The sequence below is a fragment of the Pseudomonas sp. UBA5666 genome, assembly GCF_002420785.1.
GTDB lineage: Bacteria > Pseudomonadota > Gammaproteobacteria > Pseudomonadales > Pseudomonadaceae > Aquipseudomonas > Aquipseudomonas fulva.
This window is the reverse complement of the sequence record NZ_DIIQ01000035.1, coordinates 55,206-107,895: the sequence shown is the minus strand read 5'-3', so window position 1 is coordinate 107,895 and position 52,690 is coordinate 55,206. Positions and strand designations below refer to the sequence as shown.

General features: G+C 60.9%; 67 protein-coding genes (2 of these 67 only partly in view). 27 read left to right on the top strand and 40 right to left on the bottom strand.

From position 1 onward, the window contains the following. The 3 genes from B2Y33_RS15645 to B2Y33_RS15635 all read left to right on the top strand — a co-directional run. Nucleotides 1-48 carry the 3' end of a hypothetical protein gene (locus B2Y33_RS15645; protein WP_023536014.1) on the top strand. 231 nt of this gene lie to the left of the window's left edge, so the window shows 48 of its 279 coding nt (coding positions 232-279); its start codon lies beyond the left edge, outside the window; its stop codon occupies nt 46-48. A 14-nt stretch (nt 49-62) separates the two neighbouring features. Continuing rightward, nucleotides 63-842: a CHAD domain-containing protein gene (locus tag B2Y33_RS15640; RefSeq protein ID WP_027914588.1), complete on the top strand. Its 780-nt coding sequence runs from the start codon at nt 63-65 to the stop codon at nt 840-842. A gap of 73 nt (nt 843-915) precedes the next feature. After that, nucleotides 916-1,713, top strand: coding sequence for an acyl-CoA thioesterase (locus B2Y33_RS15635; RefSeq protein WP_027914589.1), 798 nt, complete (start codon nt 916-918; stop codon nt 1,711-1,713). Between the two features lie 6 nt (nt 1,714-1,719). On the opposite strand, the gene B2Y33_RS15630 is transcribed toward B2Y33_RS15635, so the two are convergent. The 3 genes from B2Y33_RS15630 to B2Y33_RS15620 form a co-directional block, all read right to left on the bottom strand. After that, nucleotides 1,720-2,088, bottom strand: coding sequence for a hypothetical protein (locus B2Y33_RS15630; protein ID WP_027914590.1), 369 nt, complete (start codon nt 2,086-2,088; stop codon nt 1,720-1,722). A gap of 75 nt (nt 2,089-2,163) precedes the next feature. Next, nucleotides 2,164-3,642 carry a methyl-accepting chemotaxis protein gene (locus tag B2Y33_RS15625; protein WP_027914591.1) on the bottom strand — a complete coding sequence of 493 codons (1,479 nt, stop codon included), beginning with the start codon at nt 3,640-3,642 and terminating at the stop codon, nt 2,164-2,166. A gap of 97 nt (nt 3,643-3,739) precedes the next feature. Then, complete coding sequence (locus B2Y33_RS15620; RefSeq protein ID WP_027914592.1) at nt 3,740-4,546, bottom strand: TatD family hydrolase; 807 nt, start codon at nt 4,544-4,546, stop codon at nt 3,740-3,742. Between the two features lie 153 nt (nt 4,547-4,699). Between B2Y33_RS15620 and B2Y33_RS15615 the strand changes: the two genes are divergently transcribed. Together B2Y33_RS15615 and B2Y33_RS15610 are read left to right on the top strand one after the other, a co-directional pair. Continuing rightward, nucleotides 4,700-6,112, top strand: coding sequence for a transglycosylase SLT domain-containing protein (locus B2Y33_RS15615; protein WP_027914593.1), 1,413 nt, complete (start codon nt 4,700-4,702; stop codon nt 6,110-6,112). Between the two features lie 207 nt (nt 6,113-6,319). Next, nucleotides 6,320-6,628 carry a hypothetical protein gene (locus B2Y33_RS15610; RefSeq protein ID WP_027914594.1) on the top strand — a complete coding sequence of 103 codons (309 nt, stop codon included), beginning with the start codon at nt 6,320-6,322 and terminating at the stop codon, nt 6,626-6,628. Between the two features lie 33 nt (nt 6,629-6,661). Here the strand turns inward: B2Y33_RS15610 and greB are convergent, their stop codons facing one another. After that, the gene (gene greB, locus B2Y33_RS15605) at nt 6,662-7,165 is read right to left on the bottom strand and encodes a transcription elongation factor GreB (RefSeq protein WP_049696270.1); all 504 of its coding nucleotides are present in this window, start codon (nt 7,163-7,165) and stop codon (nt 6,662-6,664) included. 354 nt (nt 7,166-7,519) lie between these two features. Here greB and B2Y33_RS15600 point away from each other — a divergent pair, with 354 nt between their 5' ends. Both B2Y33_RS15600 and B2Y33_RS23275 read left to right on the top strand, forming a co-directional pair. Further along, nucleotides 7,520-8,212: an IclR family transcriptional regulator gene (locus B2Y33_RS15600; protein ID WP_027914595.1), complete on the top strand. Its 693-nt coding sequence runs from the start codon at nt 7,520-7,522 to the stop codon at nt 8,210-8,212. A 313-nt stretch (nt 8,213-8,525) separates the two neighbouring features. Beyond that, nucleotides 8,526-8,669 carry a homocysteine S-methyltransferase family protein gene (locus tag B2Y33_RS23275; RefSeq protein ID WP_158545152.1) on the top strand — a complete coding sequence of 48 codons (144 nt, stop codon included), beginning with the start codon at nt 8,526-8,528 and terminating at the stop codon, nt 8,667-8,669. 105 nt (nt 8,670-8,774) lie between these two features. Here B2Y33_RS23275 and B2Y33_RS15595 read toward each other — a convergent pair whose 3' ends face one another. Together B2Y33_RS15595 and B2Y33_RS15590 are read right to left on the bottom strand one after the other, a co-directional pair. Continuing rightward, entirely contained in the window at nt 8,775-11,282 is a 2,508-nt protein-coding gene (locus B2Y33_RS15595) for an ABC transporter permease (protein WP_027914597.1), read from the bottom strand. Further along, entirely contained in the window at nt 11,279-11,965 is a 687-nt protein-coding gene (locus B2Y33_RS15590; RefSeq protein WP_027914598.1) for an ABC transporter ATP-binding protein, read from the bottom strand. Before B2Y33_RS15590 ends, B2Y33_RS15595 begins: the two co-directional genes overlap by 4 nt. 10 nt (nt 11,966-11,975) lie before the next feature. Between B2Y33_RS15590 and B2Y33_RS15585 the strand changes: the two genes are divergently transcribed. The 3 genes from B2Y33_RS15585 to B2Y33_RS15575 all read left to right on the top strand — a co-directional run bounded on the left by B2Y33_RS15585 (nt 11,976) and on the right by B2Y33_RS15575 (nt 14,018). Then, a complete protein-coding gene (locus B2Y33_RS15585) occupies nt 11,976-12,581 on the top strand; it encodes an arylesterase (RefSeq protein WP_027914599.1) in 606 nt (201 codons plus the stop codon). Between the two features lie 58 nt (nt 12,582-12,639). After that, complete coding sequence (locus B2Y33_RS15580) at nt 12,640-12,930, top strand: hypothetical protein (RefSeq protein ID WP_027914600.1); 291 nt, start codon at nt 12,640-12,642, stop codon at nt 12,928-12,930. Between the two features lie 110 nt (nt 12,931-13,040). Beyond that, nucleotides 13,041-14,018: a L,D-transpeptidase family protein gene (locus B2Y33_RS15575; protein WP_206405364.1), complete on the top strand. Its 978-nt coding sequence runs from the start codon at nt 13,041-13,043 to the stop codon at nt 14,016-14,018. Between the two features lie 131 nt (nt 14,019-14,149). On the opposite strand, the gene oprI is transcribed toward B2Y33_RS15575, so the two are convergent. Beyond that, the gene (gene oprI, locus B2Y33_RS15570) at nt 14,150-14,401 is read right to left on the bottom strand and encodes an outer membrane lipoprotei OprI (RefSeq protein WP_003259780.1); all 252 of its coding nucleotides are present in this window, start codon (nt 14,399-14,401) and stop codon (nt 14,150-14,152) included. Between the two features lie 501 nt (nt 14,402-14,902). Here oprI and B2Y33_RS15565 point away from each other — a divergent pair. Beyond that, nucleotides 14,903-15,184, top strand: a complete 282-nt coding sequence (locus tag B2Y33_RS15565) for a GNAT family N-acetyltransferase (RefSeq protein WP_023536046.1) — start codon at nt 14,903-14,905, stop codon at nt 15,182-15,184. Between the two features lie 42 nt (nt 15,185-15,226). Here B2Y33_RS15565 and B2Y33_RS15560 read toward each other — a convergent pair whose 3' ends face one another. Continuing rightward, the gene (locus tag B2Y33_RS15560) at nt 15,227-16,303 is read right to left on the bottom strand and encodes a 3-deoxy-7-phosphoheptulonate synthase (protein ID WP_027914602.1); all 1,077 of its coding nucleotides are present in this window, start codon (nt 16,301-16,303) and stop codon (nt 15,227-15,229) included. Between the two features lie 230 nt (nt 16,304-16,533). On the opposite strand from B2Y33_RS15560, the gene B2Y33_RS15555 reads away from it, so the two are divergent. The 3 genes from B2Y33_RS15555 (at nt 16,534) to cysB (ending at nt 19,176) form a co-directional block, all read left to right on the top strand. Beyond that, complete coding sequence (locus B2Y33_RS15555) at nt 16,534-17,487, top strand: putative 2-dehydropantoate 2-reductase (RefSeq protein WP_206405363.1); 954 nt, start codon at nt 16,534-16,536, stop codon at nt 17,485-17,487. 90 nt (nt 17,488-17,577) lie between these two features. Continuing rightward, the gene (locus tag B2Y33_RS15550; RefSeq protein ID WP_027914604.1) at nt 17,578-18,075 is read left to right on the top strand and encodes a universal stress protein; all 498 of its coding nucleotides are present in this window, start codon (nt 17,578-17,580) and stop codon (nt 18,073-18,075) included. Nucleotides 18,076-18,201: 126 nt separating this feature from the next. Continuing rightward, on the top strand, nt 18,202-19,176 hold the full coding sequence (gene cysB, locus B2Y33_RS15545) for an HTH-type transcriptional regulator CysB (RefSeq protein ID WP_023536044.1): 975 nt from the start codon (nt 18,202-18,204) through the stop codon (nt 19,174-19,176). 53 nt (nt 19,177-19,229) lie between these two features. Here cysB and B2Y33_RS15540 read toward each other — a convergent pair whose 3' ends face one another. The 5 genes from B2Y33_RS15540 to B2Y33_RS15520 all read right to left on the bottom strand — a co-directional run bounded on the left by B2Y33_RS15540 (nt 19,230) and on the right by B2Y33_RS15520 (nt 24,607). Then, complete coding sequence (locus B2Y33_RS15540; RefSeq protein WP_027914605.1) at nt 19,230-19,964, bottom strand: phosphoadenylyl-sulfate reductase; 735 nt, start codon at nt 19,962-19,964, stop codon at nt 19,230-19,232. A 120-nt stretch (nt 19,965-20,084) separates the two neighbouring features. Then, complete coding sequence (gene pabB, locus B2Y33_RS15535; protein WP_206405362.1) at nt 20,085-21,428, bottom strand: aminodeoxychorismate synthase component I; 1,344 nt, start codon at nt 21,426-21,428, stop codon at nt 20,085-20,087. A 121-nt stretch (nt 21,429-21,549) separates the two neighbouring features. Beyond that, complete coding sequence (locus B2Y33_RS15530) at nt 21,550-22,530, bottom strand: alpha-L-glutamate ligase-like protein (RefSeq protein WP_023536214.1); 981 nt, start codon at nt 22,528-22,530, stop codon at nt 21,550-21,552. Then, nucleotides 22,530-24,065 carry an inactive transglutaminase family protein gene (locus tag B2Y33_RS15525; protein ID WP_027914607.1) on the bottom strand — a complete coding sequence of 512 codons (1,536 nt, stop codon included), beginning with the start codon at nt 24,063-24,065 and terminating at the stop codon, nt 22,530-22,532. Before B2Y33_RS15525 ends, B2Y33_RS15530 begins: the two co-directional genes overlap by 1 nt. A 5-nt stretch (nt 24,066-24,070) precedes the next feature. After that, the gene (locus B2Y33_RS15520; protein WP_027914608.1) at nt 24,071-24,607 is read right to left on the bottom strand and encodes an ATP-dependent zinc protease; all 537 of its coding nucleotides are present in this window, start codon (nt 24,605-24,607) and stop codon (nt 24,071-24,073) included. Between the two features lie 294 nt (nt 24,608-24,901). Between B2Y33_RS15520 and B2Y33_RS15515 the strand changes: the two genes are divergently transcribed. From B2Y33_RS15515 to prpF, 5 genes are all read left to right on the top strand, one after another. Then, nucleotides 24,902-25,618 carry a GntR family transcriptional regulator gene (locus B2Y33_RS15515; protein WP_028686937.1) on the top strand — a complete coding sequence of 239 codons (717 nt, stop codon included), beginning with the start codon at nt 24,902-24,904 and terminating at the stop codon, nt 25,616-25,618. Further along, nucleotides 25,615-26,505: a methylisocitrate lyase gene (prpB, locus tag B2Y33_RS15510; RefSeq protein ID WP_028686938.1), complete on the top strand. Its 891-nt coding sequence runs from the start codon at nt 25,615-25,617 to the stop codon at nt 26,503-26,505. The genes B2Y33_RS15515 and prpB overlap by 4 nt, the downstream gene beginning before the upstream one ends. 95 nt (nt 26,506-26,600) lie before the next feature. Next, nucleotides 26,601-27,728 carry a bifunctional 2-methylcitrate synthase/citrate synthase gene (gene prpC, locus B2Y33_RS15505; protein WP_027914611.1) on the top strand — a complete coding sequence of 376 codons (1,128 nt, stop codon included), beginning with the start codon at nt 26,601-26,603 and terminating at the stop codon, nt 27,726-27,728. A 105-nt stretch (nt 27,729-27,833) separates the two neighbouring features. Beyond that, a complete protein-coding gene (acnD, locus tag B2Y33_RS15500; protein ID WP_206405361.1) occupies nt 27,834-30,425 on the top strand; it encodes a Fe/S-dependent 2-methylisocitrate dehydratase AcnD in 2,592 nt (863 codons plus the stop codon). 68 nt (nt 30,426-30,493) lie between these two features. After that, nucleotides 30,494-31,684, top strand: coding sequence for a 2-methylaconitate cis-trans isomerase PrpF (gene prpF / locus B2Y33_RS15495; RefSeq protein WP_104926063.1), 1,191 nt, complete (start codon nt 30,494-30,496; stop codon nt 31,682-31,684). A gap of 143 nt (nt 31,685-31,827) precedes the next feature. On the opposite strand, the gene acnB is transcribed toward prpF, so the two are convergent. Then, nucleotides 31,828-34,437, bottom strand: coding sequence for a bifunctional aconitate hydratase 2/2-methylisocitrate dehydratase (gene acnB / locus B2Y33_RS15490; RefSeq protein ID WP_028686940.1), 2,610 nt, complete (start codon nt 34,435-34,437; stop codon nt 31,828-31,830). A gap of 404 nt (nt 34,438-34,841) precedes the next feature. Here acnB and B2Y33_RS15485 point away from each other — a divergent pair, with 404 nt between their 5' ends. Beyond that, nucleotides 34,842-35,309, top strand: a complete 468-nt coding sequence (locus B2Y33_RS15485; RefSeq protein ID WP_023536066.1) for a DUF1289 domain-containing protein — start codon at nt 34,842-34,844, stop codon at nt 35,307-35,309. Between the two features lie 197 nt (nt 35,310-35,506). Next, nucleotides 35,507-36,745 carry a hypothetical protein gene (locus B2Y33_RS15480; protein ID WP_059183131.1) on the top strand — a complete coding sequence of 413 codons (1,239 nt, stop codon included), beginning with the start codon at nt 35,507-35,509 and terminating at the stop codon, nt 36,743-36,745. 113 nt (nt 36,746-36,858) lie between these two features. Here the strand turns inward: B2Y33_RS15480 and queD are convergent, their stop codons facing one another. The 12 genes from queD to B2Y33_RS15420 all read right to left on the bottom strand — a co-directional run bounded on the left by queD (nt 36,859) and on the right by B2Y33_RS15420 (nt 42,233). Further along, a complete protein-coding gene (gene queD, locus B2Y33_RS15475) occupies nt 36,859-37,215 on the bottom strand; it encodes a 6-carboxytetrahydropterin synthase QueD (RefSeq protein ID WP_104926694.1) in 357 nt (118 codons plus the stop codon). Between the two features lie 63 nt (nt 37,216-37,278). Then, nucleotides 37,279-37,491, bottom strand: coding sequence for a helix-turn-helix transcriptional regulator (locus tag B2Y33_RS15470; RefSeq protein WP_201870830.1), 213 nt, complete (start codon nt 37,489-37,491; stop codon nt 37,279-37,281). Between the two features lie 25 nt (nt 37,492-37,516). Next, on the bottom strand, nt 37,517-37,693 hold the full coding sequence (locus B2Y33_RS15465) for a hypothetical protein (RefSeq protein ID WP_206405360.1): 177 nt from the start codon (nt 37,691-37,693) through the stop codon (nt 37,517-37,519). Between the two features lie 35 nt (nt 37,694-37,728). Further along, on the bottom strand, nt 37,729-37,938 hold the full coding sequence (locus B2Y33_RS15460) for a hypothetical protein (RefSeq protein WP_206405359.1): 210 nt from the start codon (nt 37,936-37,938) through the stop codon (nt 37,729-37,731). A gap of 51 nt (nt 37,939-37,989) precedes the next feature. Beyond that, the gene (locus tag B2Y33_RS15455) at nt 37,990-38,175 is read right to left on the bottom strand and encodes a hypothetical protein (RefSeq protein WP_206405358.1); all 186 of its coding nucleotides are present in this window, start codon (nt 38,173-38,175) and stop codon (nt 37,990-37,992) included. Further along, on the bottom strand, nt 38,172-38,723 hold the full coding sequence (locus B2Y33_RS15450; RefSeq protein WP_206405357.1) for a hypothetical protein: 552 nt from the start codon (nt 38,721-38,723) through the stop codon (nt 38,172-38,174). Before B2Y33_RS15450 ends, B2Y33_RS15455 begins: the two co-directional genes overlap by 4 nt. Then, nucleotides 38,720-39,049: a hypothetical protein gene (locus B2Y33_RS15445; RefSeq protein ID WP_206405356.1), complete on the bottom strand. Its 330-nt coding sequence runs from the start codon at nt 39,047-39,049 to the stop codon at nt 38,720-38,722. Before B2Y33_RS15445 ends, B2Y33_RS15450 begins: the two co-directional genes overlap by 4 nt. After that, nucleotides 39,046-39,483, bottom strand: coding sequence for a hypothetical protein (locus tag B2Y33_RS15440; protein WP_241194885.1), 438 nt, complete (start codon nt 39,481-39,483; stop codon nt 39,046-39,048). Before B2Y33_RS15440 ends, B2Y33_RS15445 begins: the two co-directional genes overlap by 4 nt. Nucleotides 39,484-39,567: 84 nt before the next feature. Next, nucleotides 39,568-40,341: a hypothetical protein gene (locus tag B2Y33_RS15435; protein ID WP_206405376.1), complete on the bottom strand. Its 774-nt coding sequence runs from the start codon at nt 40,339-40,341 to the stop codon at nt 39,568-39,570. 13 nt (nt 40,342-40,354) lie between these two features. Further along, nucleotides 40,355-40,651 (bottom strand): hypothetical protein, encoded by a 297-nt coding sequence (locus B2Y33_RS15430; RefSeq protein WP_288633089.1) that lies wholly within the window; start codon nt 40,649-40,651, stop codon nt 40,355-40,357. 118 nt (nt 40,652-40,769) lie between these two features. Beyond that, complete coding sequence (locus B2Y33_RS15425) at nt 40,770-41,741, bottom strand: DNA cytosine methyltransferase (RefSeq protein WP_206405355.1); 972 nt, start codon at nt 41,739-41,741, stop codon at nt 40,770-40,772. 66 nt (nt 41,742-41,807) lie between these two features. Continuing rightward, nucleotides 41,808-42,233, bottom strand: a complete 426-nt coding sequence (locus B2Y33_RS15420; RefSeq protein ID WP_206405354.1) for a hypothetical protein — start codon at nt 42,231-42,233, stop codon at nt 41,808-41,810. Between the two features lie 114 nt (nt 42,234-42,347). On the opposite strand from B2Y33_RS15420, the gene B2Y33_RS15415 reads away from it, so the two are divergent. After that, nucleotides 42,348-42,599 carry a hypothetical protein gene (locus B2Y33_RS15415; RefSeq protein ID WP_182336962.1) on the top strand — a complete coding sequence of 84 codons (252 nt, stop codon included), beginning with the start codon at nt 42,348-42,350 and terminating at the stop codon, nt 42,597-42,599. Here B2Y33_RS15415 and B2Y33_RS15410 read toward each other — a convergent pair. The 13 genes from B2Y33_RS15410 to B2Y33_RS15350 form a co-directional block, all read right to left on the bottom strand. Next, on the bottom strand, nt 42,576-42,911 hold the full coding sequence (locus B2Y33_RS15410) for a hypothetical protein (protein ID WP_206405353.1): 336 nt from the start codon (nt 42,909-42,911) through the stop codon (nt 42,576-42,578). The genes B2Y33_RS15415 and B2Y33_RS15410 overlap by 24 nt on opposite strands. Before the next feature lie 250 nt (nt 42,912-43,161). After that, nucleotides 43,162-43,668, bottom strand: a complete 507-nt coding sequence (locus B2Y33_RS15405) for a hypothetical protein (RefSeq protein ID WP_206405352.1) — start codon at nt 43,666-43,668, stop codon at nt 43,162-43,164. Beyond that, the gene (locus B2Y33_RS15400; protein ID WP_206405351.1) at nt 43,665-45,296 is read right to left on the bottom strand and encodes a lambda-exonuclease family protein; all 1,632 of its coding nucleotides are present in this window, start codon (nt 45,294-45,296) and stop codon (nt 43,665-43,667) included. The genes B2Y33_RS15405 and B2Y33_RS15400 overlap by 4 nt, the downstream gene beginning before the upstream one ends. Next, nucleotides 45,293-46,105 carry a phage recombination protein Bet gene (gene bet, locus B2Y33_RS15395; RefSeq protein WP_206405350.1) on the bottom strand — a complete coding sequence of 271 codons (813 nt, stop codon included), beginning with the start codon at nt 46,103-46,105 and terminating at the stop codon, nt 45,293-45,295. The genes B2Y33_RS15400 and bet overlap by 4 nt, the downstream gene beginning before the upstream one ends. 307 nt (nt 46,106-46,412) lie before the next feature. Beyond that, nucleotides 46,413-46,634 (bottom strand): hypothetical protein, encoded by a 222-nt coding sequence (locus tag B2Y33_RS15390; RefSeq protein WP_206405349.1) that lies wholly within the window; start codon nt 46,632-46,634, stop codon nt 46,413-46,415. Further along, nucleotides 46,631-46,852 (bottom strand): hypothetical protein, encoded by a 222-nt coding sequence (locus tag B2Y33_RS15385; protein ID WP_206405348.1) that lies wholly within the window; start codon nt 46,850-46,852, stop codon nt 46,631-46,633. The genes B2Y33_RS15390 and B2Y33_RS15385 overlap by 4 nt, the downstream gene beginning before the upstream one ends. Continuing rightward, on the bottom strand, nt 46,849-47,043 hold the full coding sequence (locus B2Y33_RS15380; protein WP_206405347.1) for a hypothetical protein: 195 nt from the start codon (nt 47,041-47,043) through the stop codon (nt 46,849-46,851). The genes B2Y33_RS15385 and B2Y33_RS15380 overlap by 4 nt, the downstream gene beginning before the upstream one ends. After that, nucleotides 47,040-47,456 carry a hypothetical protein gene (locus B2Y33_RS15375; RefSeq protein ID WP_206405346.1) on the bottom strand — a complete coding sequence of 139 codons (417 nt, stop codon included), beginning with the start codon at nt 47,454-47,456 and terminating at the stop codon, nt 47,040-47,042. The genes B2Y33_RS15380 and B2Y33_RS15375 overlap by 4 nt, the downstream gene beginning before the upstream one ends. A 20-nt stretch (nt 47,457-47,476) precedes the next feature. Further along, the gene (locus B2Y33_RS15370; RefSeq protein ID WP_206405345.1) at nt 47,477-47,722 is read right to left on the bottom strand and encodes a hypothetical protein; all 246 of its coding nucleotides are present in this window, start codon (nt 47,720-47,722) and stop codon (nt 47,477-47,479) included. Between the two features lie 354 nt (nt 47,723-48,076). Continuing rightward, the gene (locus B2Y33_RS15365) at nt 48,077-48,220 is read right to left on the bottom strand and encodes a hypothetical protein (RefSeq protein ID WP_206405344.1); all 144 of its coding nucleotides are present in this window, start codon (nt 48,218-48,220) and stop codon (nt 48,077-48,079) included. 451 nt (nt 48,221-48,671) lie between these two features. Beyond that, the gene (locus B2Y33_RS15360; RefSeq protein ID WP_206405343.1) at nt 48,672-48,971 is read right to left on the bottom strand and encodes a hypothetical protein; all 300 of its coding nucleotides are present in this window, start codon (nt 48,969-48,971) and stop codon (nt 48,672-48,674) included. Between the two features lie 245 nt (nt 48,972-49,216). Further along, complete coding sequence (locus tag B2Y33_RS15355; protein WP_206405342.1) at nt 49,217-49,480, bottom strand: hypothetical protein; 264 nt, start codon at nt 49,478-49,480, stop codon at nt 49,217-49,219. 30 nt (nt 49,481-49,510) lie between these two features. Next, nucleotides 49,511-50,215: an XRE family transcriptional regulator gene (locus B2Y33_RS15350; protein WP_206405373.1), complete on the bottom strand. Its 705-nt coding sequence runs from the start codon at nt 50,213-50,215 to the stop codon at nt 49,511-49,513. Between the two features lie 89 nt (nt 50,216-50,304). On the opposite strand from B2Y33_RS15350, the gene B2Y33_RS15345 reads away from it, so the two are divergent. The 3 genes from B2Y33_RS15345 to B2Y33_RS15335 are packed head-to-tail and all read left to right on the top strand — an operon-like array spanning nt 50,305 to nt 50,940. Continuing rightward, the gene (locus tag B2Y33_RS15345; RefSeq protein ID WP_206405341.1) at nt 50,305-50,514 is read left to right on the top strand and encodes a transcriptional regulator; all 210 of its coding nucleotides are present in this window, start codon (nt 50,305-50,307) and stop codon (nt 50,512-50,514) included. Between the two features lie 27 nt (nt 50,515-50,541). Next, entirely contained in the window at nt 50,542-50,733 is a 192-nt protein-coding gene (locus B2Y33_RS15340; RefSeq protein WP_064314396.1) for a hypothetical protein, read from the top strand. A gap of 18 nt (nt 50,734-50,751) precedes the next feature. After that, nucleotides 50,752-50,940: a hypothetical protein gene (locus B2Y33_RS15335; protein ID WP_206405340.1), complete on the top strand. Its 189-nt coding sequence runs from the start codon at nt 50,752-50,754 to the stop codon at nt 50,938-50,940. 121 nt (nt 50,941-51,061) lie between these two features. Here the strand turns inward: B2Y33_RS15335 and B2Y33_RS15330 are convergent, their stop codons facing one another. After that, nucleotides 51,062-51,235: a hypothetical protein gene (locus B2Y33_RS15330; RefSeq protein WP_206405375.1), complete on the bottom strand. Its 174-nt coding sequence runs from the start codon at nt 51,233-51,235 to the stop codon at nt 51,062-51,064. A 40-nt stretch (nt 51,236-51,275) separates the two neighbouring features. Here B2Y33_RS15330 and B2Y33_RS15325 point away from each other — a divergent pair, with 40 nt between their 5' ends. Next, nucleotides 51,276-52,265, top strand: a complete 990-nt coding sequence (locus B2Y33_RS15325; protein ID WP_206405372.1) for a replication protein — start codon at nt 51,276-51,278, stop codon at nt 52,263-52,265. Continuing rightward, nucleotides 52,262-52,690, top strand: the start of a protein-coding gene (dnaB, locus tag B2Y33_RS15320; RefSeq protein ID WP_206405339.1) for a replicative DNA helicase. The gene runs 912 nt beyond the window's last position; 429 of the gene's 1,341 nt are visible here — the first part of the coding sequence; its start codon is at nt 52,262-52,264; its stop codon lies off the right edge, out of view. The genes B2Y33_RS15325 and dnaB overlap by 4 nt, the downstream gene beginning before the upstream one ends.

The window sequence follows — 52,690 nt, the reverse complement described above, 5'->3', positions numbered from 1 at the left end:
GCTGAAAAAGCACGCTTCTACATCCGTGAGTCCCGTGCCGGCCGTTGATCGAGGGTTGCCACATGTCTGACATGCTTGATCACCTCATCGCCCAGATCATCACCTTGCACGTCAGGCTCCTGGCGTGCCGCGAACGCCTGGCGGTCGACACCGACAGTGAAGCCCTGCACGACCTGCGCACCACCGTGCGCCGCCTGCGCAGCCTGGTACGACCACTGCGCGGGCTGCCTGGTGTGGAGCAACTCGAAAGTGCCGCCAAGGCGCTAGGGACGCTCACCACGCCGCTGCGCGATGCCGAAGTGCTGGGCGCCGCCCTCATTACCCAAGGGTTCGAGCAGGCCGGGCGCAGGCGTCTGCAAGGGCGAGGGCCATCCTACGCCAGCGTCGCACGCAGCCCGCAGCTGACCCGGTTACTGGGGGCGGTGGATGCGTTTCCCGCGTTTTTGCGTGGCGCAGATCGCGATGGCCTGATTCAGGCGTTGGACAAGCGTATCGAGAAACGCTTGCGCAAACAGTGGCGCAAGCTGACCGAGGCCTTGCAGGATCCCAATCACGATCGTCACCGGTTGCGGTTGCTGATCAAACGAGCGCGGTACGCAGACGAAGCCTACCCCCAGTTCGGCCACGCCCCGAAGAAGCTCAAACGCACCCTGAAACGAGCACAGGGCGATCTGGGGGATTGGCATGACCGTCTGCAATGGTTGCTGCAAGCGCAACAGCACGCCGATCTGGCGGGCTGCATTAGCGGATGGCAACACCAGTTGGAAGAGGCCGAGCGGCGGTCGGACAGCACGCTGGACGCGTTGGGTGCTGCGTTGGCCCGTCGCAAGCCCGGACAATGACCGATATGAAGGCTGTTGCAGGGGCCAGGGCCGGCTAGGATGGGAGCACCGTTACTCGTGCAGGAGCTGCCCAATGACGTTCGAACAAGTGCTCAAGGCTGCCAGAGCTCATCCCGACAGCGTGCGCGTGCCGGCAGGCTGGGGCCAGGGGCGAGCGATTTTTGGCGGCCTGATGGCTGCCATGGTGTTCGAGGCGATGCGTTCCCGGCTAGGTCATGACCGCCCGGTGCGCTCACTGGCCATTACTTTCGTGAGTCCTGCCTCGGCAGATACCCCGATTCGGCTGGAGGTCGAGCTATTGCGCCATGGCACGGGTGTCAGCACGCTGCTGGGCCGCGCCGTGCAGCAAGGACAGGTGGTGACGCTGGTACAGGGCAGTTTCGGGGCTGCACGAAGCTCTGCCGTGTCCGTACCCGCCGTACCTGCACCAGAAATGCCGGCGCTTGAGGCGAGTGCAGCACCATTGCCTCATATCCCAGGTGTGACACCGCAATTCATGAAAAACCTGGAGTTGCGCTGGGCGATCGGTGGTCTTCCGTTCAGCGGCAATGACTCGCGCACCATGGGGGGCTGGGTGCGCCTGCGTGACCTGCAAGACGGGGAAATGAACGAGGCGCACCTGCTGGCGTTGGTAGACGCCTGGCCACCTAGCGTTCTGCCCATGCTCAGACAGCCTGCAGCCGGCAGTACACTTACCTGGACCATCGAATTCGTCCAGTCTGTACGCTCGCTGAACGCTGGCGATTGGTGCCAGTACCGTGTGGAAACCGAATACGCACGCGAGGGATATGGCCATGCGGCCGCTGCATTATGGAGTGCAGACGGCGCATTGTTGGCCTTGAGCAGGCAAACGGTGACGGTGTTTGGGTGATGCCCGTCACCGCCGAGGCTTGTGACGGTCGCGCCAGGCCTGCCACCACGCGCCACTCACCACAAAACGCGGGAACGTGATGAACTGCTCGCTGAGTACACGTTGAACACGGTCGGTGCGGTTGATGAAGGGCTCTTGGGTATCAGCTTCCAGGCGATGGCCGTGACGTTGAAGTCCAAGGGCCGCGACCAGGGCGAGCACGCCGACCGCCAGCTGCACGATATCCAGCCCTAACAATCCGGACACGATCAACAGGACGCCCAGAATGAACAGCGGAACCGCAATCAAATGCAGCACCAGGTTTGCAGGGTGACGATGACTGTGCGGGTAGCCGCGCCATTGCCAGGCGAGCAGATTGGGTAGACGTTTGTTCATGGGCATTTCCTCTCGGTCATGCCCAAAGCGTAGTGTGCAGGCGCGGCCAGAGCCAATCGCCACTGCCTATGACCGTTATAGCTTCAGTTGACCTATAGCCTTGTTCAGCGCCCCGGCCAGTGTCGCAAGTTCCGAACTGGTGGTGGCCGAACCTACGGTCTGCTGCACGGTTTGCTCGGTCACATCACGGATGCTGACGACGGCACGGTTCATTTCCTCTGCCACCTGGCTCTGTTGTTCGGCAGCCACGGCGATCTGGGTGTTGCTTTCACGCATCTGCGCCACTGCCCCAGTGATCTCGGCCAATGCCGCTCCTGCTTCCTGGGCCTGTTTCACACAATCGTCTGCTTTGTAGGAGCTTTCCTGCATAAACTCGACCGCATCACGCGTGCCTGACTGCAGGGCAGACACCATGGTAGTGATCTCGTCGGTAGATGACTGAACGCGTTTGGCCAGGTTGCGGACCTCATCGGCCACCACGGCAAACCCACGACCCAGGTCACCGGCACGGGCCGCCTCTATGGCCGCGTTCAATGCCAGCAGGTTGGTCTGCTCGGCAATGCTGTGAATGACACTGACCACACCATTGATCTTCTGGCTGTCTTCGGCGAGTTGACGGATCATTTCGGCGGTCTGCTGAACGCCGCTGGAAAGCCCGGCAATGGACGTCTGCACGCGATTGACCACGTCTTTCCCACCGCCGGCGAGCGTGTCGGCAGTCTGGGACAGATCGCGGGTCGCCCCTGCATGCTGGGCGATATGGTAGACAGTGGCGGACATTTCATTGATGGCTGTCGCGGCTTGGTCGGTTTCGCTTTGCTGGCCGAGCATGCCGTGACGCACCTCGTTCATGCTGGCCGCAAGACGCGCGGCACCTGAGTCGAGCTGTGCTGCGGTGGTGGCGACGGTGCTGACGATACGGTGGTAGGTGCCCTGCATGGCGTTGAAGGCGCCCGCCATCTGACCGACTTCGTCACCGCCGGCCAGTGGTACACGCGCCGCCAGATCACCGGTTTTTTCCACATGCAGCATCACGTCCTTGAGCGTGTTGAGTTGGCTGAGTAGAAAGCGGATCAGCAGTTGCGAAGCGGCGAGCATGGCCAGCATCAGAATCAACACGCACACCGCGTAATGCGTAAATCGATCGATGAAGACCTGGCGCAGGCTGGGTGACTGGGCGATCACGGCAACACGCTGATCACCTCTCTGCAGCACATGAGCGCCCTGAATGGGGTCTTGTCCCAACAGTTGGTTGGAGGGCAGCGCTATCCAGCCCTGAGCGCCGCGCAAGGCCTCCAGGGGCTCGCCGGCAAAGGAGGGCATCTGCCCTGCACCCCAGGTGATGACGCTTGCCGAAAGAGGCAACGGTTGGCCTTGTGGCCACGCTGCCAGCAGGTTTGCCTGGGCGTTTGCTTGATGTTCAGCGCCTTCAGCACGGGCGCGCTGCTCCAGATGGACGGCGTACAGCACCAGCAGCAAGGTGGTCACGAAAGCGACGGCGTTGACCGCCCAGAACTTGTATTTCAGGGAAACATTGCTAAGCCAGGCACCCATGGGCAGGTCTTCTCTGAGTTGAGCGGAAACAATATTGGCAAGGTGCCATCATTGTGCCCGCGGCGACTCGAGGGGTGTTGATATGTATCAAGAGATATCAGGATTGCGACGGCAATTCGAAGAATGCCTTAGCCGTGGCAGTAGTGTGCGCGGCGGTATCTTGCAGGGTTTCCCTGCGGTGCAGTGCCACTTCTCGCAGGACCTCAGGCAGGTACGCCGGCTCGTTACGCCCGTTCTTGGGCTTGGGGCGCAGGCTGCGCGGCAATAAATAGGGGGCATCGCTCTCCAGCATCAAGCGGCCGGTGGGTATACTGCCCACCAATCCATGCAGGTGCGTCCCGCGCCGTTCATCACAAATCCAGCCAGTGATGCCGATGTGCAGGTCCAGGTCCAGATAGCTGAACAGCGCAGCACGTTCCCCGGTGAAACAGTGGACCACGGCTGCTTTTAAGTGGTCGCGATACTCTTTGAGGATGGCCAGCAGGCGCTCACTGGCGTCGCGCTCATGGAGAAACACCGGAAGTTGGCACTCCACGGCCAATGCCAGCTGGGCGTGCAAGGCCTTCTCCTGCGCAGGGCGTGGAGAGAAATCGCGGTTGAAGTCCAGGCCGCATTCGCCCACGGCGCGCACCCGCGGCTCGGCGAGCAGTTGGCGCATGTGCTGTTCGCTCTGGCTGTTCCAGCTGTTTGCATCGTGCGGGTGAACGCCAGCCGTCGCGAACAGGTGAGTCTGCGCGCTGTCCAGTTGCTGGCAAAGGACAATGGCCTGTTCACTCACAGGCAGGCTGGTGCCCGTCAGGACCATTTGCTCGACGCCCGCTTCCAAGGCGCGGTGGACCACTTCCGCTTGGCGGCCATCGAAACTGCTGTTGGTCAGGTTGACGCCAATATCGATCAATTGCATGGTGCTACCTCGTGCCGCAGGGACGCCAGCATAGCAAAAGCCCGTGCCGAACTGGCTGTCCAAGAACTTCAAGTCCAGGGCATGGTCTTTTTGACCTCAAGCCCAAACGTGGCGAACGTCATGCTGGCCACCCACTCACGACGGATACCTCAAATGCCACGCTACTGGCTCATGTTCATGCTGCTGTTAGGGTTGCCTCTGGTCAGCCAAGCGCAGACGCAGGTACGTCCACCGGGCCCGCAGCATCACATTGCGCCGGCCAATGCCCGCGACCTCCAGCACATTCGCAGCAGCAAGGTCTTGCGCGTGCTGGTCAATCAAAGCCGCAACAGCTCTGGAGAAGTGAAAGGCGAGCCAGTGGGCGTCGAGTACTACCGCTTGCGCGCGCTCGAGCACTTTCTCAATGCCCGGGTAGAGGACAGCCAGCGTATCGAGCTCAAACTGATCCCACGCGCCAAGGAGCAGCTCCTAGGCGCACTGGGGCGCGGCGAAGGCGATTTGGCTGCACCAGGGGAACTGCTCGATCCTGCCACGGTGCGTAACGTAGTAGCAACTGCCCCAGTGCGTGATCAGGTGGCGCTGGTGTTGGTTGGGCGCAAGGGGGGGCGCGCCTTCAGCCAGGCGGAACAATTGTCAGGTCGCACCATCGCGCTGACAAGCGCCAGTGCCGCGGGCCCGTTGATCGAGCAACTGAACCAGCGTCTGGCCATGCGCAAGCGTCCCCCGGTCAAGGTGGAGTGGGTCGATCCGACCCTAGCGATCGAGGATGTGCTGGAGATGGTCCAGGCCGGTATCTATCACTTGACCGTGGTCGAACAGCCGATCGCCCGCCGCTGGTCAAAGGTCATGCCGAAGCTGCGTGTCAACCTGCGCGTGCACCTGGGGCCCTCGCAAGCCATGCGCTGGTACGTTGGTCGTGACTCGCCGCAGTTGCAGGCATCGGTCGACCGCTTCCTACAGAACTATCGCGCCCCTGACAACGAGGATGCAGCATTCGAACGCATCTATCGGCGTCAGTACCGGGTACACAACCCGCTCGCCCGCCAGGACCGTCAACGGCTGGCCTCGGTCAGCGCCGTGTTGCAAAAGCATGGCCAGGCGCAGCAGATCGACTGGCTCAACCTTGCCGCCTTGGCATTCAAGGAGTCGACCCTCAACCCGGCCGCGCGGGGGGCAGGGGGCGCACACGGGTTGATGCAAATCACGCCGGCGGCTGCCCAGCGGGTCGGGGTCAGTAACATCAAGACGGTGGACGGCAACGTTCAGGCCAGTGCGCGTTACCTGGCCCTGATCCGTCGCAAGTTCTTCTCCAGCCCCCGCATCAATGAACGTGAGCGCATGGCGTTCGTGTTGGCCGCCTACAACCTGGGGCCCGAGCGCGTGCAAGCCATGCGCGCCGAAGCGCGCAAGCGTGGGCTCAACGGTAACCAATGGTTCTTCCAGACCGAACGCATCGCCATGGAGCAGGTGGGCATGGGGCCGGTCAACTTCGTCAACAGCGTGAACAAGTACTTCCTGGCGTTCAATCGGGAGCGGCGGGTGCTGGAGCCCAAGGGCAAGCACTAAGCGAGGCTGCACCGAGGCGGGCAATTGGCCAGAATCGTGCGCTTGCATGTTCGGTTCAATCGCTCTAGCATGACGCCTGCGCCGATTTAAACAGCTACTTGCGGGGCGCAGAGACGCCCGAGGGGTGTCCCGAAATACCGCTAAAGCGCTGGTTCGGTGACGCCTCCCACCGCTGCCCAGCGAGATTGGCGAGGCGGAGAATTCACCATGAGTTGCCCACGTACCAGTGTCTGTCTAAGCCCTCTGCCTGTCAGTCAGGCGTCGCGCACCCCGCGCATCCTGCTTGGGGGGGCGCACCAGCCCACACTTTTGCGCCACCTTGAAGGCTTGTCTCGTCGACGAGGCCAGGCCCGTGCATTCCTGATCCAGTTCGCCGAGACCGGCGAGCATTTCGCCCAGTACGCCAATGACCGGTTCGACCTTGCCGTGATTCAAGCGCCCGCGCCCGAGGCCTCGGCCGAAGTGATCGGCCATCTGGTCCGTATCGCGCGCCAAGGGCTGATCACGGCACGCTGAAAGTCTGCCGTCTCCTGCGACGGTGCAAAGCGATCAGGGTTTGACGAATCGTGGCGCGGCTTCGTGTGCATCGTATTGAATGTCGGTGACGTCCCAGTAGGCTTCTCCCGTGGGTGTGCGCACCATGATCTCGTCCCCGACGCACTTGCCTATGCAGGCCCGGGCCATCGGTGAGTCGATGGAGATGAAGTCCTTGCGGTCGTAGATTTCATCCGCGCCAACGATTCGGAACCGCTTGCTTTGGTCGTGCTCGTTGGCGATGGTCACCCATGCTCCAAAAAACACTTTTCCTTCCTGCGCGGGCGAGTAAGGCACCACGCGCAGGTTCTCGATGCGCTTGCGAAGGTAGCGGACACGACGGTCGATTTCCCTCAACCTTTTCTTGTTGTACTGGTAGTCCGCATTTTCACTGCGATCGCCCAGTGACGCCGCCCAGGTCACTTTGCGCGTGATCTCTGGTCGCTCATCTCGCCAAAGCCAGTCCAGTTCATCTTTCAGGGCTTGGTAGCCTGCTTCGGTGATGAGGTCAGTTGCCATGTTTGCTTTTTTCCATATCCGAACCCGGCCAACATTGTCGCTGCGCGCACGGGGAGGTGGCACAGGGTAGCCGGGAGGCTACAGACGTTAACCGCCCAGATGCGCCATGTTCAAGCACTGGATCAAGCACTGGAGTCAGCGGTGAATGGTCCGTGCAGCTGAGCCACGTCATGGCCTTGGCCGAGTTCATGGTGCGTCCGCATGCTTGCAAGAAGCCCCGGACGACTGGCTGCAGATTGCGCAACCACCCAATCGATGTGGTCAGCTGTGATGGCGGTCGTCAGGGCATTGCCAGATAATGGGCGCTTTCAATGCCGACAATGACTTGCATCATTCACAGGTGAGGAACTCTCGATGGTAAATGTCCGGCCGCGTCCCGCGGTCAATGGAGTGGCTTCGGCCGACCGCGTGCTGACGGTACTTTCTGCGTTTCAGGTGGGGGACACGGCGCTGACGCTCGTCGAGCTCGTCGAGCGTACCGGGCTGATCAAAAGTACCATCATGCGCCTGATGGTTTCGCTTGAGAATCACGGCTATGTCAACCGCATGGCCGACGGTCGCTACCAGCTGGCCAGTGAAGTGATGCGGCTTAACGCCGTGTACGAAGAGGGTATTGATCTGGAGCGGCACGTGATGCCCAGGCTGCACCTTCTGGCCGAGCGTACGGGTGAAACCGCGTCGTTCTACGTGCGCCACGGCGCCTACCGCATGTGTCAGTACCGGGTGAACTCCCCCCATCGCCTACGCATGCACGTTCAACCTGGCGATATGCGTCCGATGGACGATGCTGCCGGCGCCCAGGCCTTGCGTACACCGTTTGCCAGCGGCATCACCATGCAGAAGCCGTTTTTCTCGATGGGGGCCACGGACCCGCATGCGGCTTCGGTAGCCTTTCCCGTCTACGGGGCAGGCGATGAACTGGTCGGGGCATTGGTGCTGTCAGGCCCTTCAAGCCGCTTGACGCCAGAGTGTGCCGAGGCGATCAACGAGGTCTTTCTCGACGCAACCCGCGATCTGATGCGCAGCCTGGGTTGCAAGGCCGCGTAGTTTTTCAACGCTTTTTCAGCCAACCGTTCACCGCCGTTTCACAGGCGTGGTACTCGTTCGACAGCCTGGTGATCTGCGAGGCTTCTCCAACCCGCAGGCGCCAGGTGCGTCAGGCTTGGCGACCTTCGCCCTCGGCGCTTGTCACCAATGCAAATGGCTTATCGCAATCACCTGCTTGACGGTGGGATGGAGCAGGTGCTCAAGCGCAGCGGAACCCCCTTCAGGCAGCCGGAACGGTTGGCGTTTGGGCTGATCGAGCCCCCAGAGCACGTGCTCCAGGCGCATAAGATGTTCATAAGCGCCGGCGCGGATCGTGACGGCCAACAGTTATGCTGTGGCGCCTTTCACCTGCGCCACGATCATAGGCGGGTGCTGCGGTATCCGCCCTGAGCATATCGAACAACTTCATGAACACATCGGGATCGAGCCAGAGGGCATCGCACCTTCAGGTGGCTGACCAAGACCAGCAGCGGTATTTGGAGAAGCACGGCCTGGGCAGCTGCTCGCCGTAAGCCTGGCACGTCGGCAAGACGGTCCCGAGTCACGCAGGACCGCCTTGGCTTCACCCTTCACGCAGGACGGTGAGCGGTGAGGCATCAAGTGCGCGGCGAGTGCCGAGCACACCCGCGCAGCCTACCAACAGCGCGCCTGCGACGGGCATGAGCAGCAACCACGGGTGCGGGCTCCAGGGCAGTGCGAAAGCGTAGTGATACAACACCAAGGTAATCAGCTCGCACCCTAGCGCCGCCAGCAAACCGCTCAAAGCCCCCAGCAAGCCGAATTCGATGCGCCGTGTCTTGACCAGCAACTGGCGTTGGGCTCCCAGGGCACGCAAGAGCGCACCTTGGCGAATGCGCTCATCCAAGGTGGCTTGAAGGCCTGCGAACAAAACGGCCAATCCCGCGGCCAGTACGAACAGCAGCACATACTCTACTGCCAGCGTGACCTGGGCAAGTATGCTGCGCAATTGGGCGAGCAATGCATCGACCTGGAGGATGGTCACCGCAGGAAATGCGCGTGACAGGGCGACGATCTCCTGATCATGCCCGGGGGAGAGGTAAAAACTCGTCAGATAGGTCGTAGGCAGCCCTTGCAATGTGCCGGGTTGGAAGATCATGTAGAAGTTGGGCTGGAAGCTGTCCCAATGCACGCTGCGCAGACTGATCACCTTGGCCTGACGTTGCTGGCCACCAATATCGAACGTGAGTGTGTCGCCCAACTTCAGCTGAAGACTTTCGGCGAGCTGGGCCTCTACCGATACGCCAGGTACCTCGACATCGGTTGGTGACCCTTGCCACCAATGGCCACCGGTCAATTGGTTGCCGTCAGGCAACTGCGCCGCCCACGTCAGGCTCAGGTCACGTTGCACGGCGCGTTCGCCTGCGGAGTCCTTCGTGACGATCTGTTGAACGGGCTGCTGGTTGATCTCGATCAGCCGCCCCGGGGTGACCGGGTACAGAGGAGCAGCAGCGGCGTTGATCTGTTTGAGCTGTTGGGCGAAGCGATCCTGATCGTCAGGCAGAATATTGAGTGCGAAATAATTCGGGGCGTCTTCAGGCAGCTGTGCCTGCCAGGTGTCGAGCAGCTCTGCACGCAGCAGCGCGACCAGGCCCATGGCCAGCAGGATCAGCCCGAAGGCCAGGGCCTGCCCAGCGGCGGCCGTGGGGTGGCGAAGCAGCTGGCCCAGCCCTAGCCGCCAGGCCAACGGCGCCCCTGACAGGAGCCGACGCAGGCTGCGCAAACCCAGCCACAGCAACCCGCCCAGGACCAGGGCCGCCGCCAGGCCACCTGCCAGGAGTGCGAAGGTCAGCAGCAGGTCAAGGCTTAGCCGCCACATGATAAGACCCAGGGCGAACAAGGCTGCACCGTAGACCAGCCAGCTGCTGGGAGGGACAGGGAGCAAGTCACGACGCAACACCCGCAACGGGGGCACTTTACCCAAAGCTGCAATCGGCGGCAGGGCAAAGCCTGTCAGCGCGACCAGGCCCGTGGCGATTCCAGCCAAGGCCGGCCACAGGCTGCCTGGCGGTACGTCGCTGGGCAGTAATCCGTGCAGCAGCTCGAACAAACCCAGCTGCGCGAGCCAGCCTACTGCGGCCCCCACGATCGCCGCTGCAAACCCGAGCATGGCCAGCTGCAAACTGTACAGGAGCAGTGCCTGGCGCCGCGACAGTCCCAGGCAACGAAGCAGGGCGCTGGCGTCCAGGCGCCTGGCGGCATAGCGGCTGGCAGACAGCGCCACGGCGACACCGGCCAGCAATACTGCAACGAGGCTGGCAAGGTTCAGGTAGCGCTCGGCTTTGCCCAGTGCGCCGCCGATTTGCTGGTTGCCATCGCGGGTGTCGCGCAACCGCTGGCTGGCCGAAAGCGTGTTATCGACGCTGGCACGGTATTGCGCCAATGCCGCGGCAGGGCCGCTCCACAGGTCACGGTAAGTCACGCGGCTGCCGGGTTGGATCACACCGGTCGCCGGCAGGTCCGCCAGGTTCATCATCACCCGTGGGGTCAGGCTGTAGAAGTTGTTCGCCCGATCCGGTTCATAGGTCAGCACGCGGCTCATGCGCAGGGTCTTCATGCCCACATCGATGCTGTCGCCGATGTTCATGCCCAATGCCGCCAGCAGCCGGGGCTCTACCCACACCTCGCCGGCTGCCGGCCCGCCGCCTGGGTTTTCCTCGGCATAAGGCTCGGCGGCGCTGCGCACCTGGCCACGCAGTGGATAGGCGTTATCGGCGGCCTTTACCCCCGCGAGCTGGATACCGTTATCTGCGCCGACCACGCTGGTGAATTCGACCACTTGGGCGTGATGCAGCCCCAAGGCCTTGCCTACCGTAATTTGTGACGCCGCCGCTGGGGCGCTGCCTTGCAGCACCAGGTCGGCGCCCAGAAACTCACTGGCGCGCAATTGCATGGCACCGTTGAGCCGTGCGCCAAAATACCCGATGGCAGTACTGGCCGCTACGGCGACCAGGAGCGAGAAGAACAACACCCGAACTTCACTGGCCCTGAGATCACGCAGCAGCTGCCGCCAGGCCAGCCCCAGCAGGCGCGACGCCGGCATGCCCTTCATCCGGCCTCCAGGGGGCTGACCAACTGGCCCGCGTCCAGGCGGATATGACGGTGACAACGGTGCGCCAGTCGCTCGTCGTGGGTTACCAGGACCAACGTGGTGCCGCGCTCCTGATTCAACTCGAACAGCAGGTCGCTGATACGCTCGCCCGTGTGGCTGTCGAGGTTGCCCGTCGGTTCGTCGGCAAACAGCACGGCGGGCTGAGCGGCGAAGGCTCGGGCTAGGGCCACCCGCTGTTGCTCACCGCCCGACAGTTGCCGCGGCGTATGGCTCAGCCGTTGCCCTAGGCCTACGCGTTCGAGCAAGGTGCGCGCGTGATCGCGCGCGTCTGCGCGGCCATGCAGTTCCAGCGGCAACATCACGTTTTCCAGTGCATTGAGGCTGTCGAGCAACTGGAATGACTGGAACACGAAGCCCACGTGCTCGGCCCGGATGCGCGCCCGCTGGTCCTCATCGAGCGCGCCAAGGTCGTGTCCGGCGAGCGTCACCGAACCTTCGCTGGGCTGATCAAGCCCGGCCAGCAGCCCAAGCAGGGTCGACTTGCCTGAACCTGAGGCGCCGACGATGGCAAGGCTGTCCCCCGCGGCCAGCTCCAGCGATAGGGGGTGCAGGATGGTGAGTTCACCTTCCGCGCTGGTGACCACTTTGCTAAGGTGCTGCGCAACGAGCATGCTGGGGCCCATGGAGAATCCGATGCGAATGTGGTTGATGAGTGCCGGCCTGGCCCTGTATTGCCTGGCCCAGAGCGCGACTGCGGGAACGGTGCTGATTGTCGGTGATAGTATCAGCGCAGGTTTTGGCCTGGATACCCGCTACGGGTGGGCATCCTTGTTGCAGACCCGCCTGCGCCAGGAAGGTTTCGACGACAAAGTGGTCAACGCGTCGATCAGTGGCGACACCAGCGCCGGCGGGCAAGCGCGGCTGCCTGCGTTGCTGGCGGCGCACAAGCCGGCGGTGGTGGTGCTGGAGTTGGGAGGCAACGATGGGTTGCGCGGGCAGCCGCCAGCGCAATTGCGACAAAACCTTGCCTCAATGGTCGATCAGTCGCGCCAGGCAGGTGCCAAGGTGCTGCTGTTGGGCATGCAGCTGCCTCCCAACTATGGTGTTCGCTATACCACGGCCTTTGCCAAGGTGTACGAGGAGCTGGCCAAGGACAAGCAGGTGGCCCTGGTGCCGTTTTTCCTGGAAGGGGTAGGGGGCGTTCCTGAGTTGATGCAGGCCGACGGCATCCATCCCGCCCAGGGCGCCCAGCAGCGGCTGCTGGAAAATGCCTGGCCGGTGCTTAAACCGTTGCTCTGACGCTTTAAACGGGGGCGGGTTTGGGCTAATGTTGCGCCCCCCGTTCCGAGTACCCCCGATGCCGCGCCCTGCCTGGTCCCTTTTCGCCTACCAATTGATCGAGCCCGACGAACAGCTTGACCTGTTCGCCTGCCAGGAAAGTCGCGTTCACCTGGTCGCGCGGCAGCTCGAACTCGGCGTGCCGGTAGACAGAACATTGTGCGGGGGTTTATTGCCCGCGCACCCTCGCTGGTCCGGCGTACCACGCACCATCTATCGCGATACCCGACTGTGCGAGCTGTGCCGTGCCATTCTGGACGCGCAACGGCGGGGCATGCGGCCGATCTGGCCCCAGCTGCAGGCAGTCTAGGCGCGCACCTTTCATCATCTGTAACCGTGTCGGGCTCCGGGTGCCTCCCGCTGCTTGGGGCGGGGGTGTACAATCATGGCTTTCGTCCCACCTTCCAAAGGATTTACCGGATGTTGCCGCGCTTTCCCGCCGTCACTCGTAGCCTGTCCCTGGCCGCCTTGCTGGTAGCGGGGCCCACTGTCGCACTGGAGTTGCCACTGCCGCCACCTGGGGACGACATCGTCGGTCAGGTGCATGTGATCAAGGCCAAGTACGAGGATACATTCGCCGATATCGGTACGGCCAATGATCTGGGCTATCTGGAGATGATCGCCGCCAACCCGGGCGTCGATCCCTGGCTGCCTGGCGCCGGCACCGAAATCATCTTGCCCGCGCGCTACATCCTGCCACCGGGCCCTCGCGAAGGTATCGTCATCAACCTTGCCGAATACCGCTTGTATTATTACCCCAAGGGCGAGAATGTCGTGCACACCTTCCCGCTGGGGATCGGTCGCGAAGGCTGGGGTTCGCCAATTGCCAATACCAAGATCATCGCCAAGACGCCAAACCCCACCTGGACGCCGCCGGCGTCGATTCGGGCCGAACATGCGGCCGATGGCGACATCTTGCCTGCCGTGGTTCCGGCCGGCCCGGACAACCCGCTCGGGCCCTTCAAGTTCACCCTGGGCGTACCAGGTTATCTGATCCACGGCTCAAACAAGAAATTCGGGATTGGCATGCGTACCAGCCATGGCTGCTTCCGCATGCTCAACAACAATGTGCTGGAACTGTCGGGCATGGTGCCAGTGGGTACGCCGGTTCGCATCATCAACGAACCGTACAAGTTCGGGTTGAGCGGGGGCAAGGTATACCTCGAAGCCCATACGCCGCTGGATGATCAGGGCAATCCGTCGGTGGTCGACAAGCATACGGCGGTCATCAACGCGTTGCTCAAGCGCGAAGACCTGGCCAATAACCTGCGCATGAACTGGGACATGGTTCGCGATGTCGTGGCTGCTGAAGACGGTATGCCGGTGGAGATTGCCGTGCCCGTCGACAATCAGGGCGCCACACCCATGGTCTCGACGCTTCCAGAGGAGATGCAGTAACCCGCTGTGCGAACGGCGTTGCCAAGGCGCACCAGGCGTCTTGGGCGGCGCATCGCGCCAACGTGCGATTTCGAAACCAAAAAAAAGCCGACCCCCAAGGGGGTCGGCTTGATAACAGCCCCGAAGGACTATTATTTGCGGCTGGCTTTGTCCAGCATGCGCAGTGCGCGCTCATTGGCTTCGTCAGCGGTCTGCTGAGCTTTCTGAGCGGCTGCCAGTGCGTCGTCAGCCTTGCGGTAGGCTTCATCGGCACGAGCTTGTGCGCGGGCTGCTGCGTCTTCGGTTGCAGTCAGGCGAGCTTCGGTTTCTTTGGAGACGCTGCTGCAACCGGTAGCCAGAACTGCGGCCAGAGCCAGAGCAGAGAATTTCAGAACGTTGTTCATCGTGTTCCCCTTCAAGGACTTTCTATTAATGAGCCATCTCTCAGAAAAGAGAAACTGGCCGGCGTACATAGTACCCATTACTTGTAGTAAGTAAACTGACTGAACGCAAGAACTGCAAAAAAAAACAGTGCGCAGTGTCTGCGCCCACACTGGCCAGTGGCTCCCAGCCCCGAGGCAGCGGTGCAACACGACACTAACGGCAACTTTCGTGTTGAACTAAGGGTGACTTCTACTGTCTTTGTGCGTCTTAGTCGTACATCATTTGTCGGCAAAGCTAACGTCACACTTAACAGCGTAAGCGGTTGGTAGCTTGCATTCATTCAAAGCGCTTCACTTGAGCAATCCACGGGTATGCGCCTAGTATGTGGGTTTACAGAAAGCCCGAACGAACGCAGACGTCCAGCGGTCCAACGCGCAACAGATGATGCATGTGCCAAGTGTGCCGGGTATTGACCATCGATCAGGCTAAGGGTCTGCCGGAAAGGCCCGCAAGGAGTAGTGATGAGCGAAGCGCTGACCATCCACCATGACCAGGCGGGTCATCAGTTCGAGACCAACGTGGACGGTCATCGTGCCTACCTCACCTACATGGACTTGGGTAAGCAGACGCTGGACATCTACCGCACGTTCGTACCCAACGCCTTGCGTGGACGTGGGATCGCCGCTGCCCTGACCGAGCGCGCGCTGCAGTATGCCGAGCAGATGGGCTACACGGTGATACCCTCGTGCTCGTACGTGGAACGTTACATGGAGCGTCAGCAGCGTCACGCCAGCAAGGTGTGACCACTGCTTCGGGCAACGGGGCCTGGATGGCCCCTTGAGGTCTCAGGCGCGATTGCGCTGAGGCAGTACGTCCTTCAACTTCGTGCGCATGCTGCGCAACGTCTTCTCAGTCGCTGACCAGTCGATGCAGGCGTCCGTCACGGAGACGCCGTACTGCAACTGCGACAAGTCCTTGGGAATGGACTGGCAGCCCCAGTTCAGATGGCTCTCGACCATCAACCCGATAATCGATTGGTTGCCCTCCAGAATCTGGTTCGCTACGTTTTCCATCACCAGCGGTTGCAATGCCGGATCCTTGTTGGAGTTGGCATGGCTGCAGTCGACCATGATGTTGGCCTTGATCTTGGCCTTGGCCAGGTCCTGTTCGCACAGGGCGACACTGACCGAGTCGTAATTGGGTTTACCGTTGCCGCCGCGAAGCACGACATGCCCGTAGGGGTTGCCCTTGGTGGTCACGATGGAAACGCCACCTTCCTGGTTGATCCCAAGGAACCTGTGCGGCTTGGACACCGACTGCAGGGCGTTGATGGCGACGGTCAAGCCACCGTCGGTACCGTTCTTGAAGCCGACAGCCGACGACAGGCCAGAGGCCATTTCGCGATGGGTCTGCGACTCGGTGGTACGTGCACCGATGGCTGACCAGCTGATCAGGTCCTGCAGGTACTGAGGGGAAATCGGGTCCAGTGCCTCAGTGGCTGTGGGTAGCCCCATTTCGGCGAGGTCGAGCAGCAGCTTGCGACCGATGTGCAAGCCATCCTGAATCTTGAAGGAGTCGTCCAGATAGGGGTCGTTGATCAGACCTTTCCAGCCCACAGTGGTACGCGGCTTCTCGAAATACACACGCATGACCAGGTACAACGTGTCCGACACTTCTTCGGCCAGGGCCTTAAGGCGCTCTGCGTACTCATGCGCGGCCTTGATGTCGTGGATGGAGCAAGGGCCGACCACGACGAACAGGCGGTGATCCTTGCCATCGAGAATATTGCGCACCACGTCACGGCCAGCAGTCACGGTCTGCAGGGCCTGGGCGCTAAGGGGAATTTCCTTCTTGAGCTGGTCGGGGGTGATCAGCGTCTCGTTGGATGCAACGTTCAAGTCATCGATCGGTAAATCAGCCATCGTGTTACTCGTCAGGTCACGGGTGCCGGCCGCCAGCTATCCCCGTGCGGCCCAGCAGCAAGAATAATCGCAGCGGGGAGCCGAACCTTAGCGCGTTAGCGTTTGCGCCACAATGGGCATTGCCCCGCGCAGACGGGGTTTTTCCGGGCGGCGGGGTGGACAGCGAACATTGACCTGCGCGAAGGTGCTTGACCGGTGTGAAAACAGCCTGACATGAGAAGGAGAACCGCATGCGCGCGCGCAACCCCCGGATTGGCATCATCGGCAGTGGCGCCATAGGCGGCTTTTACGGGCTGTTGCTGGCAAAGGCCGGCTTCAATGTGCACTTTTTGCTCAGAAGCGAGTACGAAGCGGTCCGTCAGCATGGGCTGACCGTACACAGTGCTGTCCATGGGCAGCTGCATGGCAACGTGAATTGCTACGCCGACGCCGCGCAAATGCCGCCGTGCGATTGGCTATTGATAGGTGCCAAAGCCACTGGCAACCCTCAACTGGCACCGCTGATCGTGCAGGCCGCTGCACCGGATGCGAACGTGGTCCTGCTGCAGAACGGACTGGATGTCGAAGCGCAACTGCGCCCGTTGCTTCGTGCTGACATGCACTTGCTTGGCGGGTTGTGCTTCGTCTGCGCCGACCGCCAGGCGCCCGGCGTGATTCGCCATCAGGCGTTAGGCACCGTGAACCTGGGTTACCACAGCGGCCCCAGTAGCGATGGCGGACGCCGCCTGGTGGAGCAGGGGGTTTCATTGTTCCAGGCTGCGGGGGTGAATGCCGTCGGCATGCCTGATCTGGCTGGCGCACGGTGGCAGAAGCTGGTCTGGAACGTCCCATTCAACGGCTTGTCAGTGCTGCTCGATGCCAGCACGGCCCAGCTGCTGGGCGACAGCCATGCTCGCACGCTGGTGCAAGCCTTGATGGAGGAGGTGATAGGGGGCGCCGCCACTTGTGGTCATGTCATGCCCGCAGGCTACGCCCAGCAGCTGCTGAGCATGACCGAGCGCATGCCGGATTACTGGCCCAGCATGTACCACGACCATGTTCACCATCGGCCGCTCGAAATAGAAGCCATCTATGCAGCACCTCTGGCCCGCGTCCAGGCGGCAGGTTGCCATTTGCCCCGCATGGAGATGTTGTACCAGTCGCTGACGTACCTCGGTAAACGCAGTGAAGGGACCATGCGCTAGGCGCAGTCATGCATCAGCCTTGGCAAGCGAGGCGCTGATGCGCTGCTAAGCTCAAGCTTGCCCTGCCGCCATGGCAGTCGAGGAGGTCGAATGATCCGCTCTCTGCTGTACGCCACAGACCTCGGCGTCTATGCGCCATTCGTGATGCAGCATGCGCTTGCGTTGGCGCGCACATTCGGTGCCGAGTTGTACGTGATTCATGCGGTCGAACCGATGGGCCAGTTTGCTGAATCCCTCCTGCAAAGTTACCTGGATGAACACACCCTTGATCAGCTGCACAGCCAGGGCGTAGGCACGGTAATGGCCAACATCGAGCAGCGTGTACTGGAAAATTTTCGAGAAGAGCTGGGGGAGCAAGCCGATCTGGCAGTGCTCAAGGCGGTACGCGTACGCCAGGGCGACCCTGCGCAAGTGATCCTGGATCAGGCGCAGCGTCTGAGCGTCGACTTGCTTGTCTTCGGCAGCCACAGCGCCGGGGCCGGCGTGGACGTGCCCTTGGGTAGGACCGCGGTCAGACTGCTACAGCTTTCGCCGGTGCCGGTCTACATGGTCCCTTTGGCACAGCATTTAGGTCGTAGGAAGGCCTGAATTACGCTGTAGGCATATTCCAAGCTGTGTAACAAAATAGTTCTAGATTTATTGCGATTACCACTAATATAGTTATATATCGTCGCTGCCCGCTGCCGCTGACCCATGCTGAACTGAGGGAAACCTATGAAGCTTCAACAACTGCGCTACATCTGGGAAGTAGCGCACCATGACCTCAACGTCTCCGCGACAGCGCAAAGCCTGTATACCTCGCAGCCGGGGATCAGCAAGCAGATTCGCCTGCTCGAAGACGAACTGGGCGTCGAGGTATTTGCTCGCAGCGGCAAGCATCTGACGCGTGTCACCCCGGCTGGAGAGCGCATCATCAACACCGCTGGCGAGATCCTGCGCAAGGTCGAAAGTATCAAGCAGATCGCCCAGGAGTTCTCCAACGAGAAGAAGGGCACGCTCTCCATCGCCACTACTCATACCCAGGCTCGCTACGCCTTGCCTCCGGTGATCAGTGGCTTCATCAAGCAGTACCCGGAAGTGTCCCTGCACATGCATCAGGGCTCCCCGATGCAGATCGCCGAGATGGCCGCCGACGGTACGGTGGATTTCGCCATCGCCACAGAAGCGCTCGAGCTGTTCGGCGACCTGATCATGATGCCGTGCTACAAGTGGAACCGTTGCGTGGTAGTTCCACAGGGCCACCCATTGGCGAAGCTGCCCAAGCTGACCCTTGAAGCGGTGGCCGAGTACCCCATCGTTACCTATGTGTTCGGCTTTACCGGGCGCTCCAAGCTGGATGAAGCCTTCAGCAACCGTGGCTTGACGCCCAAGGTGGTGTTCACGGCGGCGGACGCGGACGTGATCAAGACGTATGTCCGTCTCGGGCTGGGCGTGGGTATCGTTGCGGGCATGGCGGTCGACGCCAAGCTGGACGGTGATCTGGTGGCCCTGGACGCCAGCGAACTGTTCGAGGCCAGTATCACCAAGATCGGCTTCCGGCGTGGCACTTTCCTGCGTGGGTTCATGTGCGACTTCATCGAGAAGTTTGCGCCGCACCTGACCCGTGAAGTGATGGCCAAGGCCATTCAGTGTCACAACAAGCAGGAGCTTGAGGCCCTGTTCGAAGGTGTCGAGCTACCGGTGCACTGATGCTTGGATGCCAGGGCCGTCAAGCGGCCCTTTTTACTGATGCCGCCCGCGTTTCAAGCCTTGGTAATCAGATTGCCGGCGTGCAAGCCGCATTCCTTCTGGGTCGATTCCTCCCACCACCAGCGACCTTCGCGCTCGTGCTGATTGGGTAGCACAGGGCGCGTGCAGGGCTCGCAGCCGATGCTGATGAAACCGCGCTCATGCAGGCTGTTGTAAGGCAGCTCAAGCATGCGGATATAGCCCCATACTTCTTCGCTGGTCATCTGCGCGAGGGGGTTGAACTTGTAGAGCGTGCGCTCCGGGGTGGAGAAGCCTGTGTCGACCTCAAGGGCTGCCACCTGGCTGCGCGTCCCTGGGCTCTGGTCACGGCGCTGCCCCGTCGCCCAGGCGCTGACGGTCGCAAGCTTGCGGCGCAGGGGCTCGATCTTGCGTATGCCGCAGCACTCGCCGTGACCGTCACGGTAGAAGCTGAACAGGCCTTTGTCTTTGACGAAAGGGTCGAGCTTGCTGCGGTCGGGGCTCAGGATTTCGATGGGCAAGTTATAATGCTCGCGCACCTGCTCGATGAAGCGATAGGTCTCTGGATGCAACCGTCCGGTGTCGAGGCTGAAGACCTTGACCTGCTTGTTCAGCTTCCAGGCCATGTCCACCAGCACCACATCTTCGGCACCACTGAAGGAGATCCACAGGTCGTCGCCGAAATGCTCAAAGGCGAGCTTTAGAATGTCCTGTGGGGATTTGTCCGCGTAAGCCGCTGCCAGGGCAGCGACGTCGAAAGGTTGGCTCATCAGGCGGTTTCCATCTTGGCTGTGGCGCTGGGCGCTCGTAGTGAGGCAATGGTAACAAAAAACCTACCCTGGTTGCGGGCGCGCCGAGGTGCGTCCAGCGGTTGACGGGGTAAAACCGCCTTAGATCGCCTGCAAGGTCTGCATCAGCACCCGCACCTTGGCAATCGACTCCTCGTACTCGGCCTGCCATTCAGAGTCGGCCACCACGGCGCCACCGCCCCAGCAACTGACCTGGCCGTCCTTGATCAACAGGCTGCGGATGGCGATAGAACTGTCCATCTCGCCGCGGACATCGACATACAGCAGCGATCCGCAGTAGAGCGCTCTGCGAGTGGGTTCAAGCTCATCGATGATTTGCATCGCGCGGATCTTGGGCGCGCCGGTGATCGAGCCACCAGGGAAGCTGTCGCCGATCAGGTCCAGTGCGTCCTTGTCAGCCGCCAGCGTCCCCGTCACGCTGCTGACCAGGTGGTGCACATTGGGGTAGGTTTCCAGGCTGAACAACTCAGGCACTTTGACAGAGCCAATCTCGCACGTACGGCCCAGGTCATTGCGCAACAAGTCCACGATCATCAGGTTTTCCGACCGGTCCTTGGGGCTTTGCCGTAGCTGCTCGGCATTGCGCGCGTCCTCGGCAGCATCCAGGCCCCGCGCACGGGTGCCCTTGATCGGACGGGTTTCCACATGCCCCTTGCTGACGCGGATGAAACGCTCAGGCGAGAAGCTCAACAAGGCGCTGCCATCTGCCAATTGCTGGAACCCGGAAAACGGTGTTGGGCACGCCTGGCGAAGCGCTTGATAAGCTCGCCAGGGATCGCCTTGGCAAGCAGCGCGAAACCGTTGGGTCAGGTTGATCTGGTAGCAGTCACCTGCCTGGATGTAGCGTTGAACCTGCTCGAAGGCTACATGGTACTGCTCGGGCGCAAGGTCCCCGGTCATCGGCGCGAGCAGCTTGAAAGCCCCATTGGCCGTAGGCTCGCATTCCTCGAACAGGTGCACCAGTCGCTCACGCTCTTCACTGCCCAGGCTTGGATGGAACACCAGTTGGCTAGTACGGGTCGCGTGATCGGTCGCCAGCGCCCACGCGTACACGCCCAGTTGGGCATCCGGCAGGCCGAGGTCGTCCACCGCTTGGGTCGGCAGGTGTTCAAGCCGACGACCAAAATCGTAGCTCAGGTAACCGATCAACCCACCGGCAAACGGCAGCTCGCTCTCTGGTGGCAGCTGTGCAGGTCCCAAGGCAGCCAGCGCATCGCGCAACCGTTGCAGGAAGGCGCGCCCCGTTTCGTCCGCCAGCACCTGCAGGTGCTGCACGGGCCACGCGCTTATCAGGTCGAAGCGGCCGCGCTCTGCGCCGGGGCGAGCGCTGTCGAGCAAAATGGCACCCGGCGCATCACGCAGGCAGGAAAAGTAGGCAGCCGGGTCGGGCTGGTAGGGCAGGGCGTACAACGTACAGGTCGGCATCAGTAGGGACGGCGATGTAAAAGCGAGGACGGCGATTGTAGTCCGGCGCAGGCATTGCGCCTAGCGTCAGGGCGACATTCGCCATCTTCATCTTGCCGGGGCGGGTGACCAGCCCCGTTTCTCAGTGGCCGGGTCTGTGGCCGAATAGCCCTTGGGCCACGCGCACGCGTTGCTCGGCGTCTTCGGTCACACCCTCTTTGGCCAGTGCCTCAAGGTGCGCCTCGATCGCATGGGTGCGTTGCGTCAGGCCGCAATCGTTGGCGATCTGGATGTTCAGCCCTGGACGCGCGTTGAGCTCGAGGATCAGTGGGCCTTTCTCCTGATCCAGCACCATGTCCACGCCAATGTAGCCCAGGCCGCACAGCTCATAGCAGCCGGCTGCCAGCTTCATGAACCCGTCCCAGGTCGGCAGCTGCACGCCGTCCACTGCGTTGGTGGTATCGGGGTGCTTGCTGATGATGTTGTTCAGCCAGGTACCTCGCAGCGTCACACCCGTGGCCAGGTCCACGCCTACGCCGATGGCGCCTTGGTGCAGGTTGGCCTTGCCGCCGGACTGGCGCGTGGGCAAGCGCAGCATGGCCATGACCGGGTAGCCCATCAGGACGATGATGCGGATGTCCGGCACGCCTTCATAGCTGATGCTCTTGAAGATCTGGTCCGGGGTGACCCTGTACTCGATCAGGGCGCGGTCGCGATGGCCGCCGAGCGAGTAAAGCCCGGTGAGGATGCTGGAAATCTGGTGCTCGATTTCTTCATGGCTGATGATCTTGCCGGACACCGTCCGATAGCGGTCTTCGAAACGGTCGGCGATGACCATGATGCCATCACCCCCGGCACCCTGAGCTGGCTTGATCACGAAGTCGCTGCGCCCGCCGATGATCTCGTCGAGCTTCTCGATCTGCTTTTCAGTCTCGATGACACCGTACATTTCCGGCACGTGGATGCCGGCTGCCAGCGCGCGCTCTTTGGTGATGATCTTGTCGTCGACGATCGGGTACAGGTGGCGCTTGTTGTACTTGAGTACATAGTCTGCATTGCGCCGATTGATACCCATGATGCCCCGGGCCTCCAGGGCTTTCCACGTCTTGATCAGGCCGAACATCAGGCGTCCGCCTTCTTCAGGAATGCCTTGAAGCGGACCAGCTCGGTCAGGCGGTAGCCGCGGTAGCGACCCATTGCCAGCATGAAGCCCACCAGGATCAACAGTACGGCCGGGAAGGTGAACACGAAGTAGACCAGCTCCGGCACCATCATCAGCAAGTGAGCCAGAGACGCGGCGAACAAGGTGCCGATGGCCACTTTCATGGCATGACCGCCGCCGCGTTCTTCCCAGGTGATCGACAGGCGTTCGATGGTCATGGTCAGGATCACCATCGGGAACAGCGCAACCGACAAGCCGCGCTCAAGGCCCAGTTTGTGGCTGAACAGGCTGATGGCGGCGATCAACACCACGACAAATGTCAGCACCACCGAAAGGCGGGGCAGCATCTGCAGCTTCAGGTGTTCGAGGTAGGAGCGCAGCGATAGCCCAAGCGCGGTGATGACGGTGAACAGCACGATCCCGAAGCCCAGCTGTGTTTCGCGGAAGGCCAGGGCGATCAGGACCGGTGTGAAAGTGCCCAGGGTCTGGATGCCGATCAGGTTGCGCAGCACCAGAATCACCAGCACGCCGATGGGGATCATGACCATGATCATGAAGGTCTGCTGGGTCTGCAGTGGCAGCCCGTACAGGGAGTATTCGAGGAAGTCGGCGTCGGTGTTCTCGTCCGTCAGCTTGGCCAGGCGGATGGCGTTCATCTCGCTGTTGTTCATGCTGAAGGTTACGTTGGCCCGCTTGCCGCCATCGACCGTGATCAGGTTGTCATCCCCGGTCCACCACAGCAGCCGATCGTTGGGCAGGCCTTGCTCACCGGTTTCGGGGTTGAAATACAGCCAGTCATTGCCGTTGAAGCTGCGCAACCACAGTTCCGGGGTTTGCGGGGTGTCGGCCACCAGGCGGATCGTGTGCACCTTCTCCATCGGCACGTGAGCGATGGACAGCAGCAGGTCAATGACCTGCGCTTTCTTCATCGGCGAGGTATCGCCTGCCAGCAGCAGCTTGACGTTGTCGTCGTTGAGGTTGTTGACGCGCTTGATGGTTTCGCTGACGAACGTCTCGACATCAGCCGAATGCTGACGAATCGGTGCCATCAAAGCTTCGGCGGCGATTTTCTCAGGGCCTTCTACTGCAAGGCTGTCGCGGAAAGTCGGGCCCTTGACCTTGGCTTTCTCAGTGCTGTAGCGCTTGGTCAGCACCAGCCGGTAGTACAGGGTCTGATTGCCGCTGGCGCGCCGAGCGGACCAGGTGACCTTGCGGTTGCCATCGGCGCGGTTGACGCTCACACCATAGTTGTTGGAGATGAAGCTTTCGTTGAGGCTCACATAATCCCGATTCAGGGGCGGCACGAACATCTGGACCTTTACCGGGTCCTTGGTGCTGGCCACAAATTCGATCTTGGCATCGATGTTCCACAGATCGTCCGTTTCATCCTCGGTCACCGGGATGCCAAGTACGAAGATCTGATAAGCCGTGACCGCTACGCCCAGCAACACCAGGACGGTGATCAGGACTTTCAGATGGAGGGTAAGAGAGCGCATCGGAATTACTCTGCTTTGGGAGCGTCGGTGGCACAGGCAGGTTTGCCGGCCGCATATTTAAGGCTTGGGTCGACCAGGGCGTCGAAATGCTTCAAGGCCTCCGAGCCGATCAACAATGGGAACTGGAAAGCGCTGCGATCGGTGAGGTTGACTTCGATGGTGCGCGTGGCCTGGCCCATGCAGATGTCCAGCTCGATGACGGGGCGCGCAGTGTAGGCCTTGCCCGATTCGGCGTCGTAGTCGCCAGCCCTGCGCTTGATCTTGCTAACGCGCGCCAGCGGGCGTTCGATGGGATGGGAATGGGCAGCGTCAATGGCCAGATAGAAACGCACCCAGCTTTCACCATTGCGCTTGAAACGCTTGATATCGCGGGCGCTGAGCGAGGCAGTCTTGGCCCCGGTGTCGAGCTTGGCCGCCACTTCGAGGTCGAGGTCGCCAAGGCGAGCATATTCGTTCAGACCGTACACGGTCTTGCCGGCTGCCTGGCTCAGGGCCGGCAACAGGAGGAGGCTAATCAGCAAAGCAAAGGGTGTCAGTTTCATAGTCCTGGCGCGGTATTGTGCAAGGTTCGGGGTAAGGCGACTGGCAACGGCTGCACAAGCTTCCTCGTTGATCTGCCGGCACCATGCTGGCGGGGCAGACGGGCTATCCATACTCCATCGAAGGCGCGGCATTCTATCACGCCGACGTATTGACGCCAGCGGTGCGCGATCTGACACCCTGATCGGAAGCTAGTTTCTTGGAATGGTTATTGTCGACAATCAGGGATAATGTTTTGACCAGTGCATGTCGTTAAGCTAGATTAATGACAATTATTTAGGCATGGTGTCAACAATATGCAGGTGCTTTCACCCAGTGACGCTACTGGAAACGAGGAATCGGAAACCCTGTCCGAGCATGTGTTCAGGCGAATTCAAGCGGCCATTGTGCGGGGGGACATAGCCCCAGGGAGCAAGATTTCCGAGCCGGAGCTTGCCCGCACCTATGGCATCAGCCGAGGCCCGCTGCGTGAAGCCATTCACCGCCTCGAGGGCCAGCGCCTGCTGGTTCGTGTGCCCCATGTGGGCGCACGCGTGGTTTCACTGAGCCACGCCGAACTCATCGAACTCTATGAAATCCGCGAGTCGCTCGAAGGCATGGCCTGCCGCCTGGCGGCCGAGCGCATGGGCAGGGCCGAGATCGACGAGCTGCGCCAGGTGCTGGAAACCCATGAGCGCGATGCTGCCTTTCAGGCGGGCGTAGGCTACTACCAGCAGGAGGGTGACTACGATTTTCACTATCGCATCATCCAGGGCAGTGGCAACCAGACCTTGGTCAAGATGCTCTGCGGCGAGCTGTACCAACTGGTGCGCATGTACCGTATCCAGTTCTCGGCCACACCCAATCGGCCACGCCAAGCTTTCGCCGAGCACCACCGCATCCTGGACGCGATCGCCGAGGGTGACGGCGAGTTGGCCGAGCTGTTGATGCGCCGTCACATCGCTGCGTCCAAACGCAACATCGAGCGCCATTACCAAGGCGACCACACCCCCAGCACACGAGGTGAAAAATGACCGTCAAGAGCACCCCAGGCCAGCGTTTTCGCGATGCAGTGGCCGCCGAGCGCCCGCTGCAAGTCGTTGGCGCCATCAATGCCAACCACGCCTTGCTGGCCAAGCGTGCCGGCTTCAAGGCCATTTACCTGTCCGGCGGCGGTGTGGCGGCAGGCTCGCTGGGCTTGCCTGACCTGGGCATCAGTGGCCTGGACGACGTGCTGACCGACGTCAGGCGCATCACCGATGTGTGCGACCTGCCATTGCTGGTGGACGTGGACACCGGTTTCGGCGCCTCGGCCTTCAACGTTGCGCGTACCGTGCGCGCCATGAGCAAGTTTGGCGCCGCGGCCATTCACATCGAGGATCAGGTAGGCGCCAAACGTTGTGGCCACCGTCCGAACAAGGAAATCGTCACCCAGCAGGAGATGGTCGATCGTATCAAGGCGGCGGTCGATGCCCGCACCGATGACAGCTTCGTGATCATGGCCCGTACCGATGCGTTGGCGGTCGAGGGGCTCAATGCGGCGCTGGATCGGGCGGCCGCCTGTGTCGAGGCCGGTGCGGACATGATTTTCCCCGAAGCCATCACCGAACTTGCGATGTACAAGACCTTCGCCGACCGGGTCAAGGCTCCCATCCTGGCCAACATCACCGAGTTCGGTGCCACCCCTTTGTACACCACCGAAGAACTGGGCTCGGTCGATGTGTCGCTGGTGCTGTATCCACTGTCGGCGTTCCGTGCCATGAACAAGGCTGCCGAAAACGTCTACGCGGCCCTGCGCCGCGACGGTACGCAGAAGAACGTCATCGATACCATGCAGACACGCATGGAGCTTTACGAGGCCATTGGGTACCACGCTTTCGAGCAGCATCTCGATGCATTGTTTGCACAGAAAAAAGGCTGACCTGCCAGCTGAGCGCGCTGCAGCGCCCAGGTTCAGGGGTAAGTAAGGGTTAGCCAGCCAGCATTCCATAACAAGTTCAAGAAAGGAGAAGCACCATGGCCGAAGCAAAAGTACTCAGCGGCGCAGGCCTGCGCGGTCAGGTTGCCGGGCAGACGGCCCTGTCGACGGTCGGTCAGGCCGGCGCTGGGCTGACCTATCGGGGCTATGATGTCCGTGACCTGGCCGCCCATGCCGAATTCGAGGAGGTGGCTTACCTGTTGTTGTATGGCGAGCTGCCCTGCCAAGCCGAGCTTGCCGACTACAAGCACAAGCTCAAAGGCCTGCGCGACCTGCCGCAGGCGTTGAAAGAAGTACTGGAGCGCATCCCGCGCGACGCTCACCCGATGGACGTGATGCGCACGGGCTGCTCCGTGCTCGGAACCCTCGAGCCCGAGCTCACCTTCGATGCCCAGCGCGACAAGACCGACCGGCTCCTGGCCGTCTTCCCGGCGATCATGTGTTACTGGTACCGCTTCAGCCATCACGGCGTGCGCATCGACTGCGTCAGCGACCAAGACACCTTGGGCGGCCACTTCCTGCAGTTGCTCCATGGCAAGCCGCCCAGCGAGCTGCATGTGAAGGTGATGAACGTATCGCTCATTCTCTACGCCGAGCACGAGTTCAATGCCTCCACTTTCACCGCCCGGGTGTGTGCCTCGACCCTCTCGGACCTGTACTCCTGCGTCACCGCCGCCATCGGCTCGCTGCGCGGCCCGCTGCACGGCGGTGCCAACGAGGCGGCCATGGAGCTGATCGAGCGCTTCCAGAGCCCGCAGCAAGCGTCGACCGAGTTGCTGCACATGCTCGAGCGCAAGGACAAGATCATGGGGTTTGGCCATGCCATCTACAAAGAGTCCGACCCGCGTAACGAGGTGATCAAAGGCTGGTCCAAGCGCCTTGCCGATGAAGTGGGCGACACGGTGCTGTACCCGGTGTCCGAAGCCATCGACAAGACCATGTGGGAGCAGAAGCGCTTGTTCCCCAACGCCGACTTCTACCATGCCTCGGCGTATCACTTCATGGGCATACCGACCAAGCTGTTCACCCCTATTTTCGTCTGCTCGCGGCTTACCGGCTGGGCAGCGCATGTGTTCGAGCAACGTGAGAACAATCGCATCATCCGTCCGAGCGCCGAATACACCGGCGTCGAACAGCGTCAGTTCGTGCCGATCGAGCAGCGCTGATGGGCGCCCACCCCGCGCAGGTCTTGTTGGCCTCGCGGGGTGGCCCAGCATGTCTGCCCGCACGCGCACCCTTGAACGCCATCCGTGACCGAGCCTGATAACGATATGAATACTGCCTACCGCAAAGCCTTGCCAGGCACCGACCTGGATTATTTCGATGCCCGCGCTGCCGTCGAGGCCATCAAACCCGGCGCCTATCAGGGCTTGCCCTATACCTCGCGCGTGCTGGCCGAGAACCTGGTGCGCCGCTGCAGCCCCGGTACGCTCCAGGCGTCGTTGGCCCAGCTGATAGAGCGCAAGCGCGACCTGGATTTCCCTTGGTATCCGGCCCGGGTCGTCTGCCATGACATCCTGGGTCAGACCGCGCTGGTCGACCTGGCCGGCTTGCGCGATGCCATCGCCGACAAGGGCGGTGACCCTGCCCAGGTCAACCCGGTGGTGCCCGTACAGCTGATCGTCGATCACTCACTGGCCGTCGAGTGTGGCGGCTATGATCCCCAGGCGTTCGAACGCAACAGGGCCATCGAGGATCGCCGCAACGAAGACCGCTTCCATTTCATCAACTGGACCAAGAAAGCGTTCAAGAACGTCGATGTCATCCCGCCTGGCAACGGCATCATGCACCAGATCAACCTGGAGAAGATGTCGCCCGTGGTACACAACGATCACGGCGTGGCCTACCCGGACACCTGTGTCGGCACCGACAGCCACACCCCTCATGTGGACGCATTGGGCGTGATTGCCATCGGCGTGGGAGGGCTTGAGGCCGAGAACGTCATGCTCGGGCGCGCCTCCTGGATGCGTCTGCCGGAAATCATCGGCGTCCAGCTCACCGGCAAGCTGGCGCCCAACCTGACGGCAACCGACTTGGTATTGGCCCTGACCGAATTTCTGCGCAAGCAGAAGGTGGTCGGCGCCTACCTCGAATTCCATGGAGAAGGCGCCCGTGCTCTGACGCTCGGCGATCGCGCCACCATCTCCAACATGGCTCCAGAATATGGCGCCACGGCGGCCATGTTCGCCATCGATCAACAGACCATCGACTACCTGCGCCTGACGGGCCGCGAGGAACAGCAGGTCGCACTGGTAGAGACCTACGCCAAGGCCACGGGTCTATGGGCCGACAGCTTTGCCGACGCAGTCTACGAGCGCACACTGGACTTCGATCTCTCCAGCGTAGTGCGCACCATGGCGGGCCCCTCAAACCCCCATGCCCGGGTGGCCACCAGCGAGCTGGCCGTCAAGGGGATTGCGGGTGCCTGGGAGCAGGTACCCGGGCAGATGCCGGACGGGGCGGTGATCATTGCAGCCATCACCAGCTGCACCAACACCAGCAACCCGCGCAACGTGATTGCCGCCGGGTTGCTGGCACGCAATGCCAACAGGCTGGGGCTGGCGCGCAAGCCTTGGGTCAAGTCATCGCTTGCTCCTGGATCCAGGGCTGTACAGCTGTACTTGGAAGAGGCGGGCCTGGAGGCGGAGCTCGAAGCGTTGGGCTTCGGCATCGTCGCTTTTGCTTGCACCACCTGCAATGGCATGTCCGGCGCCCTCGACCCGACCATCCAGCAGGAAATCATCGACCGGGACCTGTACACCACCGCGGTGCTGTCTGGTAACCGAAACTTCGATGGCCGTATTCACCCGTATGCCAAACAGGCATTTCTGGCGTCCCCACCCTTGGTCGTGGCCTACGCCATCGCGGGTACGATCCGTTTCGATATCGAGAAGGATGTGCTGGGTGTGGCATCGGATGGGCGGGAAATCCGCCTCAAGGATATCTGGCCCAGCGATGACGAAATCGATGCGATGGTTCGCGCTGCGGTCAAGCCCGAACAGTTCCGCAAGGTCTACATTCCCATGTTCGCCGTGGAGCAGGACCACGGGCCCAAGGTCGCGCCGCTTTACGACTGGCGTCCCATGAGCACCTACATCCGTCGCCCACCCTACTGGGAAGGCGCATTGGCTGGGGTGCGCACCTTGCGTGGCATGCGCCCACTGGCGTTACTGCCGGACAACATCACCACCGATCACCTGTCGCCCTCCAATGCCATCATGCTCGACAGCGCGGCGGGAGAGTACCTGGCCAAAATGGGCTTGCCTGAAGAAGACTTCAATTCCTATGCCACCCACCGTGGAGATCACCTCACGGCTCAGCGCGCCACCTTCGCCAACCCCAAGCTGTTCAACGAGATGGTGCGCAACGAAGATGGCAGTGTAAGGCAGGGCTCGCTGGCACGCCTTGAGCCCGAAGGCCGAGTCATGCGCATGTGGGAAGCGATCGAGACCTACATGCAGCGCAAGCAGCCGCTGATCATCGTGGCCGGTGCCGATTACGGCCAGGGCTCTTCACGCGACTGGGCTGCCAAAGGGGTTCGTCTGGCAGGCGTGGAGGCCATCGTCGCCGAGGGGTTTGAGCGCATCCACCGCACGAACCTGGTGGGTATGGGCGTCTTGCCCCTCGAATTCATGCCAGGTACAGACCGTAAGGTACTGGGCCTGGATGGCAGCGAAACCTATGACGTGATCGGCACCCGTACACCGCGCGCCACCCTGACCCTGGTGGTTACCCGTCGCAACGGAGAGCGTTTTGACGTACCGGTGACCTGTCGCCTGGATACGGCCGAAGAGATGTCGATCTACGAAGCGGGCGGTGTGTTGCAACGTTTTGCCCAGGACTTCCTCGAAGCGACCGTTTAACGCGACGTGGCCGCATTGCGGCCCTAGGCGCCCGCCCTGGTTCGGGCCCATCCAAGAGGCTTCAATTAATGGCACATGCACCTCAAATCAAGATTCCGGCCACTTACATCCGTGGCGGCACCAGCAAAGGCGTGTTCTTCCGTTTGCAAGATCTGCCGGAACAAGCGCAAACGCCAGGTCCGGCACGCGATGCCTTGCTGCTGCGGGTAATCGGCAGCCCCGACCCCTATGGCAAGCAGATCGACGGCATGGGCGGGGCAACGTCCAGCACCAGCAAGGTCGTGATCCTGTCCGCCAGCGAGCGGCCTGATCATGATGTGGACTACCTGTTCGGCCAGGTTAGTATCGACAAGCCTTTCGTGGACTGGAGTGGCAATTGCGGCAACCTTTCCGCGGCAGTAGGTGCGTTCGCCATCGGCAGTGGCCTGGTAGACCCCGCGCAGTTAGCCGGCACCGGTGTTGCCACGGTGCGTATCTGGCAGGCCAACATCGGCAAGACCATCGTTGCTCATGTGCCGATGGACAACGGTCAGGTGCAGGAGACCGGCGACTTCGAGCTTGATGGCGTGACGTTCCCGGCCGCCGAAGTGCAGTTGGAGTTTCTTGATCCGGCTGCCGACGACGATGGGGAAGGCGGGGCGATGTTCCCTACCGGTAACCTGGTGGACGATCTGGAGGTGCCAGGGGTTGGCACCTTCAAGGCTACGTTGATCAATGCCGGTATCCCAACGGTGTTTCTCAATGCAGCCGACCTCGGCTACAGCGGTATGGAATTGCAGGATGCCATCAATGGAGATCCGGCTGCCCTGGAGCGGTTCGAGACGATACGGGCCCATGGTGCGCTGCGCATGGGGCTGATCGAGCATCTAGAGCAGGCTGCCGCCCGGCAGCATACCCCCAAGGTGGCATTCTTGGCGCCGGCACATGCCTATCTCGCCTCAAGTGGCAAGCAGGTCAGGGCGGAAGATATCGACTTGCTGGTGCGCGCCATGTCCATGGGCAAGCTGCATCACGCGATGATGGGCACTGCTGCCGTCGCGATCGGCACGGCGGCGGCCATCCCGGGGACACTGGTAAACCTGGCTGCAGGCGGCGGTGAGCGCAGTGCAGTACGCTTCGGGCATCCATCGGGCACCCTGCGGGTTGGTGCAGAAGCACGCCTGATCAATGGGCAGTGGTCGGTGACCAAGGCCATCATGAGTCGTAGCGCTCGCGTGTTAATGGAAGGCTGGGTGCGCGTTCCTGGTGATAGCTTCTGACAGGCGTGCTCGCCGCCGCCTGGTCACGTTCACGAAGGCGTCTGCAGGTCTTTAGCAGGTGCCCGACCGTTTGAAATGGCAAAAAAAAGCCCCGGCATCACTGCCGGGGCTTTTTTCATGCAGCCAGTCGATGGCTGCCTGGCTTACGCCTGGACCACTGGGATCTTGGCGTTGGCGGCCGCTTCGCGGAACTCGGCGATCTGGTCGAAGCTCAGGTAGCGGTAGACGTCGGCAGACATGCTGTCGATGTCCTTGGCGTACTGCATGTACTCTTCGACGGTCGGCAGCTTGCCGATGATCGAAGCCACCGCAGCCAGCTCGGCCGATGCCAGGTACACGTTGGTGGCGTCGCCCAGGCGGTTCGGGAAGTTACGGGTCGAGGTCGACACCACGGTCGAACCGGTCTGGACTCGCGCCTGGTTACCCATGCACAGGGAGCAGCCCGGCATTTCCATCCGCGCACCGGCTTTGCCGTAAATACCGTAGTAGCCTTCTTCGGTCAGCTGGTGTGCATCCATCTTGGTCGGCGGGGCCAGCCACAGACGGGTCGGAATACCGCCCTTGACCTTTTCCAGCAGCTTGCCAGCGGCGCGGAAGTGGCCAATGTTGGTCATGCACGAGCCGATGAAGACTTCGTCGATCTTCTCACCCTGTACCGAGGACAGCAGGCGAGCATCGTCCGGGTCGTTCGGGGCGCAGAGCACAGGCTCCTTGACGTCGGCCAGGTCGATTTCGATGATTTCGGCGTATTCGGCATCGGCGTCGGCCGACAGCAGTTCAGGGTTGGCCAGCCAGGCTTCCATGGCCTGGGCGCGACGCTCCAGGGTGCGTGCATCGCCGTAGCCTTCGCCGATCATCCAGCGCAGCAGGGTGATGTTGGACTTCAGGTACTCGGCAATGGCTTTTTCCGGCAGCTTGATGGTGCAACCGGCAGCCGAACGTTCAGCCGAAGCGTCCGAGAGCTCGAAGGCCTGCTCGACGGTCAGTTCGTCCAGGCCTTCGATTTCAAGGATGCGACCGGAGAAGGCGTTTTTCTTGCCCTTCTTCTCGACGGTCAGCAGGCCTTGCTGGATGGCGTAGTAAGGGATGGCGTGCACCAGGTCACGCAGGGTGATGCCAGGTTGCAGCTTGCCTTTGAAGCGCACCAGGATCGACTCTGGCATGTCCAGCGGCATGACGCCGGTGGCGGCAGCGAAGGCTACCAGGCCGGAGCCTGCAGGGAAGGAGATGCCGATCGGGAAGCGGGTGTGCGAGTCGCCACCGGTACCCACGGTATCGGGCATCAGCATGCGGTTCAGCCAGCTGTGGATGATGCCGTCCCCTGGGCGCAACGACACGCCGCCACGGGTGCGGATGAAGTCTGGCAGGGTATGGTGGGTGGTGACGTCGATTGGCTTCGGATAGGCCGCAGTGTGGCAGAACGACTGCATCACCAGGTCGGCGGAGAAGCCCAGGCAAGCCAGATCCTTGAGTTCGTCACGGGTCATGGGGCCAGTGGTGTCCTGGGAACCCACGGTGGTCATCTTCGGCTCGCAGTAGGCGCCTGGGCGAACGCCCTGGCCTTCCGGCAGGCCACACGCACGGCCGACCATCTTCTGCGCCAGAGTGAAGCCCTTGCCGGTATCGGCAGGCTGCTCTTGTTTCTTGAACAGGTCCGATGGGCCCTGGCCAAGCTCGGCACGGGCTTTTTCGGTCAGGCCGCGGCCGACGATCAGAGGGATACGGCCACCGGCACGCACTTCGTCGAGCAGCACTTCGGTCTTGAGCGCGAACGTGGTTACCAGCTCATCGCTTTCGTGACGGCGTACTTCACCTTTGAACGGGTAGACGTCGATCACGTCGCCCATGGCCAGGTCGGTGCAGTCGAACTCGATCGGCAGGGCGCCGGCGTCTTCCATGGTGTTGTAGAAGATCGGGGCGATCTTGGTGCCGAAGCAGAAACCGCCAGCACGCTTGTTTGGCACGTACGGGATATCGTCACCGAAGAACCACAGCACCGAGTTGGTGGCGGATTTGCGCGAAGAACCGGTACCCACCACGTCACCCACGTAGGCGACCGGGTAGCCCTTGGCCCTGACTGCTTCGATCTGAGCCAGCGGGCCCACCGAGCCTGGTTGCTGAGGCTCGATGCCGTCGCGGGCCATTTTCAGCATGGCCAGGGCGTGCAGCGGGATGTCAGGGCGCGACCAGGCATCTGGGGCAGGGGACAGGTCGTCGGTGTTGGTTTCGCCAGGCACCTTGAACACGGTCAGGGTGTATTTCTCGGCGATGGCCGGGCGCGAGGTGAACCACTCGCCGGCGGCCCAGGATTCCAGCACGGCCTTGGCATGAGCATTGCCGGCCTTGGCTTTTTCAGCCACGTCATGGAAGGCATCGAACATCAGCAGGGTGTGCTTGAGCTGCTCGGCCGCGACGGCGCCCAGCTCGGCGTCATCCAGCAGCACAACCAGCGTCTCGATGTTGTAGCCGCCCTGCATGGTGCCCAGCAGTTCGGTGGCGTGCTTGCGATCGATCAGCGGCGAAGTGGCTTCGCCCTTGGCGAGAGCCGAAAGGAAAGCAGCCTTGACATAGGCCGCCTCATCGACGCCAGGCGGTACGCGGTTGGTGAGCAGGTCTACGAGGAAGGCTTCTTCGCCGGCCGGCGGGTTTTTCAGCAACTCGACCAGGCCTGCAGTTTGTTCGGCGTTCAGCGGCTGGGGCACGATACCCAGCGCGGCGCGCTCTTCGATGTGTTTGCGGTAGGCTTCAAGCACAGTTATTTCCCTCATCAGTGGCCCCTTTAAGGGGTCCGGGACGCTCATCCAGCATTCCTTGCACCCATGCGCCGTCATGGCTTCTTGGGCCGCCTGGCCAGGGTCGCAAGAAATCCTTGCGGAAGCTGCTTTCAAAGTTTTACGCCTGCAGAACGAGTATCTGATGAGGGCTGGCTCGGGCCTGCGGGGATGCAGGCCCGGACCAACGTCGTTCTGCCGGATCAACTGTGCTCGTGACGCTTTGAAAACAGCTTCCAACGGACATTGTTGCCTTCGAAAAGGCCGGATGATTCTACGGTATAAATCGCTGGAAGGTAAGGCGGCGATGATGACTTTAGCGGGTGACCCTGGTTAGACAAAGGGCTAACATGGCCGCGTACTCCACCTTCAAGCCGTTGTATTTCATGTCCAACAAGTCCATCAAAACGCCCTGCGTCGGCCTGTGTTCCACGGTTTATGGGGACACCGTATGCCGGGGATGCAAGCGTTTCCACCATGAGGTCATCCACTGGAATGGCTACGACGATGCGCAGAAACGCGCGGTTTGGTTACGCCTGGAGCAACTGCTGGTTCAGGTGATGATGGCCAAGCTTGAGGTGTTCGACAAAGGCGTGCTGCGCCAGCAACTGGAGCAGCGTGCCATACGGTATGTCGAGCAGCAGTCCGAGTACTGCTGGGCCTACCAGCTCATTGCCAGGGGCGCGCGCATGATTCGGGATTTGGAGGCCTACGGCATGGCCTTGCTGCCCGAGTTCCGCGACTGGGAACTGCCGCAACTGCGCGATGCGATTGATCGTGAGTTCTTTCTGTTGTCAGAGGCGCATTACCAGCGCTACATCGCGCCATCGTTTCTCAACAGCGCGTTGGAGTAGTCGTCTTCTCCTCTACTTCGCTGTTTGGCCCTCCACTAGCGTCGAGCTTGCGATTCAAGGGGGACCTCGGTCAGTGCCAGCGGGGGTGAACTCAGGTCGATCGATTCGACATTCTTGATGTAGAGCGCTTCCTTCTGCAATGCGCGGCCGGCGTTGCTTAGCGTTTAGCTCACATTGCGACCCAAGAGTGAGCCATCATGACCGACTACATTTATCATCCTGAACTCTCGTTTCTTGCCCGCTGCTGGTGGCAGTTGACCGACGAGCTGATTCAGCCGGATCGATGGTGGGACTACCAGGACAAGCTTGCCCCTATGTGGCTTCACGTCGGCGGGGCCGGTATCCACAACGATCATTGGTATAACTACTGGCGAGCTGAGCCCGAGGGAAAGGGGCCACTGCAACTGGCGCCAGAGGACTACACCAAGGACGGTCACCGGTATGGCGAGCTGTTCTGGTTCGGTGCCTACGTTGCTGCCTCAGGGGAGGATGGGGCGAAGTTGTGCTACGAAATCCGGCCTTACGACAGCGGGTGGCGGCCGTTGAACCGTATCCTCTACAACAATCCCTCTACGGTGTCGGGGTACGTTGCGGTCAAACGCGAGAATGAGCCAAGCGCCGGGCAGCCGCGTCTTTCCAATCCCACCCATTTATGGTCGGTGCAGGCGATGAACTACGCCGGTATCAAGCGCGGTGCGCGAATGTGCAACCTGATTCTGGAGAATGCCCAAGGGCATCGCGTAAGGCGCTATAAAGAAGCTGACGCATCGCTCATCAATACCGTACGCGGCGAGCCTGGCCGGATAGCACTGGAGATTCTCGACTATGGTCATCAGGCTCGCGAGTGGGCTTGGGGAACGGCGCTGGAAAAGGCGCGTGCCAGGTACAGATTTCAGCCTCAATACAGCTTCATTGGACGTGCCTGGTGGCGGCCTGACGGTGAATCAACCGCAGGAGGCCTGGTAACGGCAAGGTTCGACGAAGGCAGCGAGTGGTCTCCCAGAGCTGGGCTAGTGGTCGAGACGAATGATTTCTTTGGGAATCGCTGGAACATCGCCGAATTTCGCATGGCATGCGACCACTTTTGGTTTGCCGCCTACAGCGATGGGAACAGCCATGTCTATGAGCTATGGCCGCTCGACAGTCACGGCAGGCGCCTCGACTTTACCCTAAGAGAGCAGCGCGGTTGGACGACAAGCCTGGCCAAGCGCTGGACCAGCCAGCGAGCGCTTCCGGACTTTCTCTGGAAGCTCGAAGGACTTGATCCCAAAACCTTGGACGAAGGTACATCTGTCCTCAATGTGCAGTTGCAGCACTTGAGCGGCGGACCTGCGACGTTGCTGTGGCCCCAGCATGGCCGTCGGTTGATCACGGGCCAGCAAGGACAGCACGGTTCGCTAACGATTCACGTGCTGGAGACGGCTGCCCGCTGCTGATCGGGTGGAGTTGGATCGGGGCAGGTTCGCTGCTGGGCCCCCAGGACGCCGGACCAGGCAAGGCGAGGCGTTGTGGGCGTGAGCGTCAGCGCTTGACGAGCCTGCCTACGGGCTCAGTCCCCGCTGTATTCGCAACCACTGGTGCACGTCTCGTGGATACGCACCTTGGACAGTTCTGGCAGCAACGGTTTGACCTGATCCCAGATCCATTTGGCGATGACTTCGCTGGTGGGGTTTTCCAGGCCAGGGATGTCGTTCAGGTAGTTATGGTCGAGCTGCTCGTAGATGGGTTTGAACACCGCCTTAATTTCGGCGAAGTCGCGAATCCAGCCGGTATGCGGATCGAGTGGACCCGTCAGATGAAGGGCGACCTTGAACGAATGCCCATGTAGACGCCCGCATTTATGGCCTTCGGGCACATGGGGAAGCCGGTGGGCGGATTCGAACGTAAATTCTTTGAAGATTTCCACTGGTGAACCTGTAAAGCTGGTGGGATAAGGGCTTGAGCTCGATCTGGCTTTCCAGTGTACTGCTCAATGTACTGATTGGTCGTCGCTGGGGGTTAGAGAGGTCATCCACTGAGTGATGTCCGACTGTCGCCAGGCGACCGAATTGGGTCCTATCTTAACCTGTTTCGGGAACGTCCCTTCACGGATTCTTCGATAGACGGTGTTCCGACCCATGCCCGTGACGTGCAGCACCTCGTCCAGGCGGAGCAAGCGATCAATGTTTTCTAAGTGTCGCATTGGGTGTCTCCTTTATATAGACGGGTCACGCCAGAAAGTGGTGCCCGACCTTCGCCGCCTGGGCGGCTTCCTCGGTGCGGAACATGAGCTTTGTATCGCTGATGCGGCCTTCGCCGTCGTATTCGACGTCGACCCACCAGTGGCCGAACATTCGGTACGGCTCACTGAGGATCTTCGTGACGTAGCAGTCGATCAGGTTCATGGATGGTCTCCACGCCGCCGGTGGCGGCGGGTTGGTCAATTAGTGCGGAAGACTTCGTCGCATACGGCGCGCATTTCGCTTCTGGTCTTGGCCGGCTCACGGCCAAACCACTCTTCAGCTATACGTGCAAGGTCGTCACGGATCGTTTGCCAGCCATTGCCGCGGCGCATGGCAACCACACGCACTTGATCGCCAAGCGACTGGCATTTGCTGAGCTTCGTGCATGAGCAGATGAAAATGGCCATGGGTCATCCTCGCCCGCGCATGTCGGCGGGCTTGAGTAGTAGGGGGTGGGGTCACAGCAGGTGGGCGCCGGCCTCAAGCAGCCCGTCGCGATCCTCGCGTAGGCTGTCGCGCTCCTTGGCCAGGCGCTGAATCTCGCGGTGCAGGTACTGGGCAATGGTCTCGCCGCCGCGCAGGTCGCTAGGCTTGGCGCCCTTCAGCACGGCCTCAAGCTCGTTCACGCTGAATTGCTCGATCATGGCGCCACCTGCTTGCGGTAGCCGGCCTCTTCCAGCGCCCTGAACGCTTCGCTCACGTATGCATCCGGAGTTCTTCCGGTAGCATCTTGGTAAGCGCGCGACATTACGGTCAGTCGATCCTCAAGCTCTTCCGCTGCGATCTGCTCCGGCGTGCGGAAGGGGCGGAAGTCACCAGATGGGGCTACCTCGACTTGAATGTCGTCACCGTCTGTGCTCCAACTATGCACTGCGAAGCCCAAGTGATGGGCGAGAACGGTGGTCTTTCGCCACTCACGATTTACCCAGGTTTGCACCTCGCACACCGTGCCAACCGGCGGCAGGCCCTCGCCATCCCAGCGCGCCGGCCGGGGCGTGATGTACTGGACCTGGCCACGCGTGAAGTTGTGCCGGTGATCGCCAGTCCCGCCGCCATAGGCATAGGCTCGATCCTCGGCGCCGACCACGGCGTACTGCTCCATGCTGATCCACACCTCGGTGATGCCGTGATGCGCGACTAGGCCGTGACCGTCTGCCCACTCAGGCGCTTTGCTCCAATCGATCTTGCTCACAGCTCATACCTCTCATAAATCCAGCGCCCAGGCGCCAGTGCGGGTGTAGGTTCGGGTTGTGTTTCGTGCGGGGAGAGCTGGCGCTGGTTGCCGGCGTTCTCCCTGAAAAGCTTTTTGCAGGCCTCGGACCTGCCGATGTCATTGATCAGGCACTTCTCAGGTTCCGGCGGGGCGAGCATCCAGTTGGGCAGGCAGACCATGCCGCTGTCCGATTGCCAGCAGGTGACGGCGCGGCCCTTGTCTTCCTTCACTTCCAGGTGGCCGGGTTGCTCGATGCAGCCGACCAGGGTGGCCAGCAGCAGGAGGCAGAGGGCTAGGCGGGTCATAGCGTCACCACTCGCCGCACCCAGCTCACATAGGGTCCGTCTTCGGTGTCGAAGATCTCCAACAGGAACCACTCAGGTCCGGGTGACTGAGGTTCCCAGCCAACGCATCCAGAGCAGTTCGAATCGATATCCCAGTAGGGATGATCCTCAAGGCCGTCCGCATCCATGGAGCGCTGCTTGAGTTCAAGCTTCTGCTCCTTGAGCCAGGCGTCAAACTTCCCAACGTCTTCGTCAAATTCCGGCACGTCAGGGTGATACCACCAGCCATCTTCATCGCGCTTGACCTCGACTGGCCCGAAGCGCTTTACCTGGTGTGTGGCGCACAACGTGACATAGTGCACGTCGCTGTACTCACCGCCGCCGCTGCTGTACTGAATTTGGCAACCGCAGTCCGCAGGCTTGCCATTGACGAACGAAATCTTTTCTGCAGGCATAACGATTCCTTGGCCGCCATATCGCGGCAGTGAATAGAGGGGAGAGGGGTTACAGCTGGGTGGAGTACAAATGTGCTCCTGTAGTCATTCGCCCTGGTTGGCGAGAGCATTCAGGCGCTGGAAGGACGTCCCCGAAATGCCGTGGACTCGCTCATCTGGCGGCACGTCTTCGTCGCGAAGGTCGTAGCGCTTGAGGAGGTCGATCAGCTGGCGCTGGTCGTGAATGGGCTGGATGCAGGGATGTCCAGGTAACTCGGCTGGCATCTCGAAGCAAATCCGGTCGTAGCCGTTCCCGCCGACGTGCCAGGCTATCGGCGCCCTCCGCTCTGCGCTGGCGGATAGGGCGGCGCATGCCTCGATGGCCGCCGTGGTTACGGCATTACGGTGGGCTGGCAGGTAGCTGATCAGAGCCAAGTGCGCTTGGCTCGCTACACGAAGTGCCTCGGCCAGATGGGCCCGCAGCCGCTCAACTTCTGCCAGTCCTTCCAGGTGTCGCCTTGCGAACTCGGTGTTGGCCGCAAACAAGCGCTCTGCCTCGGCAGTGTCGGTCATCGGCCCCAGGCCAACTATCGGCAGTCCAGTCGCCGCCGCATCCCGCTCTGCCTCTACTTTGGTCCACCAGAAGGCAGTACCAACCATCCAGGCTATAGGGTCGGGGTGGGGCTGCGGGGCTGGCTGCGTGCACTGGGAGATGGCTGCTTTGTAGCGAGCTGAAAACTCCAAGTCCTGGCGAGCACGCATTGAGTCGACATACACCATCGGGACGGGGGCATTACGCGCTGCATCCAGCATCTGAGCACTAGGCTCGCGCGGGGCACTGACCATCTCTGTGTTGCTGGATCGGTTTTCTGTGGGCATGGGTAACTCCGGATCAGGCAGCCTTGTGGCTTTCGGGTGTCCAGTCGGCCCAGCCTATGAGGGGCATCCTGGTCTTAGGGTTGAGGATCTTCTCGCCCTTCTCATCGAGTAGGGCAGCTTTGCAGCGGATCTTGAGGTCACGGCAGGCGCCGGCACGCTTGGCCAGCTCGATGAACTGCATGGCGTGCTGCGGGGTATCGAATAGCGCACTGAGTTGCTTGACCCGTTCGCCAGCCATCGTGGCTTCGGCATGGCGCTTGACCGCTTCGTCCCACTCGGCAGGTGAGAGGTCTACGGGGGGGGCAACCAATCTTCCCGCTGGGACGCGTGGTCCTGGTCTTCTTCTTGGCTTCGGCCAGTGCCGCGCTCGCGGTCATGCCGAACACTGCGAATGTGCTCATGTTGGTCTCCATGCGCCAAGCTGGCGCTCAGCTAGTCTCGAGAAAGGCGGCTATGAAGTGCGTCGCCGCTTCAGCATTGATGGCGTTTCCGTAGGCGCGCAGGCGTCCCACTCGGCTGGTAGCCCCATGAGCCAGCGGGAATGTGCCGGGTTCAACTGGCCGCCACTTTCCATCCCGGCAGAAGAGCCAGTCAGCATCTGCCCACAGGCCGTTAACCGGGCCGGTCCGCACAGAATCACCTGCTTGCGAAGCTCTACACGTCGGCAATTCGCATCCGACTCGTATGCGTTTCCCCTCCCGTCGCAGGCTTTCGGGGTTGCCCAGCCACTCAAGACTGCTGCGTGGTTCAGTGTGACATTCGGGGTCGTGAAGGACTGCGACGGCTTTCTGTTCGAATCGCAGGCCGTTGGACTTGGCCAGCCTGCCGCAAGGACTTGATGGCACAGCTGCACCTGGCCAGGCCCGTTTCGATTCCCCAGCTTGGCGTCGACGGTGTTCGGACTGCGCCACCCAGTACGTCCTGTCTCGGATGTGCGGAGCACCGACGCCCGCAGACGGGAACGCAACAGCCCCGAAGGCATAATCCATGGCTTCCACGTCAACTTGTACAAGGTCGAGCCAAGGCTCTGCGTCCTTGCTTGCAACCTGCTCTCCAAAGACGATTGCAGGCTGGCGCTCGCTGATGAGCCAATGGAAGTGTGGCCACAGGTGCCGCTTGTCATCAAACCCAGTTCCCGCGCCTGCCGCGCTGAAAGGTTGGCACGGACAGGAACCGGTCCAAACAGGTCGATCATCTGGCCAGCCGGCGCGACGAAGGGCATAGGACCAAACGCCGACGCCGGCGAAGAAGTGGCATTGGGTGTAAGGCTTGAGTTCATCGGGGTGCACATCCTCGATCGAGCGTTCGTCTACGTCGCCAGGCGCGATATGGCCCGCGGCAATGAGGTTGCGGAGCCACTGCGCGGCGTATGGGTCGATTTCGTTGTAATACGCAGCCATACGGCTCCTCGCCGGGGAGGCGTTATCGTTGAATAGGGGAAGGCGCTGGCGGGCAGCGCCGGAGGATCAGGCGGCGACAGCGTTCTCGAACTTAATCAGAAGGCTCCGGCTGTCGTTGGTGCAGCCATCTTCCTTGACCCGGTAGGTGGCTGGCTCGTAATCGTAGATTCCAGTTATTACGCCCTGTGTGATGCGAGTTCCAATAGGTAGCGGAGGTTGTGGGTTATGCTCCTCAGCCCATGCTTTGACGGCTTTTCGCTCCGCCCTATCAACCAGGGCATCGACTTCATCCAGCGCTTCCATGTCCTCCCTGGTTGTGTCCCAGTAGGCATATTTGTCGAGTTCCTTGGCCAGTTCGAAGCCATCCATGTGGCGTCTGTAGTGCTGGGCGATAGTCTCAGCATCGGCGCCGTTCAGCTTCTCAGCGACCACCTTGCACGCTTCCAGGATCATTGCCTTGTCGGCTGTCGGGCGTGGCGGGATGTTCTGCATGTGGAATCTCCTGAGCATGCGCCGCCCTCCGTGCTGGTGGCGGCATGGTGGCTATTTGGTTTGGGATGGGGTATTACGGGTGACCGGTATAGGGCCGGGCATGGGGAGGCCAGCGTGACTATCGACTTCAGCAAAGGGCGTTACGAAGTTTTCAAGGGGCGGGTGCCTGGGCAACTGCCGATTGGCCGAATTGACGACGATGAGTATGTCCGCTCGCCATCCAACGAGCTTTTGTATCGCGTGGACGGTGATGAGTTCTACGACATCAAGGGGAATTATCTGGGGGAGATTGTCGAATCTGGCCCAGGGCGCGCGATGGTTGTGGACAGCAACCACTACTGTCTATTCGTGATCGCACCCGAGTAGGATTTGGTCGCGACCCAAGCGAAGCGCTTGTGCAGCACTGAACTGCTGAAGCTTCCGCGCCACAACCGGTGATACCGTGATTTCGTGGCGCGGAGGTGTCAGCAGCGGCATAGCGCCACCCGGGCCAAGCCCATGCAGGTGATGAATCATCAGCGTCATCGCCTCGCCCTGTTCCTCGATCCCGGCCCACTCCATCAGTTCCAGCAGGGCCTGTTTAGTCCCTGGTCGAACCTTCAAGCGCAGGTCTTCTTCCTGCAGCCGCTCGGCCTTGGCGCGCCGGCGCCGGTCGCGCTCTGCCTGGTCCATCGCCATACGGCACCTCCTTCAATCCGCTGGGCGGTAGGTTGAACTGCTCACGCCGCCTGTGCAGCTGGAGCGATCGGGTGATTCTTCGGTTCATCGGTTAGCTCTATATCGCAGTCGTGCCAGCCCCCTAGCCACCAGGCGCTATCGACTGTCATTTCTGGGTATGGCTGGGAGGCTCGGCACCGGCCCGCGGCTCGGGCGGTGCGGCCTTGGTAGTACGGAAGGGGGAAGACTTGCTTTCTTCTGCGTTGCATGGCTACCTCCTGGGTCGTTTACGCGGGAAGTCGATGTCGAACTTCTCAACGATGCGGTTCAAGGTGGAATGGCCGATCTCGAGCTTGAGGGCTGCAGCGTACCTCGACACTCCAACATCACGAAGGGCCCGAATGCGCTCGGCCAGCCTGGCATCGCGATCCTCAGCTTCGGGCGTTTCCGTGTGCTTGCCACGATTGCCTGGGAGAAACTTGAAGCCGTAGCGCTTGGCCATGTCCCACAGTGATGACTGGGACACCTTCAGCTCTAGGCTGGCCTCTCGGCAGGTCATGGTTTCGGCCATCTTCGCCACCATATCTGCGCGGGCCATGGCCATTTCCTGGCGCGTGCCGTTCTGGACGGGCGGTGGGCCTTTGCGTTTCTTGCGGCATGGTTCCGGGTGCTTGCGTTGCGGTAGCGGCTGGTAGGTGAAGCCCTCCAGCACCACAAGCTGACCACCAGACGCGAAGAAGGCCGCTTTGGCGGCCTCCAGGTCGATTGATGGGTTCATGCTGCCACCTGAATCAGGGTTACCCCCGGAGCGCTGAAATCTGAGCCTTTGGCCGACACGATTGCGTCGAGAGCCTGCCAGTTGACCGTCAGAACGCTGATATGAACCTCGCCGCGAGCGACAGCCTGGACGAGCGCCTCGAAGTCCCTGACTTCCGCCTGGAAGAACTGAGGCTTCGTAGTAGAATCGGTAGCCACTCGCGGCGCTACCTTCGAGGGAGCTTGCGACGGCTCAGCTGCTGCAGGAGCAGCGCTTGTCGTCTGCGGTGCATTCAGCTTGGCGGCAGCCTCTCGATCGGCTCGCTCGCGTTCTTCTTGGCGGATCTGCTCACGCTGCTGCTCGGCCTTTACTTCTTCGGCCTTTTGGTGATCGCTGATGCGGACCTTGATTAGGGCTACCAGGTCATCATTGTCCTTGAGCACCAACTGCTGCGCATCGTTGAACAGGAAGGCGTGATCTTTTGCCAGCGTGCGGAGACTTTCGAGGTTCGCTCGGATGCCATCGCCGATTTGACTGGCTTCGATTTTGGCTCGGGCCAGTTCAGTGTCCGCGGAGTCGCGCAGGCTGGTGATAGTCTTCTTGCCCTTGATGGCGCCCGCGAAGTCGGCTGTTACATGCGGCATGCGCACCTTGCCGCCGAACGACTCGTTGATCTTGTCGATGTGTGTCTGCAGAGCCTTTGCGGCGCCGATTACGATCTCATCCCGAATTGCTACCTTTCTCGCCTTGACCAGCTTATCCAGCTCCAATCGTTTAGCCCTGGCCTGTGCGCTGATTTCGTCGATTGCGCGGAAGAGGGCATCGATTGTTTCGGTCTGACTGAGAGCGTGCTGTTTTGCGGCAGCCAGCCGCTCTTCAACCTCGCCGCACCATTTAACCGTCTTCTCGGCATCGGCGAAGTGCTTGTCCGTCTGCAGATCGGTGTTGATGCTGCTGAACACCGCGAGCGAGTGCGCTTTGAACTGCTCCAGGTTGCTGGCAGTGACCAAGCCAGTTACTTCGATACGGAGGGCGGGAAGCGCCTCTGGGCTCTGGCCGACTACCTCTACTGCTGGTGCTGCTGGCTCGAAGTTGCTGAGGTCATGTTCAAACTGGGTCCAGCCTTCAACAAGTTGAGCGGCGCGACCAGGTACCGGGAAATATTCGAGAGAAACGAAGTTCTGCTCGGTGCCGTCGGAGCACACGAAGATCACCTTCTCAGCGCCGGTCACCAGCAACTGCTGCTCAAGCTGCCAGTAGTAATGAGGCTCAAGCTCGCCCGATCGCACCTGAGCAATCAGCGACTCATTCCAGAGCTTGTGCTCGAACAGCGTATCGCCAAGCGAGGTCATGCCATCCATGGAGGCCAGCAGATTGTCTTCGGTGCCCACGACCGGGAAGAGATCCTCGCCGATCATTCGCTCGACGATAGGGCGGGCAAGCTCCTCAGTTGCGTGACCGCGGTCGAAGATAACCTGCTGGGCCGCTGTTACCTCCTGAGCGATACCCGTCTTCTTCTGGTACAACAGCTCAGTGCGGGTTTGATACTTCGAGACGCCCATCATTGCCGGCGCTTCGGAGGCGGTGAAGTACTTGGCCCTGAGGGCGTGCCATTCAGCGCTGCCCTGAGCTACATTGTGGATCTTCATTCGGATACTCCTTCGATGGGCGCAAGGTTCTTGATCTGTTCGATCTGCTGCTCGCTCAGGGTGTATTTGCTGCTGACAGTGGCGATCAGGTGGTCCGGTGAAGACCGGCCAGCCTCTACGGCGGCGCGCCACTTGGGGAGGTTTTCCTGAAGCTTTTCGTCTGGGTAGTCGTCTAGTGCGGTGGGCTCTGGATGAGGATCTGGCTGCCGCTGCGTGTTCACCTCGCGCGGCCCATCTTCGAAAACCTTGCCCTCCATCTCGTCAGCCGTAGGGGCTGATCCGACCTCAGGGAAGGCCTTGCGCAGGGCTTGCGCCTCGGCGCACTTGGCAAGCTGTGCATACGCACGTTTGAGCCACATCGCGTTAGGCGCCAGGGTGTCCTTCTTCGCGGTGGCGTAGTTTTCTAACCATCGCTCGCTGGCGGTGAATTCGGCAACATGGCCGCCAGTCATCTGCCGCCTTACGGTGATCCGACACCATTCTGGAAACGTGACCTCCACACCGCCGAGATTCATGGTCACGGCTGGTCCATACTCAGGCTCGCTGATCCCGGCGTATTGCCCAGTACGTGCTGCCTGGATGCGGTAGAGACCGACACCCGGCATAACGGTGTCCACCATCTTTCCGGCTGACTTGCTCCAGATCGGAACGATGTGCACCGGTTTGAGCATCGGATCAAGCTGGGCAGCCTTGCAGTAGGCTAGGACCATCACTACCGAATTGCGTTGGGCGCCTGGATACAGGCTGCCGCTTAGGACTTCTACGAGCGCATCTTCGCTCATGGCCGGATGCTGATCGGCCTGTTTCATGACTGCGGACATTAGAAAACCTCGCGCCAGGCCGGCGCCTTCAGTTGAAATGGGAAATGCCAGGTCACCCAGGCACGGAGGTACGCTCCAGGCCCTGGCTGCGGTGGATGGTTGCGCGCTCTCGGCCGCTTACGCTCCCGAAGGGGTACGGTTATCCCGAAGGGCCGCCGTGCTCGGCTACGTGATTCAGGAAGTGATGCTGCCGGCCAGGGCGCTGGCCAACATGAAGGCCGTGCAGGCGAAGAGGGCAGAGAAGGAGCCGCGCCAGATGACCAGGCGGCGGGCGCGCTGATAGTTAGTCATGGCGTCACCGTGGAAGATTTGGCTTAGGGATGCGCTTGAAGTTTTGAACTGGCTGAAGCTTCGATACGCCGTACCAGTGGCACTGCGGGTTCTTCGCGATTGAGCGCATGGAAGCAAGAATGCACTCTTTGTGCATTGGGCCTCGGAACCCACCGCCCAGATAATGACGCAGCCGCTCATTGAACTTGATCAGGTCAAGATTACTGTGGAAGTAGCGTTGGCTCATGCCCGCACCTCATACCCGACCGTCCACACACCGCACCAGCAGGCGCGGCAGCTCCACGCCTGGGGGTTCTCGATGCTGGCCAGCTCGGCTTCGTGCATCGCTGCGGCGAAAGTCGGCCCCTTGAAGACCATCAGCAACCTGCCATCCGGCAGGGCCATCGACTCGGGCAGTTCGGCGATCTGCTCATCAATGAGCGATGGGAAAACGGGAGTAGTCACGCAGCCTCCTTGCGCCCATCAACGATCTTGTTGAGGCGCCCGCAGTAGTGGTTGAACTCTTCGATGGTGAGGCGCTGGTCGGCCAGCATTTCAGTGAGGAGCTTTAGGACCATGGCCTGCCAGGGCAGTGGCGTCTCAGGGTGAGCCATGGCCTCAAGCTCTTCGTCGATCAGGACGTGAGGGCTTTTCATAGGCGCGCCTCGTCTGCCTCGTACCGCAGACCCTGCTCGGCGTACTGGTCGAGCATCGACTCAGCGATCTCGTACAGCTTGCCTCGGCAGTGATCGCTCTGGCCGACAACATCCTCGACCATGCTTTTCACTGGGCCACCGGCCTGTGCCTGGAGCAGGAGGAGGGCCAAGGCGTTGAGGTCGTCCTTCTCAGCCTCCTGCAGAGCGCGAAGGTGCTCGGCCACCTTGGCCACGAACTGGTCTTGGCGGACGCCAACCGGGCCACCAAAGCGTTGCCGGATAAGCACGTCGCAGCCGCCTACCAACTCTTCGGCCTTGCTCTCGATCCAGGCCTGAGCCGCTTCCTGATGCGCCGAGTCGTCGTCCGGCTCAGCATGGTCATACCGCCATTGTGCTGCTTGAAGTGCGCGCATGGTCGCCTCCAGGTGGTGGGTTACTCGGTGGGTGGCTTGATGCAGGTGTGCGGCTTGCCATATTGGTCGGCAAGCATCCACTTACCGGTGGGGCGAGCCCAGTGCAGGCCAGTGGCTCCGCAGAACTTGCAAGCGTTTCGGCGGTGAGCAATCACGCCAAGCTTGTCGGCTCTATTCATGGCGCTTTCAGCCATGATTCCGAAGGTGCCGCCCGCTTTAGCGTTCCAGCGGATCTCGGCGTAGTGGTCGTCGGCGATTTCGCCCATTTGGAAATCCTCTGCAACCGCATTGATCAGGTGCCGGGCACCAGGGACCAAGCTGGGCGTGAAAAGCCAAGCCCGGCACCTGTCGATGCGGTCGTGTGTTAAGGGAAGGGGATGCCGACAATGTTCGTTTGGGTGAGCCTTACTATTCATAAGGATCACGGTGATGCGCTTTACGATGTGTCTGCATCGGTGATCCACATTCCGGGGCAAACCGGGTGTCGGGACGCCTCGCCAAAGGGCGAGACGCTACCCACGCTCACAATTCGCGGCGATCAACTCGCGTTCAATGTGGATCACCGATGCAGCCTGCGATGTGGAGCAGGGCATCGGGCCGTCTTTCCGGCTGTCAGGGAATCAGTGGAAAACGACAGCTACGAAAGGCGCCCCATCCCAGGTTTCGATCAAAGGTCGATAGTCGCAACCCTGCATCATCGCCACAGACATCAGCACCACATCACCCATCATGGGAGCTCGCACGCTAACCAGTACTTTGCGCATCGTCTTGCCCTCCAGGGCGGTTGATTTCCCGTCTGGCCCTGTCGCCAAGGCCAGCCAGTGAAATCTGTTCTCTCTCAGGCCCCGGTCGCTCACCCGGTATCGCGCTTCCTGCATCTGTCGAGGCATGCGCGCCGCTTGGATGCCGCGCTATTGCGGCACACCTGATCGCACCAGAGCCCTGCGGGGATGGTGGCCTGCTATGCCTGCAGGCTCGGCGGTCTTGGTTGTTAAAGAGCGGTCGGCTTGAGGGCCTGTCGAGGGGCTGAACCGTCTCGATGGGCAAAATATAGGGCAGCCTTTATTTCGAGTCAACAGGTTTGCCTTTATTTTTTCGTAGGTCACAGAAAACCCGCTCAGCGGCGGGCTACAGGAAGGGGATTTCAGGCGCCAGGGCGGCGCGCGGGCATTAAAAAGCCCGCGCTATGCGGGCTCTGAATCATCAACTGAACAGCTATGGCTTAGATGCTTGCAGAAGTGATCGCAGCTCTTTGCCATCGGCATCAATCTTACTGATGACCGCGTCGAATTTGCTATCGACCCTGTCGAATCGAGTATCCACTCTTGAGAACTGGTTGTCGGCTTTCTGGGCGGCTAGCTGTAGATCCGATTTCGTTTCGAGTCTAAGCGATGAAATCTTTCCGTCTAGAAGGGTAAACATGCCGAGTCCGGCCACAAGCACAACGGCGCCAGTGGTTATGACTGTGAAATGCGGTGATTTGAGGAAGGTAGACCATCCGGTGTTCGTTGTCATTGGCGGCCCCTCCTTCTCTGTTGACTGGATATCATCATACGATTGTTCAGCGCCAATACTAGCATGACCGCCGCTCTGAACGTGGGATTCGTCATGGTCAACTGAAACCCGTCGGTATGAGCTCGATGCGGGCTGCGCGAATACGTTCACTTGGGAGACGCTACCGACGCTCGCATTTCCCATAACGAAAACGGCCAAAGGCTTGCCCACCGACGAGTCGAGAGGGGCGGCGTCTCCAGGTGCTGTCACTGGCCAGCTTCTCCCAGGGTATCCATGATGGATCTAGCCAGAGCCCTTGCCAGCTGCGGCTTCATCATGACAGATGCAACCACCGATTCAATGACTTCGAACTCCAGAGGATCGCCCCTGGTAGCGTCCGCACGAGGATGCATTTGCTCTTCGATGAAGCATATGGCAATCGTCGATTTGTCTTCCCTGAGAGATGCAACCGTGGCTGAATCCACGTGAGCCGCCACGAAATTTCCTGCCTTCCTGATCGGATTACCCAATTTCAACTCCTGATTTGCCATAGTTTTTACTCAAAGCAGCACTGAGTACCAGAACACCTTACCCAGCACGTTGATCCCGCTCTCAGCCAGCTGCTGGGCGGTGTACTCTTCGTCCGGATGCTCGTCCTGGTTGAAGCTGCGGAAGCGCAGGCCGCCGCCCGGCATCCGGTACAGCGTCTTGACGCGCAGCTCGCCGCCGTGGTCGATGGCATACATCTTCCCGTCCTTCACCGCTGTCGACGATCTGTCGACGCCAACGGTGCTGCCGTCCGGTAGAACCGGCTCCATGCTGTTGCCATGCACGGTTACGCACACTGCCTGGTCAAACTGCACGCCCTGGTTGCGCAGGGTCTGCTTGCCGAAACGGAGCTTTCTGCTGCTCGACTTCTCGATAATGGTACGTCCCGATCCAGCGGACAGTTCAACTTCCTTGAGGAACGGCACGTAGACCTCGTCGTCGTCCAGCGGGGTGTCATCGTCCCAGACGGAGATCGGGCCGAGCATGGTGGCATTGGCCACAGGTCGCGTCCGGTCCACTGAACCTTTACCCTCGGACAACCAAACAGGGTCTACGCCACAGGCTTGGGCCAGTTGGACTAGGTAACCGCTTGTGCGCGTGAGCCCCCGTTCGATCTCTGAAACCGAGGCTTGTTTGATGCCGACACGATCGGCTAGCTCGGCCTGTGTAAGCCCGGCATTTTTTCTTGCCTGCTTCAGGCGATCTTTGAGTTCCATGGCGGCAAATTTAAAGGTCAACCTTTGTTCTTGCAAAAAGGTGTTCCTTTGCTCTAGCATAAAGGCATCCCTTTAAATGGCGGAGAATTATGAAAAATCACTTTGACGAGCTGGTCAGGCATTTCGGCTCTCAGCAGGCGACCGCAGACGCACTGGGCGTAAAGCAGGGAACGGTAAGCGGATGGGTTCGCGGCCTTCACGGCTGCACTGCCGAGGTAGCAATCAAAGCCGAGATCGCCACGAGAGGACTGATCAAAGCTCGCGACCTTCGCCCCAGCCTCCCACAGCAAGCGGCCTAACGAATTTCAACCACAAAGGAACCCACCGTGTCGTACTTCGACCCCGATCACCTGCACAACAAGCCCACCAAGGTTCGCTTGGATGAGGCTGCCGACGACTTGCTTTCGGCGATGGCTCGTTTCAAGCGCACGCAAAAGGCTGTGCTCGCCAGGGAAATACTGGAGCGCGGTCTCGACCAGATGATGCAAGAGCTTAACGCGAACACTGACGTGGCCTGAAGTGGCCGAGGAGGCCCTGTGCCAGAAAGCAAAGAGCTGGATATCCAGCTCGACGGGAAGGGCAATTCAGATCTGGCGTATCTCGCCAGGCAGAAGGGCTTAACCCCTGAGCAACTGGCGGCACGAATCATCAATGAGGCTCTCGACCGGATGACGAGAACAGAGCCTGGCCGAAGCAACGTTCGGTCGTTTCGCAAGGGCTTATAAGCCCCTGAGGGACTCATGAGGAACTGCCGTTGAACGCAGCAAAACCCAAACCGCAGATACGAAAAAGCCGACGGGCTAGGTCGGCTAATTCAACTGCATTCGTAACGCTTGTGTGAGGTCATCATATATGCACCAGACCATCCAAAGCAATACCGTGGCCCTCGCGCCACAAAACGCGAACCACGATTTCGTGGCGCGCAATCATTTCGAGCAGGCCGTGAGTGCCGCTCGCCAGGTTCGTGCCCAGTACTCGCGCCAATCTAAACGACAGCTCGTCCGTGAATGCCTGCAGCACCTGCACGCGTTCCTGGCTGCTCCTCGCCCTGGAGCAGCCCATGAGTAACGTCTTCACCTTCAAATCAGCCGGGGGCTTTACCCGGATGGACAATCAGCTGATGGACGCTCTGGCAGCGGTTCACCTGTCGCCAGCTGAGTTCAAGACACTGCACGCGATTGCTCGCCTGGTGATCGGCTACAACCTGACAGAGCGCCGCATTACTGCCGACGAAGTGGCCAAGATGACCAACATCCTGCCTGCGCACGTTTCGCGTGCTATCAGCAGCTTGCTGGCCCGTCGAGTGCTGTACCGGGTTGGTGGTAGCCGTGGCGAAATCGGCATTTGCTCGCCTTCTGAATGGGTGTACCAAGAGCCGAAAAAAGATCAATCGACTCAACCAAAATCAGTCGAAACTACCAAAATTGGTAATTCCGACAACGTAACGAAACTACCAATTTCCGACGCCTCCCTTCTTTATACGAAAGAAAAACCCCTAGTAACTGTTCCTTCGGAACAGATTACTGCCCCCCGGGGGGCGGAGCCCGCTCAGTCGGAAGGCAAGCAGGTTGTGTTCACCGGCGAAGACTTCGAAGTCGACACCACACTGATCACCAAATGGGCAGAGGCCTATGCACCGATCGACGTGGAAGCGGAGATCAAGCGTGCGGCAGCCTGGGCCAGTGGTAGCAAGCCGAAGAAGGACTGGCGCCGCTTTCTGGTCAACTGGCTGGGTCGTGCGTTCAAGCGCAGCCCGAACGGTGCCAGCGAGGCCGGGGTGCCGGTGGACAAGATCATCGACCTGTATCACAGGGTCTGCCCGAACCTGCCAGCCGTGACCGTGAAGAGCGACAAGGTTCTGCGCAGCATGATCGCCGAGCGCTGGAACGAGTCGCCGGATCACCAGAGCGGCCAGAGCTTCTGGCTTGGGTTCTTCCAGAAGGCCAACAACCGCAACCAGGTATTCTTCCGAGGCCAGAACGTCCAGCCGCGGCTGGAGGCCCTGGTCAGCCGTGCAGTGTTCCGCGAGATCTCGGAGGCTGCGCAATGAACGAACTTCACAGCCTTGAGGCCGAGCACGGCGTAATTGGCGCCATGCTTCGCCAGCCGCACCTGATCGATGTTCTGTCCGACGCTCTCGCGCCAGAGGCCTTTGCGTGGGATGACAATGCCGACCTGTACCGGTTGATCCTTGAGCTGCACGCCGACGGCAAGCCGATTGACGTGATCACCGTGAGCGACCGCCGTGCTGAGCTACCCAGTGGTACTCGGACGCTGGCATACGCCGGTGAGATCCAGGCTAATACCCCAAGCGTGGCGAACGCCAAGGCGTACGCCCAGATCATCCGTGACCGGGCTATTTGCCGTCAGCTCGCCGCCGCCGCCGAGCGCATCAACGAGGTTGCGCACGAGCAGGCCGACATCGAGGACAAAATCTCGCTGGCCCAGTCAATCGTGCTAGGCCTTGACGCATCC

What these genes read in the sequence shown, in the direction of transcription:
- B2Y33_RS15365 (WP_206405344.1), bottom strand. Translation starts at nt 48,220, where the DNA reads ATGCGCAAAGTACTGGTTAGCGTGCGAGCTCCCATGATGGGTGATGTG.
- B2Y33_RS15640 (WP_027914588.1), top strand. Translation starts at nt 63, where the DNA reads ATGTCTGACATGCTTGATCACCTCATCGCCCAGATCATCACCTTGCAC.
- B2Y33_RS15380 (WP_206405347.1), bottom strand. Translation starts at nt 47,043, where the DNA reads ATGAAAAGCCCTCACGTCCTGATCGACGAAGAGCTTGAGGCCATGGCT.
- B2Y33_RS15480 (WP_059183131.1), top strand. Translation starts at nt 35,507, where the DNA reads ATGACCGACTACATTTATCATCCTGAACTCTCGTTTCTTGCCCGCTGC.
- B2Y33_RS15485 (WP_023536066.1), top strand. Translation starts at nt 34,842, where the DNA reads ATGTCCAACAAGTCCATCAAAACGCCCTGCGTCGGCCTGTGTTCCACG.
- B2Y33_RS15345 (WP_206405341.1), top strand. Translation starts at nt 50,305, where the DNA reads ATGAAAAATCACTTTGACGAGCTGGTCAGGCATTTCGGCTCTCAGCAG.
- prpC (WP_027914611.1), top strand. Translation starts at nt 26,601, where the DNA reads ATGGCCGAAGCAAAAGTACTCAGCGGCGCAGGCCTGCGCGGTCAGGTT.
- B2Y33_RS15540 (WP_027914605.1), bottom strand. Translation starts at nt 19,964, where the DNA reads ATGAGCCAACCTTTCGACGTCGCTGCCCTGGCAGCGGCTTACGCGGAC.
- B2Y33_RS15425 (WP_206405355.1), bottom strand. Translation starts at nt 41,741, where the DNA reads ATGGCTGCGTATTACAACGAAATCGACCCATACGCCGCGCAGTGGCTC.
- B2Y33_RS15600 (WP_027914595.1), top strand. Translation starts at nt 7,520, where the DNA reads ATGGTAAATGTCCGGCCGCGTCCCGCGGTCAATGGAGTGGCTTCGGCC.
- oprI (WP_003259780.1), bottom strand. Translation starts at nt 14,401, where the DNA reads ATGAACAACGTTCTGAAATTCTCTGCTCTGGCTCTGGCCGCAGTTCTG.
- bet (WP_206405350.1), bottom strand. Translation starts at nt 46,105, where the DNA reads ATGAAACAGGCCGATCAGCATCCGGCCATGAGCGAAGATGCGCTCGTA.
- B2Y33_RS15350 (WP_206405373.1), bottom strand. Translation starts at nt 50,215, where the DNA reads ATGGAACTCAAAGATCGCCTGAAGCAGGCAAGAAAAAATGCCGGGCTT.
- B2Y33_RS15460 (WP_206405359.1), bottom strand. Translation starts at nt 37,938, where the DNA reads ATGGCCATTTTCATCTGCTCATGCACGAAGCTCAGCAAATGCCAGTCG.
- B2Y33_RS15390 (WP_206405349.1), bottom strand. Translation starts at nt 46,634, where the DNA reads ATGAGCCAACGCTACTTCCACAGTAATCTTGACCTGATCAAGTTCAAT.
- cysB (WP_023536044.1), top strand. Translation starts at nt 18,202, where the DNA reads ATGAAGCTTCAACAACTGCGCTACATCTGGGAAGTAGCGCACCATGAC.
- B2Y33_RS15515 (WP_028686937.1), top strand. Translation starts at nt 24,902, where the DNA reads ATGCAGGTGCTTTCACCCAGTGACGCTACTGGAAACGAGGAATCGGAA.
- B2Y33_RS15525 (WP_027914607.1), bottom strand. Translation starts at nt 24,065, where the DNA reads ATGCGCTCTCTTACCCTCCATCTGAAAGTCCTGATCACCGTCCTGGTG.
- B2Y33_RS15405 (WP_206405352.1), bottom strand. Translation starts at nt 43,668, where the DNA reads ATGAACCCATCAATCGACCTGGAGGCCGCCAAAGCGGCCTTCTTCGCG.
- greB (WP_049696270.1), bottom strand. Translation starts at nt 7,165, where the DNA reads ATGGCAACTGACCTCATCACCGAAGCAGGCTACCAAGCCCTGAAAGAT.
- B2Y33_RS15550 (WP_027914604.1), top strand. Translation starts at nt 17,578, where the DNA reads ATGATCCGCTCTCTGCTGTACGCCACAGACCTCGGCGTCTATGCGCCA.
- B2Y33_RS15410 (WP_206405353.1), bottom strand. Translation starts at nt 42,911, where the DNA reads ATGGCGATGGACCAGGCAGAGCGCGACCGGCGCCGGCGCGCCAAGGCC.
- B2Y33_RS15455 (WP_206405358.1), bottom strand. Translation starts at nt 38,175, where the DNA reads ATGATCGAGCAATTCAGCGTGAACGAGCTTGAGGCCGTGCTGAAGGGC.
- B2Y33_RS15520 (WP_027914608.1), bottom strand. Translation starts at nt 24,607, where the DNA reads ATGAAACTGACACCCTTTGCTTTGCTGATTAGCCTCCTCCTGTTGCCG.
- B2Y33_RS15610 (WP_027914594.1), top strand. Translation starts at nt 6,320, where the DNA reads ATGAGTTGCCCACGTACCAGTGTCTGTCTAAGCCCTCTGCCTGTCAGT.
- B2Y33_RS15555 (WP_206405363.1), top strand. Translation starts at nt 16,534, where the DNA reads ATGCGCGCGCGCAACCCCCGGATTGGCATCATCGGCAGTGGCGCCATA.
- B2Y33_RS15445 (WP_206405356.1), bottom strand. Translation starts at nt 39,049, where the DNA reads ATGACCCGCCTAGCCCTCTGCCTCCTGCTGCTGGCCACCCTGGTCGGC.
- B2Y33_RS15465 (WP_206405360.1), bottom strand. Translation starts at nt 37,693, where the DNA reads ATGAACCTGATCGACTGCTACGTCACGAAGATCCTCAGTGAGCCGTAC.
- B2Y33_RS15375 (WP_206405346.1), bottom strand. Translation starts at nt 47,456, where the DNA reads ATGCGCGCACTTCAAGCAGCACAATGGCGGTATGACCATGCTGAGCCG.
- B2Y33_RS15370 (WP_206405345.1), bottom strand. Translation starts at nt 47,722, where the DNA reads ATGGGCGAAATCGCCGACGACCACTACGCCGAGATCCGCTGGAACGCT.
- B2Y33_RS15560 (WP_027914602.1), bottom strand. Translation starts at nt 16,303, where the DNA reads ATGGCTGATTTACCGATCGATGACTTGAACGTTGCATCCAACGAGACG.
- B2Y33_RS15325 (WP_206405372.1), top strand. Translation starts at nt 51,276, where the DNA reads ATGAGTAACGTCTTCACCTTCAAATCAGCCGGGGGCTTTACCCGGATG.
- prpB (WP_028686938.1), top strand. Translation starts at nt 25,615, where the DNA reads ATGACCGTCAAGAGCACCCCAGGCCAGCGTTTTCGCGATGCAGTGGCC.
- B2Y33_RS15435 (WP_206405376.1), bottom strand. Translation starts at nt 40,341, where the DNA reads ATGCCCACAGAAAACCGATCCAGCAACACAGAGATGGTCAGTGCCCCG.
- B2Y33_RS15585 (WP_027914599.1), top strand. Translation starts at nt 11,976, where the DNA reads ATGCGAATGTGGTTGATGAGTGCCGGCCTGGCCCTGTATTGCCTGGCC.
- B2Y33_RS15595 (WP_027914597.1), bottom strand. Translation starts at nt 11,282, where the DNA reads ATGAAGGGCATGCCGGCGTCGCGCCTGCTGGGGCTGGCCTGGCGGCAG.
- B2Y33_RS15400 (WP_206405351.1), bottom strand. Translation starts at nt 45,296, where the DNA reads ATGAAGATCCACAATGTAGCTCAGGGCAGCGCTGAATGGCACGCCCTC.
- B2Y33_RS15625 (WP_027914591.1), bottom strand. Translation starts at nt 3,642, where the DNA reads ATGGGTGCCTGGCTTAGCAATGTTTCCCTGAAATACAAGTTCTGGGCG.
- B2Y33_RS15590 (WP_027914598.1), bottom strand. Translation starts at nt 11,965, where the DNA reads ATGGGCCCCAGCATGCTCGTTGCGCAGCACCTTAGCAAAGTGGTCACC.
- B2Y33_RS15580 (WP_027914600.1), top strand. Translation starts at nt 12,640, where the DNA reads ATGCCGCGCCCTGCCTGGTCCCTTTTCGCCTACCAATTGATCGAGCCC.
- acnD (WP_206405361.1), top strand. Translation starts at nt 27,834, where the DNA reads ATGAATACTGCCTACCGCAAAGCCTTGCCAGGCACCGACCTGGATTAT.
- B2Y33_RS15470 (WP_201870830.1), bottom strand. Translation starts at nt 37,491, where the DNA reads ATGCGACACTTAGAAAACATTGATCGCTTGCTCCGCCTGGACGAGGTG.
- B2Y33_RS15635 (WP_027914589.1), top strand. Translation starts at nt 916, where the DNA reads ATGACGTTCGAACAAGTGCTCAAGGCTGCCAGAGCTCATCCCGACAGC.
- B2Y33_RS15620 (WP_027914592.1), bottom strand. Translation starts at nt 4,546, where the DNA reads ATGCAATTGATCGATATTGGCGTCAACCTGACCAACAGCAGTTTCGAT.
- B2Y33_RS15530 (WP_023536214.1), bottom strand. Translation starts at nt 22,530, where the DNA reads ATGTTCGGCCTGATCAAGACGTGGAAAGCCCTGGAGGCCCGGGGCATC.
- B2Y33_RS15615 (WP_027914593.1), top strand. Translation starts at nt 4,700, where the DNA reads ATGCCACGCTACTGGCTCATGTTCATGCTGCTGTTAGGGTTGCCTCTG.
- B2Y33_RS15420 (WP_206405354.1), bottom strand. Translation starts at nt 42,233, where the DNA reads ATGCAGAACATCCCGCCACGCCCGACAGCCGACAAGGCAATGATCCTG.
- pabB (WP_206405362.1), bottom strand. Translation starts at nt 21,428, where the DNA reads ATGCCGACCTGTACGTTGTACGCCCTGCCCTACCAGCCCGACCCGGCT.
- prpF (WP_104926063.1), top strand. Translation starts at nt 30,494, where the DNA reads ATGGCACATGCACCTCAAATCAAGATTCCGGCCACTTACATCCGTGGC.
- B2Y33_RS15440 (WP_241194885.1), bottom strand. Translation starts at nt 39,483, where the DNA reads ATGCCTGCAGAAAAGATTTCGTTCGTCAATGGCAAGCCTGCGGACTGC.
- B2Y33_RS15630 (WP_027914590.1), bottom strand. Translation starts at nt 2,088, where the DNA reads ATGAACAAACGTCTACCCAATCTGCTCGCCTGGCAATGGCGCGGCTAC.
- B2Y33_RS15360 (WP_206405343.1), bottom strand. Translation starts at nt 48,971, where the DNA reads ATGACAACGAACACCGGATGGTCTACCTTCCTCAAATCACCGCATTTC.
- B2Y33_RS15575 (WP_206405364.1), top strand. Translation starts at nt 13,041, where the DNA reads ATGTTGCCGCGCTTTCCCGCCGTCACTCGTAGCCTGTCCCTGGCCGCC.
- B2Y33_RS15565 (WP_023536046.1), top strand. Translation starts at nt 14,903, where the DNA reads ATGAGCGAAGCGCTGACCATCCACCATGACCAGGCGGGTCATCAGTTC.